The 57,671-nt window shown below is 60.7% G+C and carries 51 protein-coding genes; 20 read left to right on the forward strand and 31 right to left on the reverse strand.

Going from position 1 to position 57,671, the window contains the following annotated elements; translation table 11 throughout:
- Positions 1-151: 151 nt before the first annotated feature.
- From rpoH to ftsY, 4 genes are all read right to left on the reverse strand, one after another.
- A complete protein-coding gene (gene rpoH / locus K0H48_RS25945) occupies positions 152-1,006 on the reverse strand; it encodes an RNA polymerase sigma factor RpoH (RefSeq protein WP_017139465.1) in 855 nt (284 codons plus the stop codon).
- Between the two features lie 129 nt (positions 1,007-1,135).
- Positions 1,136-2,158: a permease-like cell division protein FtsX gene (gene ftsX / locus K0H48_RS25950; protein ID WP_219269860.1), complete on the reverse strand. Its 1,023-nt coding sequence runs from the start codon at positions 2,156-2,158 to the stop codon at positions 1,136-1,138.
- On the reverse strand, positions 2,155-2,826 hold the full coding sequence (ftsE, locus tag K0H48_RS25955) for a cell division ATP-binding protein FtsE (RefSeq protein ID WP_003213784.1): 672 nt from the start codon (positions 2,824-2,826) through the stop codon (positions 2,155-2,157). Before ftsE ends, ftsX begins: the two co-directional genes overlap by 4 nt.
- Positions 2,823-4,229 carry a signal recognition particle-docking protein FtsY gene (gene ftsY, locus K0H48_RS25960; RefSeq protein WP_219269861.1) on the reverse strand — a complete coding sequence of 469 codons (1,407 nt, stop codon included), beginning with the start codon at positions 4,227-4,229 and terminating at the stop codon, positions 2,823-2,825. Before ftsY ends, ftsE begins: the two co-directional genes overlap by 4 nt.
- Before the next feature lie 338 nt (positions 4,230-4,567).
- On the opposite strand from ftsY, the gene K0H48_RS25965 reads away from it, so the two are divergent.
- The 4 genes from K0H48_RS25965 to K0H48_RS25980 all read left to right on the forward strand — a co-directional run bounded on the left by K0H48_RS25965 (position 4,568) and on the right by K0H48_RS25980 (position 9,249).
- On the forward strand, positions 4,568-5,923 hold the full coding sequence (locus tag K0H48_RS25965; protein ID WP_219269862.1) for a pitrilysin family protein: 1,356 nt from the start codon (positions 4,568-4,570) through the stop codon (positions 5,921-5,923).
- A complete protein-coding gene (locus tag K0H48_RS25970) occupies positions 5,916-7,406 on the forward strand; it encodes a pitrilysin family protein (protein WP_219269863.1) in 1,491 nt (496 codons plus the stop codon). Before K0H48_RS25965 ends, K0H48_RS25970 begins: the two co-directional genes overlap by 8 nt.
- Entirely contained in the window at positions 7,406-8,023 is a 618-nt protein-coding gene (gene rsmD, locus K0H48_RS25975) for a 16S rRNA (guanine(966)-N(2))-methyltransferase RsmD (protein ID WP_056857682.1), read from the forward strand. Before K0H48_RS25970 ends, rsmD begins: the two co-directional genes overlap by 1 nt.
- A 230-nt stretch (positions 8,024-8,253) precedes the next feature.
- Complete coding sequence (locus tag K0H48_RS25980; RefSeq protein WP_219269864.1) at positions 8,254-9,249, forward strand: hydrolase; 996 nt, start codon at positions 8,254-8,256, stop codon at positions 9,247-9,249.
- Positions 9,250-9,370: 121 nt separating this feature from the next.
- Here the strand turns inward: K0H48_RS25980 and K0H48_RS25985 are convergent, their stop codons facing one another.
- Both K0H48_RS25985 and K0H48_RS25990 read right to left on the reverse strand, forming a co-directional pair.
- The gene (locus K0H48_RS25985; RefSeq protein ID WP_219269865.1) at positions 9,371-10,225 is read right to left on the reverse strand and encodes a sulfurtransferase; all 855 of its coding nucleotides are present in this window, start codon (positions 10,223-10,225) and stop codon (positions 9,371-9,373) included.
- A 33-nt stretch (positions 10,226-10,258) separates the two neighbouring features.
- Positions 10,259-10,930 carry a TetR/AcrR family transcriptional regulator gene (locus K0H48_RS25990; RefSeq protein ID WP_025859550.1) on the reverse strand — a complete coding sequence of 224 codons (672 nt, stop codon included), beginning with the start codon at positions 10,928-10,930 and terminating at the stop codon, positions 10,259-10,261.
- Between the two features lie 146 nt (positions 10,931-11,076).
- On the opposite strand from K0H48_RS25990, the gene K0H48_RS25995 reads away from it, so the two are divergent.
- The 5 genes from K0H48_RS25995 (at position 11,077) to K0H48_RS26015 (ending at position 15,950) form a co-directional block, all read left to right on the forward strand.
- Entirely contained in the window at positions 11,077-12,504 is a 1,428-nt protein-coding gene (locus tag K0H48_RS25995) for a coniferyl aldehyde dehydrogenase (RefSeq protein ID WP_219269866.1), read from the forward strand.
- A 28-nt stretch (positions 12,505-12,532) separates the two neighbouring features.
- On the forward strand, positions 12,533-13,078 hold the full coding sequence (locus K0H48_RS26000; RefSeq protein WP_219269867.1) for a twin-arginine translocation pathway signal protein: 546 nt from the start codon (positions 12,533-12,535) through the stop codon (positions 13,076-13,078).
- 161 nt (positions 13,079-13,239) lie between these two features.
- Positions 13,240-14,835 (forward strand): GMC family oxidoreductase, encoded by a 1,596-nt coding sequence (locus K0H48_RS26005; RefSeq protein ID WP_219269869.1) that lies wholly within the window; start codon positions 13,240-13,242, stop codon positions 14,833-14,835.
- 103 nt (positions 14,836-14,938) lie between these two features.
- Positions 14,939-15,418, forward strand: coding sequence for a pantetheine-phosphate adenylyltransferase (coaD, locus tag K0H48_RS26010; protein WP_200430454.1), 480 nt, complete (start codon positions 14,939-14,941; stop codon positions 15,416-15,418).
- Between the two features lie 280 nt (positions 15,419-15,698).
- Positions 15,699-15,950, forward strand: a complete 252-nt coding sequence (locus tag K0H48_RS26015; protein ID WP_029300613.1) for a YfhL family 4Fe-4S dicluster ferredoxin — start codon at positions 15,699-15,701, stop codon at positions 15,948-15,950.
- 123 nt (positions 15,951-16,073) lie between these two features.
- Here K0H48_RS26015 and mutM read toward each other — a convergent pair whose 3' ends face one another.
- On the reverse strand, positions 16,074-16,886 hold the full coding sequence (mutM, locus tag K0H48_RS26020; protein WP_219269871.1) for a bifunctional DNA-formamidopyrimidine glycosylase/DNA-(apurinic or apyrimidinic site) lyase: 813 nt from the start codon (positions 16,884-16,886) through the stop codon (positions 16,074-16,076).
- A gap of 21 nt (positions 16,887-16,907) precedes the next feature.
- Entirely contained in the window at positions 16,908-17,720 is an 813-nt protein-coding gene (locus K0H48_RS26025) for an HDOD domain-containing protein (protein WP_200430510.1), read from the reverse strand.
- Positions 17,721-18,015: 295 nt separating this feature from the next.
- On the opposite strand from K0H48_RS26025, the gene K0H48_RS26030 reads away from it, so the two are divergent.
- The 3 genes from K0H48_RS26030 (at position 18,016) to ilvD (ending at position 22,793) form a co-directional block, all read left to right on the forward strand.
- Entirely contained in the window at positions 18,016-19,212 is a 1,197-nt protein-coding gene (locus K0H48_RS26030; RefSeq protein WP_003213799.1) for a class I SAM-dependent rRNA methyltransferase, read from the forward strand.
- 248 nt (positions 19,213-19,460) lie between these two features.
- Entirely contained in the window at positions 19,461-20,621 is a 1,161-nt protein-coding gene (locus K0H48_RS26035; RefSeq protein ID WP_219269873.1) for an MFS transporter, read from the forward strand.
- A 330-nt stretch (positions 20,622-20,951) separates the two neighbouring features.
- On the forward strand, positions 20,952-22,793 hold the full coding sequence (gene ilvD / locus K0H48_RS26040) for a dihydroxy-acid dehydratase (protein WP_017139479.1): 1,842 nt from the start codon (positions 20,952-20,954) through the stop codon (positions 22,791-22,793).
- Between the two features lie 242 nt (positions 22,794-23,035).
- Here the strand turns inward: ilvD and K0H48_RS26045 are convergent, their stop codons facing one another.
- Positions 23,036-24,094 carry a haloacid dehalogenase-like hydrolase gene (locus K0H48_RS26045; RefSeq protein WP_219269875.1) on the reverse strand — a complete coding sequence of 353 codons (1,059 nt, stop codon included), beginning with the start codon at positions 24,092-24,094 and terminating at the stop codon, positions 23,036-23,038.
- 241 nt (positions 24,095-24,335) lie between these two features.
- Between K0H48_RS26045 and K0H48_RS26050 the strand changes: the two genes are divergently transcribed.
- On the forward strand, positions 24,336-25,727 hold the full coding sequence (locus K0H48_RS26050; protein ID WP_219269877.1) for an L-cystine transporter: 1,392 nt from the start codon (positions 24,336-24,338) through the stop codon (positions 25,725-25,727).
- Between the two features lie 121 nt (positions 25,728-25,848).
- On the opposite strand, the gene K0H48_RS26055 is transcribed toward K0H48_RS26050, so the two are convergent.
- On the reverse strand, positions 25,849-26,361 hold the full coding sequence (locus K0H48_RS26055; protein ID WP_219269878.1) for a dihydrofolate reductase: 513 nt from the start codon (positions 26,359-26,361) through the stop codon (positions 25,849-25,851).
- A 69-nt stretch (positions 26,362-26,430) separates the two neighbouring features.
- Here K0H48_RS26055 and K0H48_RS26060 point away from each other — a divergent pair, with 69 nt between their 5' ends.
- Together K0H48_RS26060 and K0H48_RS26065 are read left to right on the forward strand one after the other, a co-directional pair.
- A complete protein-coding gene (locus tag K0H48_RS26060; RefSeq protein ID WP_219269879.1) occupies positions 26,431-27,810 on the forward strand; it encodes a DUF2868 domain-containing protein in 1,380 nt (459 codons plus the stop codon).
- On the forward strand, positions 27,803-29,170 hold the full coding sequence (locus K0H48_RS26065; protein ID WP_219269881.1) for a DUF3482 domain-containing protein: 1,368 nt from the start codon (positions 27,803-27,805) through the stop codon (positions 29,168-29,170). The genes K0H48_RS26060 and K0H48_RS26065 overlap by 8 nt, the downstream gene beginning before the upstream one ends.
- Before the next feature lie 38 nt (positions 29,171-29,208).
- On the opposite strand, the gene K0H48_RS26070 is transcribed toward K0H48_RS26065, so the two are convergent.
- The 11 genes from K0H48_RS26070 to K0H48_RS26120 form a co-directional block, all read right to left on the reverse strand.
- A complete protein-coding gene (locus tag K0H48_RS26070) occupies positions 29,209-29,784 on the reverse strand; it encodes a hypothetical protein (protein ID WP_219269882.1) in 576 nt (191 codons plus the stop codon).
- Positions 29,785-30,122: 338 nt separating this feature from the next.
- Positions 30,123-30,680, reverse strand: a complete 558-nt coding sequence (locus tag K0H48_RS26075) for a hypothetical protein (RefSeq protein ID WP_219269883.1) — start codon at positions 30,678-30,680, stop codon at positions 30,123-30,125.
- 123 nt (positions 30,681-30,803) lie between these two features.
- On the reverse strand, positions 30,804-31,352 hold the full coding sequence (locus K0H48_RS26080; RefSeq protein ID WP_138813434.1) for a hypothetical protein: 549 nt from the start codon (positions 31,350-31,352) through the stop codon (positions 30,804-30,806).
- 138 nt (positions 31,353-31,490) lie between these two features.
- Positions 31,491-32,102, reverse strand: coding sequence for a hypothetical protein (locus K0H48_RS26085; protein ID WP_307877384.1), 612 nt, complete (start codon positions 32,100-32,102; stop codon positions 31,491-31,493).
- A gap of 75 nt (positions 32,103-32,177) precedes the next feature.
- The gene (locus K0H48_RS26090; RefSeq protein WP_219337612.1) at positions 32,178-32,744 is read right to left on the reverse strand and encodes a phosphonate degradation HD-domain oxygenase; all 567 of its coding nucleotides are present in this window, start codon (positions 32,742-32,744) and stop codon (positions 32,178-32,180) included.
- Positions 32,744-33,871 carry a TIGR03364 family FAD-dependent oxidoreductase gene (locus K0H48_RS26095; RefSeq protein ID WP_219269884.1) on the reverse strand — a complete coding sequence of 376 codons (1,128 nt, stop codon included), beginning with the start codon at positions 33,869-33,871 and terminating at the stop codon, positions 32,744-32,746. The genes K0H48_RS26090 and K0H48_RS26095 overlap by 1 nt, the downstream gene beginning before the upstream one ends.
- Before the next feature lie 126 nt (positions 33,872-33,997).
- The gene (locus tag K0H48_RS26100; protein ID WP_219269886.1) at positions 33,998-35,014 is read right to left on the reverse strand and encodes a putative 2-aminoethylphosphonate ABC transporter substrate-binding protein; all 1,017 of its coding nucleotides are present in this window, start codon (positions 35,012-35,014) and stop codon (positions 33,998-34,000) included.
- Between the two features lie 22 nt (positions 35,015-35,036).
- Positions 35,037-36,761, reverse strand: a complete 1,725-nt coding sequence (locus K0H48_RS26105) for a putative 2-aminoethylphosphonate ABC transporter permease subunit (RefSeq protein WP_219269888.1) — start codon at positions 36,759-36,761, stop codon at positions 35,037-35,039.
- 1 nt (position 36,762) lies between these two features.
- Positions 36,763-37,827 carry a putative 2-aminoethylphosphonate ABC transporter ATP-binding protein gene (locus K0H48_RS26110; RefSeq protein WP_017139492.1) on the reverse strand — a complete coding sequence of 355 codons (1,065 nt, stop codon included), beginning with the start codon at positions 37,825-37,827 and terminating at the stop codon, positions 36,763-36,765.
- A 224-nt stretch (positions 37,828-38,051) separates the two neighbouring features.
- Positions 38,052-38,915 carry a LysR family transcriptional regulator gene (locus K0H48_RS26115; RefSeq protein ID WP_056857666.1) on the reverse strand — a complete coding sequence of 288 codons (864 nt, stop codon included), beginning with the start codon at positions 38,913-38,915 and terminating at the stop codon, positions 38,052-38,054.
- Positions 38,916-38,931: 16 nt separating this feature from the next.
- Positions 38,932-41,250 (reverse strand): heavy metal translocating P-type ATPase, encoded by a 2,319-nt coding sequence (locus K0H48_RS26120; protein WP_219269890.1) that lies wholly within the window; start codon positions 41,248-41,250, stop codon positions 38,932-38,934.
- Positions 41,251-41,335: 85 nt separating this feature from the next.
- Here K0H48_RS26120 and cadR point away from each other — a divergent pair, with 85 nt between their 5' ends.
- Entirely contained in the window at positions 41,336-41,785 is a 450-nt protein-coding gene (gene cadR / locus K0H48_RS26125; protein WP_017139495.1) for a Cd(II)/Pb(II)-responsive transcriptional regulator, read from the forward strand.
- Between the two features lie 375 nt (positions 41,786-42,160).
- On the opposite strand, the gene K0H48_RS26130 is transcribed toward cadR, so the two are convergent.
- Positions 42,161-42,994 carry a thymidylate synthase gene (locus K0H48_RS26130; RefSeq protein ID WP_017139496.1) on the reverse strand — a complete coding sequence of 278 codons (834 nt, stop codon included), beginning with the start codon at positions 42,992-42,994 and terminating at the stop codon, positions 42,161-42,163.
- Positions 42,995-43,047: 53 nt separating this feature from the next.
- Positions 43,048-43,860, reverse strand: coding sequence for a prolipoprotein diacylglyceryl transferase (gene lgt, locus K0H48_RS26135; protein WP_017139497.1), 813 nt, complete (start codon positions 43,858-43,860; stop codon positions 43,048-43,050).
- Positions 43,861-44,071: 211 nt separating this feature from the next.
- Between lgt and K0H48_RS26140 the strand changes: the two genes are divergently transcribed.
- The gene (locus K0H48_RS26140; protein ID WP_219269891.1) at positions 44,072-44,818 is read left to right on the forward strand and encodes an NRDE family protein; all 747 of its coding nucleotides are present in this window, start codon (positions 44,072-44,074) and stop codon (positions 44,816-44,818) included.
- Positions 44,819-44,948: 130 nt separating this feature from the next.
- On the opposite strand, the gene ptsP is transcribed toward K0H48_RS26140, so the two are convergent.
- On the reverse strand, positions 44,949-47,228 hold the full coding sequence (gene ptsP / locus K0H48_RS26145) for a phosphoenolpyruvate--protein phosphotransferase (protein WP_017139499.1): 2,280 nt from the start codon (positions 47,226-47,228) through the stop codon (positions 44,949-44,951).
- Between the two features lie 22 nt (positions 47,229-47,250).
- Positions 47,251-47,730, reverse strand: a complete 480-nt coding sequence (locus K0H48_RS26150) for an RNA pyrophosphohydrolase (protein WP_003176750.1) — start codon at positions 47,728-47,730, stop codon at positions 47,251-47,253.
- A 143-nt stretch (positions 47,731-47,873) separates the two neighbouring features.
- Between K0H48_RS26150 and K0H48_RS26155 the strand changes: the two genes are divergently transcribed.
- Positions 47,874-48,530: an HAD family phosphatase gene (locus tag K0H48_RS26155; RefSeq protein WP_138813426.1), complete on the forward strand. Its 657-nt coding sequence runs from the start codon at positions 47,874-47,876 to the stop codon at positions 48,528-48,530.
- Between the two features lie 102 nt (positions 48,531-48,632).
- On the opposite strand, the gene K0H48_RS26160 is transcribed toward K0H48_RS26155, so the two are convergent.
- From K0H48_RS26160 to ilvA, 4 genes are read right to left on the reverse strand one after another with little or no spacing between them, the layout of a single operon-like run.
- Positions 48,633-49,100, reverse strand: a complete 468-nt coding sequence (locus tag K0H48_RS26160; protein WP_138813425.1) for a DUF2269 domain-containing protein — start codon at positions 49,098-49,100, stop codon at positions 48,633-48,635.
- Positions 49,097-50,362, reverse strand: coding sequence for an SDR family oxidoreductase (locus tag K0H48_RS26165; protein WP_219269893.1), 1,266 nt, complete (start codon positions 50,360-50,362; stop codon positions 49,097-49,099). Before K0H48_RS26165 ends, K0H48_RS26160 begins: the two co-directional genes overlap by 4 nt.
- 4 nt (positions 50,363-50,366) lie before the next feature.
- Complete coding sequence (locus K0H48_RS26170; protein ID WP_219269895.1) at positions 50,367-50,780, reverse strand: DUF2269 family protein; 414 nt, start codon at positions 50,778-50,780, stop codon at positions 50,367-50,369.
- 40 nt (positions 50,781-50,820) lie between these two features.
- Positions 50,821-52,335, reverse strand: coding sequence for a threonine ammonia-lyase, biosynthetic (ilvA, locus tag K0H48_RS26175; protein WP_056857657.1), 1,515 nt, complete (start codon positions 52,333-52,335; stop codon positions 50,821-50,823).
- Between the two features lie 137 nt (positions 52,336-52,472).
- On the opposite strand from ilvA, the gene rpiA reads away from it, so the two are divergent.
- Entirely contained in the window at positions 52,473-53,144 is a 672-nt protein-coding gene (rpiA, locus tag K0H48_RS26180) for a ribose-5-phosphate isomerase RpiA (RefSeq protein WP_219269897.1), read from the forward strand.
- A 367-nt stretch (positions 53,145-53,511) separates the two neighbouring features.
- Positions 53,512-55,458, forward strand: a complete 1,947-nt coding sequence (locus K0H48_RS26185) for an autotransporter domain-containing protein (protein ID WP_219269899.1) — start codon at positions 53,512-53,514, stop codon at positions 55,456-55,458.
- On the opposite strand, the gene K0H48_RS26190 is transcribed toward K0H48_RS26185, so the two are convergent.
- Entirely contained in the window at positions 55,459-56,367 is a 909-nt protein-coding gene (locus K0H48_RS26190) for an SdiA-regulated domain-containing protein (RefSeq protein WP_065912277.1), read from the reverse strand.
- 120 nt (positions 56,368-56,487) lie between these two features.
- Positions 56,488-57,411, reverse strand: a complete 924-nt coding sequence (locus K0H48_RS26195) for an SdiA-regulated domain-containing protein (protein ID WP_219269901.1) — start codon at positions 57,409-57,411, stop codon at positions 56,488-56,490.
- Positions 57,412-57,671: the final 260 nt, after the last annotated feature.

The following is a 57,671-nucleotide window of genomic DNA, read 5'->3' on the forward strand; positions in this document are numbered from 1 at the left end:
ATTGGCGGCCTTCAAAAGTTGTGTAGATACCTATGCTCATCGCAGGCAAGCCAGCTCCCACAGTGGGCCGAGTCAGGCTTAAGATTTTCGACCGCACACAAAAATGCCCCGATCTTTCGACCGGGGCATTTTTGTGTCTTATCGCTGCGTTTTAAGCGGCGATCGACAACTTCAGCTTGTTCATCGCGCTTTTCTCAAGCTGACGAATCCGCTCGGCCGACACGTTGTACTTCTGCGCCAGGTCGTGCAGCGTGGCTTTTTCTTCAGCCAACCAGCGCTGATAGAGGATGTCACGGCTGCGGTCGTCCAGCACTTCCAGCGCTTCGTGCAGGTTCTGGTTGGAGTTGTCGCTCCAGTCGGCGTCTTCCAGTTGACGTGCCGGGTCGTACCGGTGGTCTTCCAGGTAGTTGGCCGGCGATTGGAAGGCGCTGTCGTCGTCCGCTTCAGCGGCCGGGTCGAAGGCCATGTCATGGCCGGTCAGGCGACTTTCCATCTCGCGCACTTCACGCGGTTCCACGCCGAGGCTTTCGGCCACGCGGTGGACTTCCTCGTTGTTCAGCCACGCCAGGCGTTTTTTCTGGCTGCGCAGGTTGAAGAACAGCTTGCGCTGGGCCTTGGTGGTCGCGACTTTCACGATGCGCCAGTTGCGCAGGATGAACTCGTGAATTTCCGCCTTGATCCAGTGCACGGCAAACGACACCAGGCGCACGCCCATCTCAGGGTTGAAACGCTTTACAGCCTTCATCAGGCCGACGTTGCCTTCCTGGATCAGGTCAGCCTGGGCCAGGCCGTAGCCGCTATAGCTACGGGCGATATGTACGACAAAACGCAGGTGGGCGAGCACCATCTGCCGAGCCGCCCCCAAATCCTGCTCATAGTAGAGACTCTCGGCCAGTTCACGCTCCTGCTCGGGCGTCAGCAATGGAATGCTGTTGACCGTGTGCACATAGGCTTCCAGGTTTGCACCTGGGACCAGAGCATAAGCAGGTTGCAAAGAAGTGGTCATACGAAAAAACCTCCGACTCACATAACTCGTGCAGTTCAGCACTGCGAAAATTGACCGGGAACCGTAGGACAAGTTCCCTAAACCACCAATACGGTCAATACAAACGAAACCACATTAATCTGACATTAACTACTTCGGTGCCAGCTCACGTAAATGACGAGCGACCGCAATCCAAGCACCGATATACCCCAACAAGACGGCGCCAAGCAAGAGACTCAGACCGTCGGCGACCGGCACCCCGGCCAGGGCAAAATCGCTGCCGTACAAGCCGGCCAGCCCGACTACCGCGTCGTTCAGCCAGTTCAAGCCAAAAGCCAGTACGCCCCAGGACAAAATCCCGGCACCAAAGCCATAAAGCGCGCCCATGTACAGAAAAGGCCTACGCACATAGCTGTCTGTGCCGCCGACCAGTTTAATCACTTCTATCTCGGTGCGGCGGTTTTCAATATGAAGACGAATGGTATTACCTATCACCAAAAGTAATGCAGACACCAACAACACCGTCAGACCGAACACAAAGCGGTCGCCTAGCTTAAGGATGGCCGCCAGGCGCTCTACCCAGACTAGATCAAGTTGTGCCTGTTGCACCTTCGGCATCTCTGCGAGTTTTTGTCGCAGGGCCTCCAGCGCCGGCTTGTCGACTTCGTTCGGAGTCACCAGCACCACGCCCGGCAGCGGGTTCTGTGGCAGCTCTTTGAGTGCCTCACCCAGGCCCGATTGCTGCTGGAACTCTTCAAGCGCCTTATCGCGACTGATGTATTCGGCATCCGCCACGCCCGGCAGGTTCTTGATGTCGTCGCGCAGGCTCTCGCCATCTTTGGCGCTGGTGTCGAGGTCCAGGTACAGGGAAATCTGCGCCGCACGCTGCCAGGAACCGCCCAGGCGCTCAACATTATTAAGCAGCAGCGACAAGCCCATCGGCAGGCTCAATGCCACAGCCATTACCAGGCAGGTGAAAAAGCTGCCGATCGGCTGTTTGCCCAGGCGACGCAGGCTGTCGACCAAACTGGCGCGATGGCTTTCGATCCAGGCGCGCAGCAGCGTGGCGAAATCCGGGCCATCATCTTCGTCGCGTTTTTTCTTCGGCGGTTGCGGGTCGGCGGCTTTTGGCGCCACACGTTCGGAAACCTTGGGGCTGCGAGTGGCACTCATACGCCAGCCTCCCCATCACCGATCAGGCGGCCGCGTTGCAGGGTCAGCATACGGTGGCGCATGCGAGCGATCAGGGCCAGGTCGTGACTGGCGATCAATACGCTGGTGCCCAGGCGGTTGATGTCTTCGAACACGCCCATGATCTCCGCCGCCAGACGTGGGTCGAGGTTACCGGTAGGTTCGTCCGCCAGCAGCAAGGCCGGGCGGTGCACGATAGCGCGGGCGATGCCGACGCGCTGTTGTTGGCCGGTGGACAGGTCGCCTGGGTACAGGTCGGTCTTGTCCGACAGCGCCACGCGCTCAAGAGCCGAATCCACGCGCTTGACGATTTCAGCCTTGGACAGGCCGAGAATCTGCAACGGCAGAGCAATGTTGTTGAACACCGTGCGATCAAACAGCAACTGGTGGTTCTGGAACACCACGCCGATCTGGCGGCGCAGGAACGGAATCTGTGCGTTGCTGATAGTGGCCAGATCCTGGCCGGCCAGCAGCAGCTTGCCGGTAGTCGGGCGCTCCATCGCCAGCAACAGGCGCAGCAGCGTACTTTTACCGGCGCCCGAGTGGCCGGTCACAAACAGAAACTCGCCACGCCGTACTCGAAAGCTCAGCTCATGCAAGCCCACATGCCCGTTGGCGTAGCGTTTACCGACCTGTTCGAATCGAATCATGAACGCTCCCGCTCGGCGAAAAGTGCCTGTACAAAGGGTTCGGCTTCAAAGGTGCGCAGGTCGTCGATGCCTTCACCGACACCGATATAACGAATCGGCAACCCGAACTGTTTAGCCAGGGCGAAGATCACGCCGCCTTTTGCTGTGCCGTCGAGCTTAGTCAATGCCAGGCCAGTCAGTTGCACTGTCTGGTTGAATTGTTTGGCCTGGCTGATGGCGTTCTGGCCAGTACCGGCGTCGAGCACCAGCAGCACTTCGTGCGGGGCGTCGGCGTCGAGCTTGCCGATCACGCGGCGCACTTTCTTCAACTCTTCCATCAAGTTGTCTTTGGTGTGCAGGCGACCGGCGGTATCGGCGATCAACACGTCGATGTTACGGGCCTTGGCGGCTTGCACGGCATCGAAGATCACCGAGGCGGAATCGGCGCCCGTGTGCTGGGCGATCACCGGGATCTTGTTGCGCTCACCCCAGACCTGCAGCTGCTCCACGGCAGCGGCGCGGAAGGTGTCGCCGGCGGCGAGCATGACTTTCTTGCCTTCGGACTGCAGCTTCTTGGCCAGCTTGCCGATGGTGGTGGTTTTGCCGGCGCCATTGACGCCGACCACCAGAATCACGAACGGCTTGTTCGGCGTGATCACCAGCGGGGCTTCTACAGGCTTGAGCATCGCAGCCAGTTCGGCCTGCAAGGACTTGTAGAGCGCATCGGCGTCAGTCAGCTGCTTGCGCGCAACCTTCTGGGTCAGGCTCTGGATGATCACGGCAGTGGCTTCAACGCCCACGTCGGCGGTGAGCAGGCGGGTTTCGATGTCTTCGAGCAGCTCGTCATCGATGACCTTCTTGCCCAGGAACAGGCTGGCCATGCCCTCGCCGATGCTGGCGCTGGTTTTGCTCAGGCCTTGCTTGAGGCGGGCGAAGAACCCGGTTTTGCTGGTTTCAGCGGCAGCCACAACAGGCTCCGGGGCGACCGGCGGCTCGATAATGGCGGGAGCGGCAACCACAACAGGGGCCGGCTCTGGCTCAACGGTGACGGGCGCAGGCGCTTCGACTACCACTGCAACCGGTTCAACAACCACAGGAATCGGAGGCGTGACGTGCTCAGCCTGTACATCTTCAACCAGTGCCACAGGCTCTTCAGCCACCGGCAGTTCCAACCACGGTTTGTGCTCGGGTTCAGGCTCGGGCGCAGGCTCTGGTTCAACCACCGGTTGCAACACCGGCTCGGCCATCGGCAACACCACCGGCGCGGGCGGCTCAGCGTCTATGACGGGTTCTGGAATCGGCTCAGGCTGAACCTGTGGCTGTTCGACGACGGTTTCCTGCGGCTTTTTGCGCAGCCATCCGAACAGGCCTTTTTTCTCGCCAGCCGCAGCTGGGCTCTTCTTGTCGTCGTTGGAACCAAACATGGAGGACGGCTATCTCAAAGTAGCGATGCGCCAGGGCGCCTCGGTAAATAAATTCGATGCAGAACAGACTGCGTTAACGCTCGCTTGTTCATGCGCAACATTTTGTAAGGCGTAAATAAAGGCCTCAACAAATCGTTTCAATAAAGGACTGAAGCGACAAAATCGGCGAAAAGTAGAAGATCGTCGGGGAAACCCAGCGCCAACACCTACATCCCTACGACTCGATCCGGAACGATATGACCGCCGCAGTGGCCGCCCCTGAATCGGATCAGTATCCTAGCACCTCCTCGCCCGCCGACGCTAAGACCAAGCGGGTAGCCCAACAGGTTAAAACACGAATGATTGCTCTAGCCCGCCGCGCCGCAGGCCTGCTGCTCAGCACAGTTTGTCTGCCTCTTTCAGCCTTGGCTGCCGACCCACAACCCACCCATGAATTCACTCTCGATAACGGCCTTAAAGTGGTCGTGCGCGAAGACCATCGTGCGCCGGTGGTGGTTTCCCAGGTCTGGTACAAGGTCGGTTCCAGCTACGAAACCCCGGGCCAGACCGGTTTGTCCCACGCTCTGGAACACATGATGTTCAAGGGCAGCGCCAAAGTCGGTCCCGGCGAAGCCTCGCTGATCCTGCGCGACCTGGGCGCCGAAGAAAATGCCTTCACCAGCGACGATTACACCGCCTACTACCAGGTACTGGCGCGTGACCGCCTGGGCGTCGCCTTCGAATTGGAAGCCGACCGCATGGCCAGCCTGCGCCTGCCGGCCGATGAGTTCAGCCGCGAAATCGAGGTAATCAAGGAAGAACGCCGCCTGCGCACCGACGACAACCCGATGTCCAAGGCCTACGAGCGCTTCAAGGCGATGGCCTACCCCGCCAGCGGTTACCACACGCCAACCATCGGCTGGATGGCTGACCTTGAGCGCATGAAAGTCGAAGAACTGCGCCACTGGTACCAGTCCTGGTATGTGCCGAACAACGCCACGCTGGTGGTGGTCGGCGACGTAACGCCGGACGAGGTCAAAAAACTCGCCGAACGTTACTTCGGCCCAATCCCCAAGCGTGACGTGCCACCCGCCAAGATCCCGCTGGAACTGGCCGAACCTGGCGAGCGCCTGCTGACCATGCACGTGCAGACCCAACTGCCGAGCGTGATCCTTGGTTTCAACGTGCCGGGCCTCGCGACTGCCGAAGACAAGCGCTCGGTGCAAGCCCTGCGCCTGCTCTCGGCCCTGCTGGATGGCGGCTACAGCGCACGTATCTCGGAGCAACTGGAGCGCGGTGAAGAGCTGGTCTCCGGCGCCTCCACCAGCTACGACGCCTATACCCGTGGTGACAGCCTGTTCACATTGAGCGCCACGCCGAACCAGCAGAAGAAAAAGACCATTGCCCAGGCCGAAGCCGGCCTGTGGCGTTTGCTCGACGAGTTGAAAGCCAAGCCGCCGACCACCGAAGAACTGGAGCGTATCCGCGCCCAAGTGATCGCCGGCGTGGTTTACCAACGTGATTCCATCACCAGCCAGGCCACGGCCATCGGCTCGCTGGAAACCGTTGGCCTGTCGTGGAAACTCATGGACACCGAGCTTGCCGACCTGCAAAGCGTGACCCCGGAAGATATCCAGAAAGCCGCACGTACTTATTTCACCCGCGAACGTTTGAGCGTCGCCCATGTTATGCCTGAGGAGACCGCTCATGAGTAATCGCAAAAGCAGCCGCCTGATCTTCCCCGCCCTGGTCGTCGTCACCCTGATCGCCGCCGGCGCCGTGTACTTCCTGCGCCCGAGTGAGACCGTGGCCAGCCAGGCGCTGGACAAGGCGCAATCGGCCAACAAACTGCAATCTTTGGCGGAACTGGACGGCAAGGCGCCGACCAACCGCAAGCTCGACGTGCAAACCTGGACCACCGCCGAAGGCGCCAAGGTGCTGTTCGTCGAAGCCCACGAACTGCCGATGTTCGACATGCGCATCCTGTTCGCCGCCGGCAGCAGCCAGGACGGCACCACGCCCGGCGTTGCGTTGCTGACCAACGCCATGCTCAACGAAGGCATACCAGGCAAGGATGTCAGCCAGATCGCCAGCGGCTTTGAAGGCCTGGGCGCGGACTTTGGCAACGGCGCTTATCGCGACATGGCGTTGGTGTCCCTGCGTAGCCTGAGCGACAGCGACAAGCGCGACGCGGCCCTGACGCTGTTTGACCAAGTGATCGGCAAGCCGACCTTCCCGGCCGACTCCCTGGCGCGCATTAAGAACCAGATTCTGGCCGGTTTTGAGTACCAGAAACAGAACCCTGCCAAGCTAGCCAGCCTTGAACTGTTCAAGCGTTTGTACGGCGACCACCCTTACGCCCACCCGAGCGAAGGCACACCCGAGAGCATTCCGGCGATTACCCTGGCGCAGCTGCAGGCGTTCCACGCCAAGGCTTACGCAGCGGGCAATGCGGTGATTGCCGTGGTGGGCGACCTGACTCGCACCGAGGCGGAAGCCATGACGGCCAAGGTCTCCGCGTCGCTGCCCAAAGGCCCGGCTATGGCGAAGATCGCCCAGCCGACCGAGCCTAAAGCTGGCCTGAGCCATATCGAGTTCCCGTCCAAGCAAACCCATTTGCTGTTCGCGCAACTGGGCATCGACCGCGCCGACCCGGACTACGCCGCCTTGTCCCTGGGCAACCAGATCCTCGGCGGCGGTGGTTTCGGCACCCGCTTGATGAGCGAAGTGCGTGAGAAGCGCGGCCTGACCTACGGCGTTTACTCCGGTTTCTCGCCGATGCAGGTACGTGGCCCGTTCATGATCAACCTGCAGACCCGCGCCGAAATGAGCGGCGGCACCCTGCGCCTGGTTGAAGACGTGCTGGCCGATTACCTCAAGACCGGCCCGACGCAAAAGGAACTGGACGACGCCAAGCGTGAGCTGGCCGGCAGCTTCCCGCTGTCCACCGCAAGCAACGCGGATATCGTCGGGCAGTTGGGCGCCATGGGTTTCTATAACCTGCCGCTGAGCTATCTTGAGGATTTCATGAAACAATCCCAGGCCCTGACCGTAGAGCAGGTCAAGGCTGCAATGAATAAACACTTGAGCGCCGACAAGATGGTCATCGTGACCGCCGGCCCGACGATTGCGCAAAAGCCACTACCGCCCCCCACTGATAAACCCGCCGAGCAGCCGCTCGGGGTTCCGGAGCATTAATGGCCAGTTCATCTCGCCCGAAAAAACCTGTCCACAACGTGCATAACGGTGTGGGCCAACTGCGCATCATTGGCGGTGAATGGGGCAGCCGCAAGCTGAGTTTCCCCGACGTCGTGGGCCTGCGCCCAACGCCGGATCGCGTGCGTGAAACCCTGTTCAACTGGCTCGCGCCGTATATCGGCGGCGCCAAGGTACTGGACCCGTTCGCCGGCAGTGGCGCGCTGTTTCTGGAGGCGCTGTCCCGTGGCGCGGCCCAGGGCCAGGCACTGGATGCCAGCAATGTGGCGGTGTCCAGCCTCAAGGAACACCTCGGCACGCTGCGTTGCACCACCGGCCAGGTGCAAACCGCCGATGCGCTGCGCTACCTGGAAACCCAGGCGGCCAGCGAATACGACGTGGTGTTCCTCGACCCGCCGTTCAACCAGAACCTGTTGCCGACGGTTTGCGCGTTGCTGGAAGAGCGCCAATGGCTGGCACCCGACGCATGGATCTACACTGAAAGCGAGACCGCGCCGTCTACCCTCGGCCTGCCAGGCAGCTGGCGCCTGCACCGGGAGCAGAAGTCCGGTCGGGTGTATTACGCGTTGTGGCACCGGTTGGTCGAAAGCGCTGCTTAAACCTTAGGTGAATACTGTAGTGAGCAGGCTTGTTGTGATGGCCAGGATTGTCGTGGCGAGCAGGCTTGCCCTGCGTTGGGCTGCGAAGCAGCCCCTTCTACAGGCACCGCGATCTTACAAATAGAATACGGTGACTTTATTGGGGCCGCTTCGCAGCCCAACGCAGGGCAAGCCTGCTCGCCACGATGAGCTCGCATGCCACAGTGAGTTCGCTTGCTACCGAGAGTTTCATGATCCCGTCCTCCGAGCTGTTCAAACCCGCCTTCGGCCTCGGCAACCCTCACTTGCAAACCTTGTGGGGGCCGCTGTGGCGCCCCACCACCCACATCGAACGCCAACGCGAACGCCTGTGGCTGGACGACGGCGACTTTCTCGACCTCGACTGGCATGGGCCCCATGACGCGCAAGCGCCATTGGTGCTGGCGCTGCACGGGCTGACCGGTTCGTCCAACTCGCCCTATGTGGCAGGGCTGCAAAAGGCCCTCGCCGCCCAAGGCTGGGCCAGCGCCGCCTTGAACTGGCGCGGCTGCTCAGGTGAGCCGAACCTGTTGGCACGCAGCTATCACTCGGGCGCCAGTGAAGACCTGGCGGCGGCGATTGCCCATCTGCGAGCCAAGCGGCCCTTGGCGCCGCTGTATGCGGTGGGGTATTCGTTGGGCGGCAATGTGTTGCTCAAGCACTTGGGCGAAACCGGCGAGGCGTCCGGGCTGCAAGGCGCAGCGGCGGTGTCGGTGCCGTTTCGACTGGACCAGTGCGCCGATCGCATCGGGCTGGGTTTTTCGCGGGTGTATCAAAAGCATTTCATGCGCGAGATGTTGGCGTATATCCGCGTCAAGCAAAGCCGCTTTGTACAGGACGGCCGGGCCGAAGGGCTGAAAACCCTGGAAGCCCTGGGTTCATTGGAAAAAATGCGCACGTTCTGGGACTTCGATGGCCGGGTGACCGCGCCGTTGCACGGTTTCCTCAGTGCCGAGGACTATTACCGCCGCGCTTCGAGCCGTTACTACCTGGGTGAAATCCGCACGCCAACCCTGATTATCCAGGCCGCTGATGACCCGTTTGTGTTCGCCCACAGTTTGCCGCTGGCCAGCGAACTCTCGGATTGCACCGAGTTTGAGTTGTTGGCCAAGGGTGGCCATGTGGGATTTGTCGAAGGCACGCTCAAGCGCCCCAGTTACTATCTTGAACGCCGTATTCCAGAGTGGCTACTGACACAACACGGTTAAACAATGTAGGAGCGGGCTTGCTCGCGAAGGCGGTGTATCAGTCACAAATTTATCGACTGACATTCCGCATTCGCGAGCAAGCCCGCTCCCACATTTTGATTGGGTTTGCAGGCCTGGCGGCTCAGTCGCCGGTTGCTATTTCCCGAGAGGGATCAGTAATCCACTCACTCCACGACCCCGCATACAACTTGCCCAACGGGTAGCCCGCCAGACTCAATGCAAACAGGTTGTGGCACGCCGTCACGCCCGAACCGCAATACGCCACCAGTTCATCCGGTGCGCGGCCCTGCAACTGCGCGGCGAAGCGCTGTTTGAGCTGATCGGCCGGCAGGAAGCGCCCGTCACTGCCCAGGTTCTCGTTGAACGCTGCACATTGCGCACCGGGAATGTGCCCGGCAACCGGGTCAATCGGCTCTACCTCGCCGCGAAAACGTGCCGCTGCACGGGCGTCGATCAAGGTGAGGCCCGGCTCACCCAGGCGTTTTTGCAAGTGCTCAGCGTCCAGCAGCAGGTGATTGTCCGGCGAACCGGCGAACGTTCCCGGCTCCACCGACGGCGCATCGAGGCTCAACGGGAAACCGGCGGCGTGCCAAGCCTTGAGGCCACCGTCCAGGATAAACACACCATCACGCTTACCCAGCCAGGCCAGCAGCCACCACGCGCGGGCGGCATAGGCGCCGGGGCCGTCGTCGTACAGCACGATGTCGGTGTTGGCATTGATGCCCCAGGCCCGTAGTTGCGCAACCAACGTATCCGCCGCCGGCAAGGGGTGGCGACCCGTCACGCCTTTGGTCACCGGCCCACTGAGATGCCGCTCAAGGTCGGCATATTGCGCGCCTTCGATATGCCCTTCGGCATAGCTGCACAGCCCGTAGTCCGGGTCTTCGAGGGCAAAACGACAATCCAGGATCACCAGCCCTGCGGCCTTCTGGCGTTCGGCCAATTGCTGGGGGCTGATCAGTTGGGCAAGCGGCATGACGGGCTCCTGTGAACAGTTTCGGGAAAGGTGCTACTTCACTTCTTCCAGTGCCTGGTTCAACGGCACGTAAAACTCTTTGAACAGCGCATCCACCGCCTCTTTCGCCTGAGGCGTGACAAACCCCGCCTCCAGCACCAGCACCTGATACACGCCGCGCTTGATCGCTTCGGCACTCAAGTGCGCGGAATTTTCATTGGTGGTGCACAAAAAACGCACCCAAGAGGTGAGGATGATCCAGGCATTGAGGGTCAGCGCCTCGGTTTGCACCGGGTCCATATTAAGGATACCGGCGTCGACAAACCCTTGGTAAATCGCCCCGCCCTGGATCAGGCAGCGTTGGGAGAACCGCCGGTAGCCGGTGGCCAGTTCCGGGTCGCTTTCCAGCAGGTGTTCGAGGTCGCGATGCAGGAAACGATAACGCCACATGCCCGCCAGCACGGCCTGCAGGTAAAAACGCTTGTCTTCGACGGTAACGGCGCGGCCCTGGGGCGGGCGCAGAAAACTGTCCACCAACGCTTCGTACTCACGAAACAGCACGGCGATGATCGCCTGCTTGTTGGGGAAGTGGTAGTACAGGTTGCCCGGGGAAATTTCCATATGGGCGGCGATATGGTTGGTACTGACGCTGCGCTCACCCTGCTGGTTAAAAAGCTCCAGGCTGGTTTGCACAATGCGCTCGCTGGTCTTTACTCGTGGTGCCATAGGGGATCAGCTTCTGAACACGGGATGGGGCATCTTACGGCCTATCCTTGTCAGGATAAATCCGCATGTTGCTGCAATGACATTTGACAATTTAGAGCAATGACTCTAAAAATCCAGGCAGACCTATAACAATCGGGAACTGCGCCATGTCTGCCAACGTTGCCTACCTGCAAGATTCCCAGGCGCTGGATCAACTCCAGGACCTGTTCGACGCCCAACGTCGCGCCTACGCGGCCAACCCGATGCCGCCAACTGCACAGCGCCAGCAATGGCTGAAGGCTTTGCGCGACGTACTCAGCGACGAACGCCAAGCACTGATCACCGCGATCAGCCAGGACTTCAGCCACCGCAGCGCAGACGAAACCCTGTTCGCCGAGTTGATGCCCAGCTTGCATGGCATTCACTACGCCAGCAAACACCTCAAAGGCTGGATGAAACCTTCCCGGCGCGCGGTAGGCATTGCCTTCCAACCGGCGTCAGCCAAAGTCATCTACCAGCCGCTGGGTGTGGTCGGGGTGATTGTCCCCTGGAACTACCCGCTGTACCTGGCCATTGGCCCATTGGTCGGGGCTTTGGCGGCGGGCAACCGGGTAATGCTCAAGCTCAGCGAGTCGACGCCGGCCACGGGCGAGCTGCTTAAGGCGCTGCTGGGGAAAATTTTCCCCGAAGACCTGGTGTGCGTGGTGCTGGGCGAAGCTGAAGTGGGCATGGCGTTTTCCAAATTGCGCTTCGATCACCTGCTGTTCACCGGCGCCACCAGCATCGGCAAGCACGTGATGCGCGCGGCCGCCGAGCACCTCACACCGGTCACCCTGGAACTGGGTGGCAAGTCGCCAGCTATTGTTTCCGCCGATGTGCCACTCAAGGATGCCGCCGAGCGTATCGCCTTCGGTAAATGCCTGAATGCCGGGCAAACCTGTGTGGCGCCGGATTACGTATTGGTGCCGGAAGAACGCGTTGAAGGTTTCATCGAGGCTTACAGCAACGCCGTTCGTGGGTTTTATCCGACCCTGGCCGACAACCCGGACTACACCGCCATCATCAATGAGCGGCAACAGGCCCGGCTCAATGCCTATGTCAAAGACGCCACCGACAAGGGCGCCACTGTAATTGCGCTCTATGACCAAGGCCAGGCACGGCGTATGGCCCACAGCCTGTTGCTGAATGTCAGCGACGAGATGACGGTGATGCAGGACGAAATCTTCGGCCCGCTGCTACCTATCGTGCCTTATCGCGGCCTAGACCAAGCATTTGCCTACATCAACCAGCGCCCTCGCCCACTGGCCCTGTATTACTTCGGCTACAACAAGGGCGAACAGAACCGCGTGCTTCACGAAACCCATTCCGGCGGTGTTTGCCTCAACGACACGCTGCTGCATGTGGCCCAGGACGATATGCCTTTTGGCGGCATCGGCCCGTCGGGCATGGGCCATTACCACGGCCATGAAGGTTTCCTCACGTTCAGCAAGGCCAAGGGTGTGCTGGTCAAACAGCGCCTGAACGCGGCGAAGCTGATCTATCCGCCTTACGGCAAAGTCATCCAGAAGTTGATCCAGAAGCTGATTATCCGCTGATTCCGCCACCCTCGGGATAACAATAACAATGAACCCTAGCCTGACTGAAACACCTGCGCTGTCACGGCGCGGCGTCTTGAAAATCGGCCTGTGCGCCAGCGCGTTCCTGGCCACCGCCGGGTTGGGGGCCAGCCTCAGCGGCTGCTCCAGCAGCACCCCGGCCAGTGGCTTTGCCATGCTGCGCAGCAGTGACTTGCCGTTTTTGCGCGCAATCATCCCGGTGTTGCTCGAAGGCGCGGCCAGCGCTCAAGAGGTGGTCGCCGGTATCGAAGACACCCTGAAAAAACTCGACTACAGCCTGCAAAACCTGTCGCCGGAGATGTTCAAGCTCACCCAGCAGTTGTTCGACGTGCTGAGCATGGGCATCACCCGTGGCCCGCTGACCGGCATCTGGGGCAGTTGGGAAAACGCCAGTAGCGAGCAGATCCGCAACTTCCTGCATCGCTGGGAAAACAGCTACCTGAACCTGCTGCGCATGGGCCAGGGCTCGCTGCTCAAGCTGGTGATCATGGCCTGGTACTTCCGGCCGGCATCATGGGTGCATTGCGGTTATCCCGGCCCACCCAAGATCTAAGCCTGGCAACCCGATCAAAAAATGTGGGATCGGGCTTGCTCGCGAAAGCGGTGGGTCAGTCAATGATTTCTAAATTGATAGACCGTATTCGCGAGCAAGCCCGCTCCCACATTGACCGCAACTTCGTAGCGTTTAACGCATAAAAACAAGAGTGCACTTCTATGCCCGTACCCGATCTGTTCCGTGATGGCCTGGCCCGTGGCTGGAAAACCCACAATGGCGCCGCCCTCGACAGCGACCTGACCCTGGAAGCCGATGTGGCCATTATCGGCAGCGGCGCGGGTGGCGGCACCACCGCCGAGATCCTCAGTGCTGCGGGCTATAAGGTGCTGCTGATCGAAGAAGGCCCGCTCAAGACCAGCAGTGACTTCAAGCTGCTCGAAGACGAGGCCTACGCCAGCCTCTACCAGGAAGGCATCGGCCGCATGAGCAAGGACGGCGCGATTACTATCCTGCAGGGCCGTGCCGTCGGCGGTACCACGCTGATCAACTGGACCTCGAGCTTTCGCACACCCGACGCCACCCTCGCCCACTGGGCCAGTGAGTACGCGGTCAAAGGCCACAGCAGCGCCGAAATGGCGCCATGGTTCGAAAAGATGGAACAACGCCTGGGCATCGCGCCTTGGGCCATTCCACCGAATGCCAACAATGATGTGATCCGCAAAGGCTGCGAGAAACTCGGCTACAGCTGGCACGTGATCCCGCGCAACGTGCGCGGCTGCTTCAACCTGGGTTATTGCGGCATGGGTTGCCCGGTCAATGCCAAGCAATCGATGCTGGTAACCACCATTCCCTCCACCCTGGAGAAGGGCGGCGAACTGCTCTACCTGGCCCGCGCCGAGCGCCTGAAATACAGCGGCGACAGCATCAGCAGCCTTGAATGCGTGGCCATGGATGAACGTTGTGTGGCACCTACCGGGCGCAAAATCACGGTCAAGGCCAAACATTACGTGCTGGCAGGCGGCGGCATCAACAGCCCGGCGCTGCTGATGCGCTCGGACGCGCCCGACCCGCATTCGCGGCTGGGCAAGCGTACCTTCCTGCACCTGGTGAATTTCTCCGCCGGGCAGTTTGACGAGGTAATCAACCCTTTCTATGGCGCGCCGCAGTCGATCTATTCCGACCACTTCCAGTGGCAGGACGGCACCACCGGCAAAATGTCCTACAAGCTTGAGGCGCCGCCGCTGCATCCAGGCCTGGCCAGCACGCTGTTCGGTGGCTACGGCACCGGGAACGCGCTGGACATGAGCCAGTTGCCCCACACCCACGCCATGCTCGCCCTGCTGCGCGACGGTTTTCACCCCGACAGCCCCGGCGGCACGGTGGAGTTGCGTGGTGACGGCACGCCGGTGCTCGACTATCAGGTCTCGGACTACGCCTGGGACGGTCTGCGCCGTGCGTTTCATACCATGGCCGAGATTCAGTTCGCGGCGGGCGCCAAGTCGGTCAAGCCGTTGCATCACGATGCACGCTACGTAAATACCCTGGCCGAAGCACGCAGCCTGATCGATGGCTTGAGCCTGGAACTGCACCGCACCACGCTGGGCAGCGCCCATGTGATGGGCGGTTGCGCCATGGGCGAAGACCCGAAAAACGCGGTGGCCGACAGCCTCGGTCGCCATCATCAATTGCGTAACCTGTCGATCCACGATGGCTCGCTGTTCCCCACCAGCATTGGCGCCAACCCGCAATTATCGGTGTACGGGTTGACCGCGCAGCTGGCGACAGCATTGGCCGAACGTCTGAAAACAGCATGAAAAAACCAGGTATTCGCGGTATTTATCTACATAAGTCGACTTGGCCCACCGGGAATGCTGCGATACCATCCGGTTCCCCAACGGACTCCGCCAGGACGACGCGATGAACCGAGTGTTGTACCCAGGTACCTTCGACCCGATTACCAAAGGCCATGGCGATCTGGTCGAACGTGCGTCTCGCTTGTTCGACCATGTGATCATCGCGGTCGCCGCCAGCCCCAAGAAAAACCCGCTGTTTCCCCTGGAACAGCGCGTGGAGCTGGCGCAGGAGGTCACCAAGCACCTGCCCAACGTGGAAGTGGTGGGCTTTTCGACGTTGCTGGCGCACTTTGCCAAAGAGCAGAACGCCAATGTGTTCCTGCGTGGCCTGCGCGCGGTGTCGGACTTCGAATACGAATTCCAGCTGGCCAACATGAACCGCCAACTGGCGCCGGACGTGGAAAGCCTGTTCCTGACGCCGTCGGAACGTTATTCGTTCATTTCCTCGACGCTGGTGCGTGAAATTGCCGCTTTGGGTGGAGATATCACCAAGTTTGTGCATCCAGCTGTCGCCGAGGCGCTGACGCTGCGCTTCAAAAAGTAAAAGTAGCGTGTTTTGCGCCGAGCAGGCTTGTTGTGGCGAGCGGGCTTGCCCCGCGTTGGGCTGCGAAGCAGCCCTGAAATAACGCACCGCGTAGCTTCAGCCAGAACTGGTTTTGGGGCCGCTACGCGCCCCAACGCGGGGCAAGCCCGCTCGCCACAAAATCCTCGCCACAAAATCAAAGGCCGCAAGTCAGACCGGCTCGCACTGCGGGCGCCAATGCGGCACAATTGCGCGCATTAGTTTTCAGATGCCCTGGCTGACAGCCCTGGCAGGAGTTTCCATGTCCCTGATCATCACCGACGATTGCATCAACTGCGACGTCTGCGAACCCGAGTGCCCGAACGCTGCGATTTCCCAGGGCGAAGAGATCTACGTGATCGACCCCAACCTGTGCACCCAGTGCGTCGGCCACTACGACGAGCCTCAGTGCCAGCAAGTGTGCCCGGTGGATTGCATTCCGCTGGATGAGGCACGGCCGGAGACGGAAGAGCAGTTGATGGAGAAGTACCGGCTGATTACCGGTAAGGCCTGAGATTTTGTGGTGGCTAGGCGGGCCTCATCGCAGGCAAGCCAGCTCCCACACTTGAATGTGTTCACAACTCTAAATGTGGGAGCTGGCTTGCCTGCGATAGCGATTTCAGCCATCACCCAGCAATCAGCTCTGGCACTTAGGGCAAAACACACTCGCCCGCTGCCCCAGCAACACATTGCGCAACTCGCTCCCGCAGACCTTGCACGCCTCGCCACCCCGGCCGTAGACGTACAGCTCCTGCTGGAAATACCCCGGTTGCCCGTCGCCGCCGATAAAGTCCCGCAACGTAGTACCACCTCGCTCGATCGCCGCCGCCAGCACGCGCTTGATCTCGATCGCCAGCTTCAAGTAGCGCCCGCGTGAAATACCGCCCGCAGCCCGACGCGGATCTATCCCGGCCGCAAACAACGCTTCCGTCGCGTAGATATTGCCCACGCCCACCACCACCGCGTTGTCCATGATGAACGGCTTCACCGCCATCGACTTGCCACGCGAGAGCTGGAACAGCCGCTCGCCGTCAAATAGATCGGTCAATGGCTCCGGCCCCAGGCGCAGCAGCAATTCGTGGTTATGCGGGTCCTGGCTCCAGAGCATCGCGCCGAAACGCCGAGGGTCGGTATAGCGCAGGGCCAGGCCGGATTCGAGCTCGATATCCACATGCTCATGCTTGAGTGCCGGCAAGCCGACCTCCACCAGACGCAAATTGCCCGACATACCCAAATGGCTGATCAAGGTGCCCACTTCGGCATTGATCAACAGGTACTTGGCCCGTCGCTCCACCAGCACGATGCGCTGCCCGGACAGGCGCACATCCAGGTCTTCCGGGATCGGCCAGCGCAGGCGCCGTTCACGCACCACCACACGGCTGACGCGTTGGCCTTCCAAATGCGGCGCAATCCCGCGACGGGTAGTTTCGACTTCGGGTAACTCGGGCATGTGTACCTCTTGCTTAAAGGGTCAGTGGGCGCCCAGTTCGCGAATGGACAGCTTCAGGCTTTCAAAGTCGTAGTCCGACAAGCCCACGTAATCCAGCACCAGATGGCCGATGGCATCCCACTCATGGTCCGCCGACTGGTTGCCCAGCACGCGGTAGGACGAGCAGATGTGCTCGGCCATCTTGAGGATCGCCAGCAGGTTTTTAAGTTGCGGGTTGCGCGACGACTCATCGCTGAAAATCGCCAGGGCGTTGTGGTGGTTGGCGATGGCGTCGGTGACATGCTCCGGCAGGCGCCAGGATTTGGCGGTGTAGTAGCCGACCACGGCATGGTTGGTGTTGAACGCATTGTTTTCGGTGTCGACCACGCGGCAGTCCGGGCCGGCATTCGCGTAAGCCTGCTCCAGCACCGCCATGTAGTTGGGGAAGCGCTTGAGCATCAGCGGCACGCCGCAGTCGTGGAACAGGCCCAAGGCATAGGCTTCGTCGACTGTTTGCGAGCCGGTGCGCTTGGCCAGGGTCAGGCAGGTCATGGCCACGTCCTGGGCGGTGTCCCAGAAGCGGTTGAGGGTGACGATGGTGTCGTCGCTCATCTCGCCCTTGATCGACTGCGCGTTGATCAGGTTGATGATCGAGCGGCTGCCCAGCAGGTTCACCGCGCGCTGGATCGAGGCGATCTTGTTGCTCAGGCCGTAATACGGCGAGTTGACGATCTTCAGCAGCGCGCCGGACAAGCCTGGGTCCTGGGAGATCAGCCGCGCGATTACTTCCAGGTCCGGGTCGGGCATGTACTGCTCCATCTGCAAATCCACCATGATTTGCGGTTGAGGCGGCACGCTGATGCCTTGCAGGGCCTGTTGGATCTGCTCGGCGGAAAGCTCTGGGGACATAAATACACACTCTGGACTAGGCGCGAATTCTAACCTTTATGAAGACCCGGCCGACACCCAAAAACCGAACTGGAACCGGATCAAATGTGGGCTCTGGGCTTGTGTGGGAGCTGGCTTGCCTGCGATTGCATCACCACCGTACGTCAGATACACCGAGTCGCCTGCATCGCAGGCAAGCCAGCTCCCACATGAATAACGGCGCAACAGGGTATACTCCCGCTCTTTTTTCCGGAGCGACGTCATGTCCCTGCCAAGCCTGCGTCTCAAAGCCAACGCCGATCGTCGTTTGCGCAACGGCCACCTGTGGGTCTACAGCAACGAAATCGACGTGGCCGCCACCCCACTTCACGGCTTCCAGGCAGGCGACCAGGCTATCCTGGAAGCGGCCGGCGGCAAGACCCTGGGCATCGTGGCCATGAGCCCGAACAACCTGATCTGCGCACGCCTGTTGTCGCGCGACATCAAGTTGCCACTGGATAAATCGCTGCTGGTGCACCGCATCAACGTCGCCCTGTCCCTGCGTGACCGCCTGTTCGACAAGCCGTTCTACCGCCTGGTCTACGGTGATTCCGACCTGTTGCCGGGCCTGGTGGTCGACCGTTTCGGCGACATCCTGGTGGTACAGATCGCCTCGGCGACCATGGAAGCGCATAAAGAAGACGTGATCGCCGCACTGACCCAAGTGCTCAAGCCGAGCGGCATCCTGTTCAAGAATGACTCCGCCGCGCGCGACGCCGAAGGCCTCAACCGCTACGTCGAAACCGTATTCGGCCTGGTGCCGGAATGGGTCGCACTGGAAGAAAACGGCGTGAAATTCGAAGCCCCGGTGATCCAGGGCCAGAAAACCGGCTGGTTCTACGACCACCGCATGAACCGCGCTCGCCTGGCTCCGTATGCCAAAGGCAAACGCGTGCTCGACCTGTACAGCTACATCGGCGGCTGGGGCGTGCAAGCTGCAGCGTTCGGCGCCAGTGAAGTGTTCTGCGTCGACGCCTCGGCCTTCGCCCTCGACGGCGTAGAGCGCAACGCCGCGCTGAACGGGGTTGCCGAGAAGATGACCTGCATCGAAGGCGACGTGTTCGAAGCCCTCAAGGAACTGAAAGCCAGCGAAGAACGCTTCGACGTGATCGTCGCCGACCCACCGGCCTTCATCAAACGCAAAAAAGACATGAAGAACGGCGAAGGCGCCTACCGCCGCCTCAACGAGCAAGCCATGCGCCTGCTCAGCAAGGACGGCATCCTGGTCAGCGCTTCGTGCTCCATGCACCTGCCGGAAGACGACCTGCAAAACATCCTGCTGACCAGCGCCCGTCACCTGGACCGCAATATCCAGATGCTCGAACGCGGCGGCCAGGGCCCGGATCACCCGGTACACCCGGCGATTGCCGAGACGCGCTATATCAAGAGCATTACGTGCCGGTTGTTGCCCAATAGCTGATTGAACGCGGGCTAAATGTGGGAGCGGGCTTGCTCGCGAAAGCGGCATGTCAGTCGATGAATGAGTTGACTGACACTACGTATTCGCGAGCAAGCCCGCTCCCACATTTTGGTTTGTAGTGTGTCAGGGAAATTTTCCTATCGCCGCAATCCACAACAATTCGGGAACCGTCCTTCAACGGTTTTGATTGAATTCCACATTTCGCAGACTAGTATCGGTTTCTGGAATTACTCCGGAAAACAAAAACAATGTCTGGGCTCTACCTCTCCCGCTTCATTCTCATCACCTGCATTTCCCTGATCAGCTTCTTCCCGATCAATATCCTGCTGCCTTCGTTCCCCGCCCTGTCTGTGCAATTCGACACACCTAGCGCCGAAATCGCCCTGTCCATCAGCCTGTTCACGCTGGTGTTCTCGATCTCGCAGTTGGTCGCCGGCCCGCTGTCGGATAAATACGGACGCAAGGAAGTCCTGCTCGGCTGCATCACGCTGTCGATCCTCGGCGCGATCGGTTGCGCATTCGCGTCGGACTACCTGACCTTCCTGCTGTTTCGCTGCGTACAGGCCATGGGCTGCGGCTTTTTCGTGTTGGGCCATGCACTGGTCGAAGACCTGTTCGAGGAGCAGGACCGCGCCCGCGTACGCCTGTATTACATGACCCTGAGCGGTTCGTTTGTGGCGCTCTCGCCACTGATCGGCTCCTGGCTGCAAACCACTTTCGACTGGCAAGGCAGCTTCTACGGCTTTGCGCTGATGGCACTGGGCATGTTGCTCCATGCGTTGTGCATCCTGCCTTCCAAGTCCGCCAGCCCGTATCGCGCACCGGTGTCGATCATTGGCCCGCTGAAAGCCGTCGCCCGCAATAAAGACTTCCTGCGTTACTGGTGGATCGCCGCGCTGGTGTTTGCTTGTTACTTCGCCCTGATCAGCGTGACGCCGCTGATTTTCATGGACGCGCTTAAACTCTCCGAATACCAGTACGCGTTGGTGCTGATGGTGTACGGCGTGGCTTATCTGCTCGGCGGCGTGGCGGCTTCATACCTGCAAAAGCGCATTTCACTGCCCCGCCAGATCAATATCGGCCTTGGTTTACTGCTCGTCGCGGGTGTATTGCTCATGCTGATCATCAGCTTTGAAGCCATCACCACCGTGACTCTGGTGATCCCGATGCTGATCAGCGCCCTGGCGGTGACCCTGGTTCGGCCAGCCGCCATTTCTGCGGCGATGCTGTTGTTTTCCAGCAGCGCCGGTACGGCGGCATCGGCGGGCAACAGCATCATGTTCCTCACCGCCGCCGTCAGCAGCGCCGCCCTTGCCCAAACCGGAGCGCATTTGCTGATGACCATCGCCGCAAGCTTCATGGTGCTCAGCCTGTGGGGCGGATGGACGAATGCGCGAGTCGGGCGTTAGCACCCTCCATTGTGGCGAGCAAGCTTGCTTGCGCTGGGGTGCGAAGCGCCCCCAAAAAGGCCCGAACCGGTTTGCCACTGAGCGCGAGCAAGCGCCCTCGCCACAGACGGCCATTCCCTACAGCCGCCAGCGGTGTAGAATCGGCCTATTCATCGCCAGTCATCCCCCGGCGGGTTTATGAGCTCGAGGCCCAAGCAAGCGGTGATCCCGCGACGCGAGTGGCAACTTTTGGACACACGGCCATTTTCTGAGTGTTCCAGACGTCAATAGAAGCTCACTCCCCAGTAGTACCTGATTAGTAGTTACCTGATTAGCCGCCCGGAGTGCTCCATGCCAGATTACCGCTCGAAAACATCCACCCACGGCCGCAACATGGCCGGCGCGCGCGCACTGTGGCGTGCCACGGGGATGAAGGATGACGACTTCAAAAAGCCGATCATCGCGATTGCCAACTCGTTCACCCAGTTCGTACCGGGCCACGTCCACCTCAAGGACCTGGGCCAACTGGTCGCCCGCGAGATCGAACGCGCCGGTGGCGTAGCCAAGGAATTCAACACCATTGCCGTGGATGACGGCATCGCCATGGGCCATGACGGCATGCTGTATTCGCTGCCGAGCCGCGAGATCATCGCCGACTCCGTGGAATACATGGTCAATGCCCACTGCGCCGACGCCATCGTCTGCATCTCGAACTGCGACAAGATCACCCCCGGCATGCTGATGGCCGCCCTGCGCCTGAACATCCCGGTGATCTTCGTCTCCGGCGGCCCGATGGAAGCCGGCAAGACCAAGCTCGCCTCCCACGGCCTCGACCTGGTGGACGCCATGGTCATCGCCGCCGATTCCAGCGCTTCTGACGAGAAGGTCGCGGAATACGAGCGCAGCGCCTGCCCGACCTGCGGTTCGTGCTCCGGCATGTTCACCGCCAACTCGATGAACTGCCTGGTCGAAGCCCTGGGCCTGGCCTTGCCGGGCAACGGTTCCACCCTGGCCACCCACAGCGACCGCGAACAGCTGTTCCTGCAGGCTGGCCGCACCATCGTCGAGCTGTGCAAGCGTTACTACACCGAAAACGATGAGTCGGTATTGCCGCGCAATATCGCCAACTTCAAGGCGTTCGAAAACGCCATGACCCTGGACATCGCCATGGGCGGTTCCACCAACACCATCCTGCACTTGCTGGCCGCCGCCCAAGAAGCCGAGATCGACTTCGACCTGCGCGACATCGACCGCCTGTCTCGCCACGTGCCGCAACTGTGCAAAGTCGCGCCGAACATCCAGAAGTACCACATGGAAGACGTGCACCGCGCTGGCGGGATCTTCTCGATCCTCGGCTCGCTGGCCCGTGGTGGCCTGTTGCACACCGACCTGCCGACCGTGCACAGCAAATCCCTGGCCGAAGGCATCGCCAAGTGGGACATCACCCAAACTGACGACGAAGCGGTGCATCACTTCTTCAAGGCCGGCCCGGCGGGCATTCCGACCCAGACCGCGTTCAGCCAGTCGACTCGCTGGGAAACCCTGGACGACGACCGTGAAAACGGCTGCATCCGCAGTGTCGAGCACGCTTACTCGCAAGAAGGCGGCCTGGCCGTGCTGTACGGCAACATCGCGCTGGACGGCTGCGTGGTGAAAACCGCCGGTGTGGATGAATCCATCCACGTGTTCGAAGGCCGCGCCAAGATCTACGAAAGCCAGGACAGCTCGGTACGCGGCATCCTCGCCGACGAAGTGAAAGAAGGCGACATCGTGATCATCCGCTACGAAGGCCCTAAAGGCGGCCCGGGTATGCAGGAGATGCTCTACCCCACGTCCTACCTGAAGTCCAAAGGCCTGGGCAAAGCCTGCGCCTTGCTGACCGATGGCCGTTTCTCCGGCGGTACTTCGGGGCTGTCCATCGGCCACGCCTCGCCTGAGGCTGCTGCCGGTGGCGCGATTGGTCTGGTACAGGATGGCGACAAGGTGCTGATCGACATTCCGAACCGCTCGATCAACCTGTTGATCAGCGACGAAGAACTGGCTGCACGCCGCGTCGAGCAGGACAAGAAAGGCTGGAAGCCGGTGGAGAAGCGTCCGCGCAAAGTCACCACCGCGTTGAAGGCGTATGCCCTGCTGGCCACCAGTGCCGACAAGGGTGCTGTACGTAACAAGGCGATGCTCGACGGCCTGTAAGCCTCGCGCATAAAAATGCCCCGCCATGTGCGGGGCATTTTTTTGCCTGAATAAAATCCCCCAGACAGCAGAGATCTACTGTGGGAGCTGGCTTGCCTGCGATAGCGGTGGGCCAGCCGACTCATGTATGGCCTGGCACACTGCTTTCGCGAGCAAGCCCGCTCCCACACTTGACCGAGTTCCAACATGAGCATGCGGTCGAATGTGGGAGCGGGCTTGCTCGCGAAGCAGGCGCCTCGGTATTACTGAATCTCGTCAGGTTTCACGATCACCCAGTTCTTGTCCGCCGTCACCGGCAGACCTTCCTTGGCCTGGGCCGCCGCGTGCTTGGCCATCATGCCGTTGAGTTGGGTCATGTATTTGTCCTTGCGGTTGATCCACAAGTGAATGCCGCCCTTGGCCACGTCCACATCGTGGAACAGCATGTAGCCGTCGCTGGTTGGCGTGTCACCGCCAACGATCACCGGTTTTTTCCATTCGTCGATGTAGGTCAGGATCGCCGCGTGCTTGCCGGCCATCCAGGTCGCCGGGGTCCACAGGTAAGGCGTCAGTTCCAGGCCGAGGTTGGCCTTCTCGTCATATTTGCCCGCAGTGATCTGCTTACGCGCAGTGGTCAACTCGCCAGTCTTGCGGTCCTTGAGCAAGGTGCTCACGCCAATCACGTTCTCGGGTTTGACGTTGTAGCCGTACTTCGGATCGGCGGCGACCATGCGCACCAGCTCCTCGGAGGCGGCGGTCATCACATACACTTCGATGCCGTTTTCCATCAGTTTGTTGTACAGCTCGGCCTGGCCGGTGAAGACTTTCGGCGGTTGCACCTCAGACTTTTTCACCACATCGCCTTCAAAGTAGGTGACCGGCACCGGCTTGCCGGAAGCCATCAGCTCATCCACCTGGACCTTGAGTTCCTTGAGGGTGAAGCCTGAGAAAATTTGCGCCACCCACGGGTAGCAGACCATGTCGTCGACTTCGCAGAGGCGGTAGTAGTAGCTGAACAGGCTTTCCTTGTGGTCGGCGGTGTCCTTGAACGGCATCAGCTTCAGCGATGGGTCCATGCTCTCGCGGGTGATCAGGCCCTTGTTTTCCATGTACGGCAACAAAGACTCTTCGAGGTCGTAGCGGTAACTGGTGTTGTCCATGTCGAACACCGCGAAGTTACCCTTGTTGGCATTCGCGGCAATCATCTTGTTCAGTTGCTCGGCGGCAGGCGCCGGCCAGTGTTTCAACTCGGTGGCGGCAAATGCCTGGCTGACGAGGCCGAGGCAGAAGGCGGCGGCAAGTAGTGTTGGCGCGAGCTTCATAAGCGTTTTCTCCCTGAGTGAAAGACATCGACGCTAACAAATCTGTATGACAGTTATCGCCCGAGCACGACCGCTTGCGTCGTGATAACGCCAAGGGCATGTGCCTGAGCGTCAAATGCTTATTCCAAAAACGACAGTCGCCATTCCATATTGGTATTAAATCAATATATTTCAAACTGTTAGGCTTCCCGGTTCGCAATCGCAGGCTCACGCGATTGGCTGCCTTCTCAACGGAGCTTCAATGAATCTGCCCCTGATTCTCAACTTACTGGTGTTCGTGGCCCTGTTGCTGGGCCTGGCACAAACCCGTCGCACAAACTGGAGCCTCGCCAAGAAGGTGCTGTTTGCCCTCGTATTGGGCGTGGTGTTCGGCACGGTGCTGCACACCATTTATGGCGACGGCAACCCGGTGCTAAAGGCCTCGATCAGCTGGTTTGATCTGGTCGGCAATGGCTATGTGCAACTGCTGCAAATGATCGTGATCCCGCTGGTGTTCGCCTCGATCCTCAGTGCTGTGGCGCGTCTGCATAACGCCTCGTCACTGGGCAAGATCAGCTTCCTGACCATCGGCACGCTGCTGTTCACCACCGCGATTGCGGCGCTGATCGGTATCGGCCTGACCAACCTGTTCGGCCTTACCGCCGAAGGTCTGGTGGCGGGCACCCAGGAAATGGCACGCCTGCAAGTGATCCAGAGCGATTACGCCGGCAAGGTCGCCGACCTGAATATCCCGCAGCTGCTGCTGTCGTTCGTGCCGGCCAACCCGTTTGCAGATCTCGCCCGCGCCAAGCCGACGTCGATCATCAGCGTGGTGATTTTCGCCGCATTCCTGGGGGTTGCCGCGCTGCAACTGCTCAAGGATGACGTGGAAAAGGGCCAGAAAGTGCTCAACGCCATCGACACCCTGCAAGCCTGGGTAATGCGCCTGGTGCGCCTGGTGATGAAGCTGACGCCTTACGGTGTTTTGGCACTGATGACCAAGGTGGTCGCCGGCTCTAACCTGCAAGACATCATCAAGCTCGGCAGTTTTGTGGTGGTCTCGTACCTGGCGCTGGGCCTGATGTTTGTGGTGCATGGCCTGTTGCTGTCGCTGGCCGGGATCAACCCGCTGCGGTTCTTCCGCAAGGTGTGGCCGGTGCTGACCTTTGCCTTCACCAGCCGCTCCAGCGCAGCCGCCATTCCGCTGAGCATTGAAGCGCAGACCCGTCGCCTGGGCATTCCGCAATCCATCGCCGGGTTTGCCGCCTCGTTTGGCGCGACCATTGGCCAGAACGGTTGCGCCGGTCTCTACCCGGCCATGCTGGCGGTGATGGTTGCGCCGACCGTGGGCATCAACCCACTGGACCCGCTGTGGATCGCAACGTTGGTGGCGATTGTGACCTTGAGTTCGGCCGGTGTGGCAGGCGTGGGCGGCGGTGCGACCTTCGCCGCGCTGATCGTGCTGCCGGCGATGGGCTTGCCGGTGTCACTGGTGGCGCTGCTGATTTCCGTAGAGCCGCTGATCGACATGGGCCGCACGGCGCTGAACGTGAATGGTTCGATGACGGCGGGCGCGATTACCAGCCAGGTCATGGGGCAGACGGATAAAGCGCTGCTGGATGCTGATGAGCATGCTGAATTAGCGCAGGTCTAAGGCCTTAGATCGTTCCCACGCTCCGCGTGGGAATGCAGCCCAGGACGCTCTGCGTCCGTACCTGAAGGCCGTGACGCGGAGCGTCACAAGAGGCATTCCCACGCGGAGCGTGGGAACGATCTTAATTGCGCTCCCAGACTTCGAAGTTGTACGCCGGCTTATCACCTTCAGCTGGATTCTCCAGGTTTGTCACCAGCTTCCACTGGTTCAAATCAAACGCCGGAAACCACGCGTCGCCTTCCGGGCTCAACGCCACCCGCGTCAAATACAGGCGATCCGCCTGCTCCAGCCCCTGCGCATACAACTGCGCACCGCCGATCAGCATCAGCTCATCCACGCCCTGTTCCAGCGCCCAGGCTTCAGCCCGCTCAACTGCTGCCTCCAGTGACGGAAAAACTTCCGCACCTTCGAGCACCAAGCCGGTCTGACGGCTGACCACAATGTTCAAGCGCCCCGGCAACGGTCGGCCCAGGGAATCCCAGGTCTTGCGCCCCATGATGATCGGCTTGCCGAGCGTGGTGGCCTTGAAATATTTGAAATCCCCCGGCAAATGCCAGGGCATGCTGTTGTCGACGCCGATCACGCGGTTTTCACCGAGGGCTGCGATCAGGCTTAAAGGGAGAGTTTTTTTCATGCCGACGAGAATACCAGAGCCACGAGTCTGCGGTTATGCTCCAAGCTCACTTGCTCAACAGGACGGCGCGTGACTGTACTGAAACCGCTGCACACACTTTGGCTGACCGAAACCGTGCGCCTGCGCGAAGAACACGCAGGCCCGTTGGAAGACCTGGAAGCCAACCGCCTGGCGCGTACGGCCGGAGGCGATTTGCCGGCGCGCATCCAGCAGCGCGCCCTGCACCTGGCCGAGCGCGATGGCCTGACGGCCGCCCTCACCCGCTGGCTGCAAGGCGCGCGGTTGGCGTTGGTGCTGCTGGCGGTGGTGGCGGTTATCAGTGGCGCCGGGCTGGCCTTTGCCGCCTTGGGTAATGGCCTGACGCCGGTGAACGTGTTCTGGGCCTTGGGCAGCCTGCTCGGCTTGAACCTGATCCTGTTAATCAGCTGGGCCTTGGGCTTGTTGTTTGCCGGTGAACACAGCGCCAGTCTCGGGCGGCTGTGGTTGTGGCTCAGCGAAAAGCTTGCCCGCGATGCCAAAGCCGCGCAATTGGCGCCAGCCTTGCTGCTGTTGTTGCAGCGCCAGAAACTCAATCGTTGGGCCGTGGGCGTGCTGGTCAACAGCCTGTGGTTGCTGGCGCTGCTCAGCGCCATGGTGATTCTGCTGACACTGCTGGCCACGCGGCGTTACGGTTTTGTGTGGGAAACCACCATCCTCGGCGCCGATACTTTTGTCGCCGTGACCCAAGCCCTCGGCAGCCTGCCCGCCTTGCTCGGTTTTAATGTGCCGACGGTGGAGATGATCCGCGCCAGCGGTGACTCGGCCCTGAATATCGAAAGCGCTCGCCAGGCCTGGGCCGCGTGGCTGGTAGGCGTGCTGCTGGTTTACGGCCTGCTGCCCCGATTGCTCCTCGCGCTGCTGTGCCTGTGGCGCTGGAAACGCGGCCGCGCGGCATTGCGCCTGGACCTCAACCTGCCCGGCTACAGCCAACTGCGCGAGCGCCTGATGCCGAGCAGTGAACGGCTGGGCGTCAACGACGCCGCGCCCGAACAACTGCACCACGTCACCGGCGGCATCAGCGACCTGGAAAGCGACGGCGCCCTGCTGGTGGCCATCGAACTCGACGATCAACACCCGTGGCCGCCCAAGCTGCCGGGCTGCGTCAAGAACGCCGGTATCCTCGACAGCCGCGAATCGCGCAACAAACTGCTGGAACAACTCACGCGCTTCCCGCCCGCACGTCTGGCCATCGCCTGTGACCCGCGCCGCTCGCCGGATCGCGGCAGCCTGGCGTTGATCGCCGAGCTGGCCCGCAGCGCCACCGCCACCCGCGTATGGCTGTTGCAGGCGCCACCCGGCCAGGCGCTGGACGCCGAGCGCCTGGGCGACTGGCACGCCGCGCTGCAACAGCTGGAGCTGCCGTTCGCCGACTGTGCGCCGCTGAACTGGCTGGAGACCGGTCATGACTAAACCACTGAAGCTCGCCGTGGTCGGCCACACCAATGTCGGCAAAACCTCGCTGCTGCGCACGTTGACCCGTGATGTGGGCTTTGGCGAAGTTTCCCATCGCCCCAGCACCACCCGCCATGTGGAAGGCGCGCGCCTGTCGGTCGATGGCGAAGCCTTGCTGGAGCTGTACGACACACCTGGCCTGGAAGATGCCATCGCGCTGCTTGATTACCTGGAACGCCTTGACCGACCCGGCGAACGCCTCGATGGCCCGGCTCGCCTGGCGCGGTTCCTGGAAGGCAGCGAAGCCCGTCAGCGTTTCGAACAGGAAGCCAAGGTGCTGCGCCAACTGCTGGCCTCGGACGCCGGTTTATATGTGATCGACGCCCGCGAACCGGTGCTGGCCAAGTACCGCGACGAGCTGCAGGTGCTGGCCAGTTGCGGCAAACCATTGCTGCCGGTGCTCAACTTCGTCAGCAGCAGCGACCACCGCGAGCCGGACTGGCGCGAAGCCCTGGCCCGCCTCGGCCTGCATGCGCTGGTGCGCTTCGACAGCGTGGCGCCACCGGAAGACGGCGAACGCCGCTTGTATGAAAGCCTGGCGCTGCTGCTGGAAAACGCACGGCCGCAATTGGAGCGCTTGATCCTCGATCAGCAAGCCCAACGCCAGGCCCGCCAGCAAAGCGCCGCGCGCTTGATCGCTGAATTGTTGATCGACTGCGCCGCGTGCCGGCGCAGCGTAGTCACAGAGGATGAACAGCAAGCCATCAGCGACTTGCGCAAGGCTGTGCGCCAGCGCGAGCAAAAGTGTGTAGAGGCGCTGCTCAAACTGTTCGGCTTCCGCACTCAGGACGCTGCCGCCAGCGACTTACCGCTGCTGGACGGGCGCTGGGGTGATGATTTGTTCAACCCCGAAACCCTCAAACAACTCGGCGTGCGGGTCGGCGGCGGGATCGCCGCAGGCGCGGCAGCCGGTGCGGGTGTGGACCTGCTGGTCGGCGGTCTCACCCTCGGCGCCGCCGCCATTGCCGGTGCCATTGCCGGTGGCGCGCTGCAAACCGCACGCAGCTACGGCAGCCGCCTGCTGGGCAAGATCAAGGGCCAGCGCGAGCTGACCGTCGACGACAGCGTTTTACGCCTGCTCGCCCTGCGCCAACGTCAATTGCTCAAGGCCCTGAACCTGCGCGGCCATGCGGCGATGCACAGCATCAAGGTCGACACGCCTCAAGACCAAACCTGGCGGGCAGGCAAATTACCGGACGCTTTGCACAAGGCCCGTGCCTACCCGCAATGGTCGTGCCTTAACCCTCAGCCAAAGCTTAGCCAGGCTGAACGTCAGGAGCAGATTCATGTATTGGCGCAGTCACTCAAGGATGAGTGACTGCGAGCCCCCATGATCGGCCATACACCTGGCAAGGCTCATGAGGCCGGAATATCCAAGACCTTGACCTCAAAGGTTTCCGGTTCGTGCCAGCTGAACAGCAGGTATAGCTCAGCCAACTGGTGGACCAAACGCCGATCAATATCGTCGATTACACCGTCATGGTTGATATCGAAATGAATGTTCCATTCGAGCACTTGGTCGTTATCAAAGTCATAAGCGGCATTCCAGGCGACCAACGTGTGAGCATCAATGTCCCCGGTCCCCTCCTTAACGTGCAGACGCACAGTGTCGGGCGTGCCGTCTTTATAGAAGTCTTCGGAGAAAATTTTCATGTAGCGCGTTGAAGCCGTCCCAGGATTAAACCAGTTGAGCTTCAAATAGGCAGAGGCAAACTTGTCCAACAACAGTTTGTCGAGCCGACTTTCCCGACCATCATTCGTCACATCCCCTCGGCTGTAGTCGATTTTCCCGTCAGTTGGGAAGTCGTAGGCCACGGCATGACGGATCAAGCTGTCTCGAATACCGGGGGTGCTTTGGTAGAACTGAAGCAACACAGTATCTGCCTGGCCAGCTCCTGTTCGGTCCTGTGCGAAAACTTTTAAATAGCGCATTGTTCGACTCCTTGTTCAAACTTATCCAAGCTCGGATGAGCGTATTCATACCCATTGAACGCAAGGAAGTTGACGCTGATGGATCGGAGCGTGCGCCGCCAACTGTCACCCTTGTTAAACCAGCTCAACCAAAAAAATGTATTGGCAAATGCCTTGAGCAACCCATCAATGCCTGTGGAGTAACGCTGATAAAAATGCATCATCTTTTCTCTTGCGTGGCTGAAGTCACATGAGAGTAATGAAGCTGGCAAAAGCGTCGCTAGTCGACGCTTCTGGACTGAACGTATGAATTCACCCTGCCATGGGTAGACGTTTGTCTCAACGCACTGAGGCAAACATCAAACCGTTTTGAATCGCGCCGAAGTATGCCAACCAAATGCCAGGAAAGCGTCACACAAGGCTTTAGTGGCGTCGCTATCCCGATGATCGCCACTACAATCGCGCTTCGGACCCGAGTGGGTAATCGACTCCACGATGCCATCATTATCGCCGTCATAGCCCACGACGCTATGCATCAAGACGCGTCTGCCCTGTGATGTACAACACTGATGAAAACTCAGCTTAAGCATATTAGGCACGCCTCCCCCAGACCAGCGGGCGACTCGCATCGTCAGGTAACGCCGCCAGGTTTCGCCAGGATTGAACCAGTTCAGTTGCAGGAAAACATCTGAAAATGTCTTGAGCAACGCCTTATCTTCCGCCGATCTATAACCATCAAAATTGATATCGCCTGGTAACAAGATCTCGGTGGCACCATCGGCGGTGATATCAACAGCCACCGCCTCATGGACCAGTTCATCAGGATCGCCAGCAGGTCGCTCAAAAAATTGCAGAATAACCATATCAGCCCTGCCATTACCGCTACGGTCCTGGGCAGTCGCTTTCAAATAGCGCATCACCTACTCTCGCTTTATTAATTGAAGAACCACAGAGAGTAATAACGCCTGCACTCGTGCCTCTAGCCGTCGCGTCCCGGTTTGTCGTATGAATTCACGCTAGCTGTTATCGGCAGACGTAAGTCAAATGCTGTTGTCTTTGTACCATTTGAACCCAAGGAAACTACTGCACAAGGAACGGATCAGCTCTTTGTCTGCCTGATCAACTACGCCGTTTTTATCCACATCGGTATGGGTAAACCATTCCAGGACGCCATTCCCGTAGCCATCAAAGGCTGAGGCCTGATAAGCCAACGTTGGTTTACGCCCTGTACTGCGCCGGTCCAGAAAATTAAGTTGCACACCGTTGGGCGGGCGTTTTTCGTACTCATGGATGGCGATGATTACCAACGTGCGCTTCCAACTTTCACCGTAATTAAACCAGTTCAGTTTAAGAAAGGTGTTAGCAAACGTCTTGATCATGTGGCTGTCGATGACGGTGCTCTTGCCATCCACCTCGATGTCCACAACCGTCTGCAGATCCACGCTGGCATCGCCATCCATATCAACGACAAACGCTTCATGAACCACCTCGTCAAACCCAGCAGCACTGCGTTCATAGAAATGTAGAAACACGGTATCTGCGCGCCGATTACCACTGCGGTCTTGAGCGGTGACTTTTAAATAACGCATATTTATCTCGGTTGTAATTAAAAAACTGATCAATAGAAATCAACAACCAGCTCGCGGCACAAAACCGGTGCCAGGCGTATACCAACACCATCAATGTCTTCAGTAATTTGATAGCCGACCAGGCCGTCAGCTGATGTATCAACAGCGGTCGCTATGCGCGCCAACTCGTCCGGCAGTTGCGTCAGTCTCATACCACCGCATCTCCAGAAAAAGGGTGCCCAGTACTCGCATCAATTCTTTATCCACTTTATCGGCGACACCGTTTCCATCGATATCACTGTTGGTAAAGGTCTCGAGCACACCATTGCTGTCAGCGTCATACGCTGCGGCGCTGCATGTCAGGCTCTCTTTGCGAACCCCGCCCAGCAAATCGTGGAGTTGCAACTTGATGGCATTGGGTTTGCCTTGCTTATCGTAATGGTCCACATACACGCTCAACGTGCGCTGGGAACTGTCGCCTTTGTTGAACCAACCGAGTTTTAAAAACGCATTGGCAAATGCCTTGAACAGTTGTTTATCTCGAATGGTGCTCTGCCCATCACGGTTGATATCACCGGCGCACTGCACATCGATCACCGAGTCGCCGTCCATGTCCACCGCCAGGGCTTCATGCCTCAATGCATCCGGCTCGCCGGTCTGGCGCTCATAAAGGTGCACGATGACGGTATCAGCCTTACCGTTACCGCTGCGGTCCTGAGCGGTCGCTTTTAAATAACGCATGGGAATGTCTCTAAAATGGGCAAGACCCAAGGCTATTCCAGGTCTTGGCCATTTAAGAGTTCATGACGTCTGAACCGCGGGTATGAAAGAGCGCCGACAGGCGTGCTAACTGCCGACACCGGCTGCCAGCAGGCCACGTGCCTTGGCTTTCAGCAGGTCCAAGTCGACCACGGGCACGTGCATTTGCTTGGCCTGCTCATCCCAGTGGCGCATGCGCAGGCTGACGTGGCAAAGCGGATCCTGCTCAAAGGCCTGGGCCTCTGCGGCTGTCATTACGCCACCCTGATAACCCAAGGTACGGCGACTGGCTTCGCTCAAGCGCGCGTAGTAGTCCGGCTGGCTGAAGGTCAGGTAGCGCTTGGCCTGCACGTGATATTCCACCAGCTTGGCCATGCGCTCGCCGAAACCTGCGCGGCGCAGATAATCCGCGCCCAGGCGCTCGTGGCTGACCACGCCATAGCCACCCATGTTTTCGCCGCCCTGCCCGCAGAGGTGCCCGATGTCGTGGAAAAACGCCGCCAGCACCACTTCATCGTCGAAGCCTTCGGCCATAGCGAGTTGCGCAGCCTGGGACATGTGCTCGATCTGCGACACCGGCTCGCCGATGTAATCGGCCGCGCCGTGCTGTTCGTACAAGCCGAAGACTTCGGTGATTGCCTGTTCCGGGTTCATCATGCGCGTCCCCACAATGCTGTGATATTTCGCTCGGCCATTGCCGGGCCCACACTCATGCCTACGCCCGAGTGCATCAACGCCGCGCTCACGCCCCGCGCCACACGCAGGAATGAAAACGGCGCCGGGCCGCGTGAGCCGTACACACCTTGCCAGCGTTCCACTATCTGGATTTTGCAGCCCAGCGTCTGCTCCGCCAGCTCGATCAGCCAGTCATCGACTTGCTCGGCATTGAACGGCGATGCGTCGCTGCCGTAGTCATGGGAGTCGCCGATGATCAGCTCGCCCTGCGGTGTCGGACTGATCAGCAAGTGAATCCCGTGCTCTTGCAGGTGGGGCGCTTCACGCAGGATCTGCGCCTGCACCGGCGCAGCTTCCGGCAGGTCGGCAAACGCGCCGTAGTGAACGCAACTAAGGCCCGTGAGCAATGCGTGTTGCAGGTTCAGGTTGAGCGCAGGCCGGGCGCGCAGCATTTGCAGGCGACAGATGCTCGGGTTGAGCTCGGCCATCGAATCGGCCAACAACGTCTGGTAATCGTGGCCGGAGCATACGATGACCTGCTCACCGCGAAAGCTGCCCGCGGTGGTGTGTACCTGGCCAGGCTCAACGTCGCGCACCAGGGTGGAGAAATAGAACTGCACCTTCAATTCCTGGGCCAGATAATTGATCAGCGCCGGGATCGCTTCGCGCGAATACAGTTGCTGATCATCCTTGCCATGCAGCGCGGCACGGTGATGGCGGAACTGGCCGCCGTACAGGTCTTTGATCGCCGCGCCTTGCAGCAGCTGGACGTTGTAGCCGTGTTCTTGCGCCCGGCCAGCGCAGAAAGCTTCCAGCAGATGCTCTTCGGCTTCGGTGCGGGCGAACAGGTAGGAGCCGTTGCGCTTGAGCTGCAAGCCCGCCACCTTCGCCCATTGGCCCCAGATATCACGGCTTTCCCGTGCCAGATCGAGCATCGGCCCAGGGGGTTGGCCGGTGACCAGTGCCTGGCCGAAGTTGCGCACGGAGGCGCCCAGCGGTGTGGCGCTGCGCTCGAAGACCTTGACCTTGAGGCCGCGTTTGGCGGCGGCGTAGGCGTGGGAAAGGCCGAGGATGCCGGCGCCGATGATCAGCAGATCGCTACTCATGTGTTCCTCTCGTTCCCACGCTCTGCGTGGGAACGCATCCAGTGACGCTTTGCGTCACGACTTCCAAAAGCGGACGCGGAGCGTCCAGGGCCGCATTCCCACGCGGAGCGTGGGAACGATCATCAGTTACTGCTTCTCGGACTTGCCGTCATAGCGCTTGCGCCACTCGGTCAGGATGCTGTCACGGTTTTTCGAGGCCCAGGCGAAGTCGTTCTTGATCAAGCGCTGTTCGTAGTCAGCCGGCAATTCGGTCTGTGGCTTGGCGATACCCGGCTGGGCGAGGACGGCGAAGTTGTCCTTGTACAGCTCCATCGCAGCGGGGCTGGCGGAGAAGTCGGCAAGTTTTTTCGCGGCGTCGGCGTGGCTGGTGCCCTTGATCACGGCAGTCGCTTCGATGTCCCAGCCCAAGCCTTCTTTAGGCAGGATGATGTCCAACGGCGCGCCTTGGCGTTTGAGCTGCACGGCCGGGTATTCAAACGAAATACCAATCGGGAATTCCCCGGAAGCCGCCAGCTTGCACGGCTTGGAGCCGGAGTGAACGTACTGGCCGATGTTCTGGTGCAGGTCGTCCATGTACTGCCAGCCCTGCTTCTCGCCGAAGGTCTGCAGCCAGGCGCTCACATCCAGAAAGCCGGTGCCGGACGATGCCGGGTTAGGCATCACGATCTTGCCCTTGTACTCAGGCTTGGTCAGGTCTTGCCAGCTCACCGGTTTGCTCAGGCCTTGTTTCTCGGCTTCGACGGTGTTGAAGCAGATGGTCGCAGCCCACACGTCCATGCCGACCCAGGCCGGTGGGTTAGCGGCGTCGCGGTAGTTTTTGCCGATCTTGTCCAGATCCTTGGGCGCATAGTTATCCAGCATGCCCTGCTGATCGAGGATCGCCAGGCTGGACGCGGCCAACCCCCACACCACGTCAGCCTGCGGGCGGGCTTTTTCGGCCAGCAGTTTGGCGGTGATGATACCGGTGGAGTCACGCACCCACTTGATATCGATATCCGGGTTGGCTTTTTCGAAGGCTTGTTTGTAGGTCTTCAACTGCTCGGCTTCGAGGGCCGTGTACACCGTCAATTCGGTTTTGGCGGCAAAGGCATTCAGGCTGAATGCGCTGAGCAGAGCAGCGGCCAGGGCCAAGGGCTTGAACATGGAGCACCTCCTTCAGGGATTTTTATTGGCCGGGCGCGGTTTGGCGCCAGGCTTGGGAGCGGCGCAAAGCGCCACGTGAGGCCCACGCCAGCAGCAGCGAGACGCCGGCCGAGGTGAACAGGATCAGGGTCGACATGGCCGCAGCGCCGCCCACATTGCCGGCGTCGTCCATGTTCAACACGGCGACGGCGGCGAGGATGGTGTCGGGGCTGTAGAGGAAGATCGCGGCGGACACGGTAGTCATCGCCGACACAAACAGGTAGCGCACGATGTCCAGCAACGCGGGCAGGCAGATCGGCACGGTGACGCGCAGATAGTGGCGGTACAGCGGCGCCTTGAGGGACAGCGCGGCGGCTTCGAACTCGGCATCCAACTGGCGCAGCGCGGTGGTTGCGGTCATTTGCGCGGTGGTCAGGTAGTGCGCAATGGTGCACACCACCAGCAACGTCATGGTGCCGTAGAACACGTGCAGCGGGTTGCCGTTGAGGTTGAAGAAGAACACGTAACCCAGGCCCAGCACCAAGCCGGGCACGGCCATCGGCACAAAGCTGAGCATGCGCAGCGCCAGGTTCAGGCCTTTCTGGCCCTTGGTCTTTTCCATCAGGTAGGCGCCAGTGAAGATCAGCACGCTGCCGATCAGCGCGGCGCACAGGGCCATGGTCAGGCTGTTGCGATAGGCCAGCCAGCCGCCGCCGGCCGTGTCTTCAAACTGGTAGTGATTGAGCGATAACGACAGGTTGTACGGCCAGAACTTCACCAGCGAGGAGTACACCGCCATGCCGAACACCAGCAGCAACACGGCGCAAATCAACAGCACAATCGCCAGGTAGCAGCCATCCCTTAAGCGCGACGGCGCGGGTTGGAACACCTGGGCGCGGCCGCTCATGGAATCGCCATGACGGCGGCGCAGCCAGGCGTCCACAGCAAAGCTGAACAGCGCCGGCAACAACAACACCATGCCGATCAAGGCGCCGCGACCGAATTGTTGCTGGCCGACCACCGCCTTGTAGGCTTCCAGCGCCAACACCTGATAATCGCCACCGACCACCACGGGCACGCCGAAGTCGGTGATGGTCAGGGTGAACACTAGGCAAAACGCCGCGAACACCGCCTGGCGCGTGGCCGGCCAGGTGATGCTGCGAAACGCCCGGGCGGAGCTTGCGCCCATGCTGGAGGCGGCATCGAACAGGCGCGCATCCGCCAGGGACAGCGCCGACAGCAGAATCATCAGGGCGTGTGGGAAGGTGTAGATGACTTCACCCAGCACAATGCCCCAGAAGCCGTAGATATTGTCCGAGAGCAAGCCACGCAACATGCCTTGGTTACCGAACAGATAGACCAGCGCAATACCCGGCAACATCGACGGGGCCATCAATGGCAGCAGTGACAGGCCGCGCCAGATTGGCTTGCCGGGGATCAGCGTGCGTTGCAGTGCGTAGGCAAACAGGTAGGCCAGCGGTACGACGATGGCCGCCACGCTGAGGGACACTTTCAGGCTGTTGCCCAACAGCCAATGGAAGTTGGCGCTGGTTACCAGCTCCCGCGCCGCGACCAGCCCGCCGCCCTGCCCGGCTTCGCTGCTGAAGCCGCGCCAGAAGATCGCCAGCAGCGGCAACAACACCGCCATGCCCAGCAGGAGTAACCAAAGCAGCTTGCCGCCGACTACGAAGAGGCGGTCGCCAAGCTCAGCGCGGGAAACCTGACGAGCCACGTGGTCGGGTATCGGCAGACTCATATCAGCAGCCATCTCAGGCAAACACCTGCAGGCTGCGCGGCGGCAAAGCCACCCAGATATCCTGCGCGCCCAGGCGCGGCATGGCTTCGGGGGCCAGTTCGGCCAACAGCGGGTGGCCTGGCAATTGCTCCAGCTCAAAGCTCATGCGGCAGCGGTTGCCGAGGAAGGTGATCTCGCGGACCTTGGCCGGGAACAGGTTTTCTTCATGCACCAGCGGGTTGACGCTGATGGCTTCCGGGCGGCAGAACAAGCGGCCGGACTTGGCCTTGCTGGCGCTGTCATCCAGGCGCATGTGCAAGCCGCCGACCTGGGCATGGCTGTCACTGCTGCGGCTGAACGGCAGCCAGTTGCCCTGGCCGACAAACTCCGCCACAAACGGCGTGGCCGGGCGGTCGTAGATTTCCTGGGGCGTGGCGTACTGCTCGACCTTGCCGTTGTTCATTACCGCGATGCGGTCGGCCATCAGCATGGCCTCGTCCTGGTTGTGGGTGACCATCAGCGTGGTAATGCCCAGGCGCCGTTGCAATTGGCGCAACTCGGTACATAGATGCTCGCGCACACGGGCGTCGAGGGCCGACATGGGTTCGTCCAGCAGCAGTAGCGATGGCGCCGGTGCCAGGGCGCGGGCCAGGGCGACGCGCTGTTGTTGGCCGCCGGAGAGTTGGCCGGGGTACTTTTTTTCGCTGCCGACCAGGCCGACCAGTTCAAGCATCTGCCCGACACGCTTGCGCACTTCGTCGCGACCACTGCCGGTAAGGCCGTAGCCGATGTTCGCTTCGACAGTCAGGTTGGGAAACAGCGCGTAGGACTGGAACAGAATGCCGTAGTCCCGCGCCTGCGGCGGCAGCAGGGAAACATCGCGGTTGCCCAGGTAAAGCTCACCGCTGTCCTGGCGCTCCAGGCCAGCGATGCAGCGCAGCAAGGTGGTCTTGCCGCAGCCGGACGGGCCCAGCAGGCACACCAGCTCGCCGGCAGCGACTTCCAGGGACACGTTGTCCAGCGCGGTGAAGGCGCCAAAGCGTTTCTGGATACCGCGCACCTTCATTGGCGCGCCGGGTTGGGTCAGGGCTGTGTTCATGCAAGGCACCTCATCAAACTGATAAAGGCCATGCTAGGCGGGCAATGCGTCCTTGATGTGGCAGAAAGGCAAAAGGCGGTGATAGTGGTATTGGTGGATTTGGGTGTAAGGCGATCGTTCCCACGCTCTGCGTGGGAATGCATCTTGTGACGCTCCGCGTCACGACACCCAAGAACAAACGCGGAGCGTCCAGGGCGGCATTCCCACGCGGAGCGTGGGAACGATCAGAGCGGCGACATTTCCTGCGCCAAACCCAGAAACGCCGCCGGCAACCGCGCGCCTTTGCGCTCCTTGAGGCAGTACAAATACTCGGGAATCTGCGGCGCGTTCTCGATGGTCAGCACCCGCAGTTGCGGGTCATGGGGCACTTCCTGGCGGGCGATGATGCTGATGCCGATATTGCGCAACACCGCCTCGCGAATCGACTCACGGCTGCCGATTTCCAGCAACGGCCCGTAACTCACGCCTGCGCCCTGCAACATCTCTTCAGTCAGCCGCCGCGTGGTGGAGCCGGCTTCGCGCATCAGCAAGGTATGCCCGGCGAGCGCGCTCAGCGGCACATGTTCAAGCTTGGCCAGGGGATGATTGCGATGCACCGCCAGCACCAGCGGGTCGGTGCCCAGCACGCGGCGGATCAGGCGTGGGTCTTCGAGCAGTTGCGAGGAGGCAGCGACATCGACCCGGTAATCGTCCAGTGCTTCGAGCACCTGTTGGGAATTGCCGATTTCCACCGAGACGTCCACATGGGGCAGGCGTTCGCGAAAGGCTTTGACCAGATCGAGGATGTAGTACGGCGCCGTGGCGGCAATCCTCAAGGCGCCTTGGACCTGGCCAGTATTGCGCAGGAAAAACTCGATATCGGCTTCCTGCTGCAACAGCACCTTGACCATCGGCAGCAAGCGCGCGCCGTCGTCACTGACGGTGAGGCGGCGCCCGCCGCGGTAGAACAGTTCAACGCCGTATTGGCTTTCGAGGTTGCGAATCTGGGTGGTGACGGTGGGCTGGCTCAGGCCGAGTTTTTTCGCCGCCTGGGTAATGCTGCCCAGGCGGGCGACCATAAAAAACGCCTTTAACTCAGCACTCAGCACACCGCCCTCTCATCGTCTATTTGCGCAACAGGCGCAGACCATTGAACACCACCAGCAGGCTCACGCCCATGTCCGCGAACACCGCCATCCACATGGTCGCCATGCCGAGGAAGGTGACTGCCAGGAAGATCGCCTTGATCACTAACGCCAGGGCGATGTTCTGCTTGAGGATACTCGACGTTTGCCGCGACAGACGAATGAATGCCGGAATCTTGCGCAGATCATCGTCCATCAACGCCACGTCGGCGGTCTCGATCGCCGTGTCGGTGCCCGCTGCGGCCATGGCAAAGCCGATTTCGGCACGGGCCAGCGCCGGAGCGTCGTTGATACCGTCGCCGACCATGCCTACCCGGCGGCCTTGGCCGTAGAGGGTTTCGATGGCTTGCAGTTTGTCGGTGGGCAACAGGTCGCCCTGGGCCTGATCGATGCCAACCTGCGCCGCAATCGCCTGGGCGGTGTGGGTGTTGTCGCCGGTGAGCATCAGGGTCTTGATGCCCAGCTCGTGCAGCTGCTGGATAGCCTCGCGGCTGCTGTCTTTTACCGTGTCGGCCACGGCGAACAATGCCAGCGGGCCGGACTTGTCGAGCAGCAGCACCACGGACTTGCCTTGTTTTTCCAGGGCGAACAGCTTTTCTTCCAGCGCCGGCGAGCACAGGCCCAGGTCTTCCACCAGACGGTGGTTGCCCAAGTGGTAGGTTTCGCCGTTGATGTCGCCACGCACACCGCGACCAGCCAGGGCCTCGAAGTTATCCACAACGTGGCTTGGCAGATTTTTATCCACAGCTGCCTTGGCTATAGCCAGCGACACCGGGTGGTCGGAGCGCCCGGCCAGGCTGGCCGCCAGGGCGGGTGCGCTGTCTTCGACAGTGGGGAACAGCGCCAGGTAATCGGTTTGCACCGGTTTGCCGTGGGTGATGGTGCCGGTCTTGTCGAGGGCCAGGTAGTCGAGCTTGTAACCGCCCTCCAGGTACACGCCGCCCTTGATCAAGATGCCTTTGCGCGCCGCAGCCGCCAGGCCGCTGACGATGGTCACCGGGGTGGAAATCACCAGGGCGCATGGGCACGCGACCACCAGCAGTACAAGGGCGCGGTAGATCCAGTCGAACCATACGCCGGCCATGAACAGCGGCGGGATAATCGCCACGCCCAGGGCAAACAGGAAGACTGCCGGGGTGTAGACCTTCGAGAAGCTGTCGACAAAGCGCTGGGTCGGCGCCCGTGCGCCTTGGGCCTGTTCCACCGCGTGAATGATGCGCGCCAGGGTGGAATTGTTAGCCGCAGCGGTGACCTTGTATTCAAGGGAACCGGCCTGGTTGATGGTGCCGGCGAAAACTTTATCGCCCACGGTTTTTTCAATCGGCAGGCTTTCGCCGGTGATCGGCGCCTGATCGATGGTGGATTGACCGGCGGTGACCTCACCGTCCAGGCCAATGCGCTCGCCGGGTTTTACCCGCACGATAGCGCCCAATTCAATGCTTTTTACTTCCTGTTCGAGCCACGAGCCGTCGGCCTGCTGCACCGTAGCCTGTTCCGGTGTCATCTGCATCAGGCCACTGATGGCGTTGCGCGCACGGTCCAGGGACTTGGCTTCGATCAGCTCAGCTACGGTGAACAGGAACATCACCATGGCCGCTTCCGGCCACTGGCCGATCAGGATCGCGCCGGTCACCGCGATGCTCATCAGCGCGTTGATGTTCAGGTTGAGGTTTTTCAGGGCGATCCAGCCCTTTTTATAGGTGGTGAGGCCGCCACTGAGGATCGACACCAGTGCCACCAGGGCAATCAGCCAAGTCGGTGCCACGCCCGTAAAATGCAGCACTTCAGCGCCCAACGCGCCTACGCCGGACACCGCCAACGGCCACCAATGCTTTTTGGCGGGCGGCGCAGCGGCGGGCGTGCCCTCTTCGATAGGGTCGGCCTGCATGCCGATGGATTTGATCGCCGCGATGATCGGCGCAGTGCTCGGCAGGTCGTGGGTGACGCCGAGGATGCGGTTGATCAGGTTGAATTCCAGCTGCTGCACACCGGCGAGCTTGCCCAGTTTGTTCTGGATCAGCGTCTGCTCGGTGGGGCAGTCCATGGCTTCGATGCGGAAGGTGCTCAGGCGCGAGCCGGCTGTCGGCGCTTCGCTCAGCGTGACCACGGCAGGCGCTGCCTTGCTGGAACAGCAGGAGTCGCCATGGCTGCCATGCTCATGCTTTGTGACCGGCGTCAGCTTGGCGCCATGTTCGTGGCCATGTTCGTGGCTATGTTCGTGGCTATGTTCGTGGCTATGGTCATGAGCATGGTCGTGCTTGTGATCATGTTTTTTCGGGGTGTGGATGGAATCGCTCATTCTGTCGCGTCCGTAAAGGTGCCTGTTGCCAAGTAAAGACCCTGTAGCCACTATAGGGTCAAGCACCCATTTGGAGATTGCTGCGATGAAGATCGGCGAATTGGCCAAACTGACCGATTGTCAGGTGGAAACCATCCGTTATTACGAGAAAGAAGGCCTGCTGCCGCCCCCGGCACGCACCGATGCCAACTATCGCGTGTACACCCAGGCGCACACCGAACGGCTGATCTTTATCCGCAACTGTCGCAGCCTGGACATGACGCTTGAAGAAATCCGCAGCCTGCTGGGGCTACGCGACAGCCCACAGGACCAGTGCGAGAGTGTGAATGCGCTGATCGACGAGCATATCCACCATGTAAAAGCGCGGATCGATGGGCTGTTGGCGTTGCAGGCGCAATTGCTCGACCTGCGCCAACGCTGCGGCGGCGGGCCGGATCTGGACCAGTGCGGGATTTTGCAGCGGCTGGAGGTCAGCGGCAGTGTGGCGGCCAGCGAAGCGGAGCCTTCGCATGTGGGCAGAAGCCACGGGCATTAAGGCGCACACAAAAGAACTGTGGGAGCTGGCTTGCCTGCGATAGCGGTGGATCAGAGGCATTGATATCGCCTGACACTCCGCTATCGCAGCATAGGTATCTACACAACCGGTTAACACGAAGTCTGCGACAGGTGGGTTGTTGTGGCGAGCAGGCTTGTCCTGCGTTGGGCTGCGAAGCGGCCCCAGTAAAGGCAGCGCATTTTTCCTGAAAGAGCTCAGCGTCTGGGTTAGGGGCTGCTTCGCAGCCCAACGCAGGACAAGCCTGCTCGCCACAGGAGAAATTGGTTGCCTTCAAACGTTGTGTAGATACCTATGGCTATCGCAGGCAAGCCAGCTCCCACATAAGCCAGTTGCCACATTTGACCGAAGCAGGCTTTAGATCGCCACGTCAGCCTTGATGCTCGGATCGGCGTCGTAACCCACAATCTCGAAGTCTTCGAACTTGTAGTCATAGATCGACGCCGGCTTACGCTTGATCACCAGCTCCGGCAGTTTCTTCGGCGTGCGCGCCAGCTGGGTGCGGATCTGTTCCATATGGTTGCTATAGGCATGGGTGTCGCCAGTGGTGACGATGATCTCGTGCGGGATCAGGTCGCATTGCTGGGCCAGCATATGGGTCAGCAACGCCAGCGCGGCGGTGTTGTACGGCAGGCCGAGGAATACGTCGGAGCTGCGGATGTACAACTGCATCGACAGATGGCCGTCATGCACAAACGCCTGGTACAGCAGGTGGCACGGCGGCAGGGCTTGCTTGCCGTTGCGCGCGTTTTCCTGCGGGCTCTTGGTTTCGTCCGGCAGGTATTCGACGTTCCAGCCGTGGAACAGGATGCGACGGCTGTTAGGGTTGTTCTTCAACGTGTCGACCATGTAGTCGATCTGGTTGATGGTGCCGCCGTCCTTGGTGGGCCAGGCGGTCCACTGCTCGCCGTACACCGGGCCGAGGTCGCCGTCTTCGGTGGCCCATTCGTCCCAGATTTTCACGCCGTTTTCGTTCAGCCACTTGATGTTGGTATTGCCACTCAACATCCAGATCAATTCGTTGGCGATGCTTTTGAAATGAAGCTTCTTGGTGGTCAGCAGCGGGAAGCCGTCGGCCAAGTTATGCCGATACTGACGGGCAAACACGGCCTTGGTGCCGGTGCCGGTGCGATCGCCCTTGGTCAATCCATTGGTCACGACGTCGTTCAGTAGTTCGAGATATTGCTTCATGTTTTTACCCGTATCAAAGAAGCCGAGGCTCGCAAAAGCCTCGGCGTTCGAATTTAAAGCGCGGCGTTCTTGATGCCTTGCGGGCGATTGTACGCCCACCACAGCAGGCCCAGGCCCGCCAGGATCATCGGCATGCTGAGGATCTGACCCATGGTCAGCCAGCCCCACGCCAGGTAACCCAGCTGCGCATCCGGCACGCGGACGAACTCGACGATGAAGCGGAAGATCCCGTAGAACAACGCAAACATGCCGGAAACCGCCATGGTTGGGCGTGGCTTGCGCGAGAAGATATAAAGAATCAGGAACAGTGCCACACCTTCCAGGGCGAACTGGTAGAGCTGCGACGGGTGGCGCGGCAGTTGCGCCGGGTCGCTGAAGGGTGGGAACACCATGGCCCACGGCACGTCGCTCGGCTTGCCCCACAATTCGGCGTTGATAAAGTTACCGATACGCCCGGCGCCCAGGCCAATCGGCACGAACGGTGCGACGAAGTCCATCAGCTGGAAGAACGACTTGCCGTTGCGGCGGCCGAACCACCACGCTGCGATCATCACACCGACGAAGCCACCGTGGAACGCCATGCCGCCCTTCCACACTTCGAAAATCAGGGTCGGGTTGGCGATATAGGCTGGAAGATCGTAGAACAGCACATACCCGAGGCGTCCGCCGACGATCACGCCCATCGACATCCAGAACACCATGTCGGAGAGCTTCTCCTTGGTCCAGGTCGGGTCGAAACGGTTCAGGCGCCGGGAAGCCAGCAGCCATGCACCGCCGATGCCGATCAGGTACATCAACCCGTACCAGTGGATTTGCAGCGGACCGATGGCCACGGCCACCGGGTTGATCTGCGGGTAAGGCAGCATTGCGACTCCTCGTTAAATCATTAGTCATGGCGCACCCGACCATGCCGGTGTGGGATTAAGCCTGCGTTACAGCCGCAATTTCAAATTAAGAAGTTCAGAAGCGCCCATTAGCCCGGCATGTTAACGGATGGAAGGCGCTCGGCCCAACTTCGATACGATGGATAGCCATCCGTTGTATGGGTAGAGTGAGCAAAACACAAAGGGAACGCCTATGTGCCTGATTGTTTTCGCCTGGCGGCCGGGCCACGCCCAGCCGCTGATCGTCGCGGCCAACCGTGATGAATTCTATGCTCGCCCCAGCCTGCCGCTGGCTCAGTGGCCGGATGCGCCGCATGTCTATGCCGGTCGCGACCAGGAAGCCGGTGGCACCTGGCTTGGCGTAAACGCCGACGGTCGTTTTGCTGCGCTGACTAATATTCGCGACCCGCACCAGCCGCCGGCACGCAAGTCCCGAGGGGAATTGGTAGCGCGCTTTCTCAGTGGATCACTGCCAATTGACGACTATCTAGCCGATGTTAACGGCCGTTCGATTGAATATTCCGGCTTTAACCTGCTGGTGGGTACACGGGATGAGCTGTGGCATTACAACGCCAACGAGACCGAGCCCACGCGGCTGGAGGCTGGGGTTTATGGGCTGTCGAATGCCGGGCTGAATACGCCCTGGCCCAAATTGCTCAAAGCCAGGGCGGCGTTGAGTGAATTGCTAGAGCACCCACAGCCACAGGCCTTGCTGGATATTTTGAGCGACCCGCAGACCGCGCCATTTGCCGACTTGCCGGACACCGGCGTGGGCCTGGCGACCGAGAGCCTGCTGTCCAGCGTGTTTATCGCCAGCCCCAGTTATGGGACGCGGGCGAGTACAGCGCTGATTGTGAATGCCGATGGGTCGCGACAGATGGTGGAGCGTAGTTTTGGGCCACTGGGTGGGCGGTTGGGTGAGGTCGAACTGAGCATTTGATGATGTTGATCGTTCCCACGCTCTGCGTGGGAATGCCGCCCTGGACGCTCTGCGTCCGCTCTTGAAGGCGTGACGCGGAGCGTCACTGGATGCATTCCCACGCAGAGCGTGGGAACGATCACGCCAGGCCCTACAGGGTTTTTGCAGATGCCGGATTGATCATCCGCGTCAGCCCCAGGTTCTTCAGCGCCAGTTGCAGCGAGCTGTGGATAACTTGCGGGTTGTCGATGGTCATCAACTCGGCCAGCAGGTCCTTGGCCATGCTCAGTTCAACCTGACGCAGCATCCACTTCACCTTCGGCAAGTTGGTGGCGTTCATCGACAGGCTGTCAAAGCCCATCGCCATCAACAGCACCGCCGCCGCCGGGTCGCCGGCCATTTCGCCGCAGATGCTCACCGGCTTGCCTTCGGCATGGGCGTCGCGCACCACATGTTGCAGTGCTTGCAGCACTGCCGGGTGCAGGTAGTCGTAGAGGTCGGCCACCCGTGGGTTGTTGCGGTCTACGGCCAGCAGGTATTGGGTCAGGTCGTTGGAGCCGACCGAGAGGAAGTCCACCTGCCGTGCCAGTTCTTTGGCCTGGTACACCGCCGCCGGGATTTCGATCATTACGCCAATCGGTGGCATCGGCACGTCGGCGCCTTCGTCGCGCACTTCGCCCCAGGCACGGTGGATAAGATGCAGCGCTTCTTCCAGCTCGTGCGTGCCAGAGATCATCGGCAGCAGAATGCGCAGGTTGTTCAGGCCTTCGCTGGCCTTGAGCATCGCGCGGGTCTGGACGAGGAAAATTTCAGGGTGGTCGAGGGTTACACGAATGCCGCGCCAGCCAAGGAAGGGGTTGTCTTCCTTGATCGGGAAATACGACAGTGACTTATCGCCGCCGATGTCCAGGCTGCGCATCGTCACCGGCAACGGGTGGAAGGCGGACAGTTGCTCGCGATAAATCGCCAGCTGCTCCTTCTCGCTCGGGAAACGCTGGTTGATCATGAACGGCACTTCGGTGCGGTACAGCCCCACCCCTTCGGCGCCGCGCTGTTGCGCCCGGGCCACATCGGCCAGCAAGCCGGTGTTGACCAGCAGCGGCACACGGTGGCCATCGAGGGTTACGCACGGCAGCTCGCGCAGCGAATCGAGGCCCAGCGCCAGTTGTTTCTCTTCTTCCACCACCTCGGCGTATTGCTTGCGCAACAGCTCGCTGGGGTTGGTAAAGACTTCGCCGCGATGGCCGTCGACGATCATGTCGATGCCGTCGACCTTGGAATACGGCAGGTCCACCAGGCCCATTACCGTCGGAATACCCATGGCCCGAGCCAGGATCGCGACGTGGGAGTTACCCGAACCCAATACCGACACCAAACCCACCAGTTTGCCCTCTGGCACTTCGCCGAGCATGGTGGCGGTCAGTTCTTCACTGATCAGGATGGTGTTGTCGGGGTAAACCAGGTTGGTGGTGCGGTCTTCCTGCAAGTAGGCCAGCAGACGGCGGCCGAGGTCGCGCACATCCGAGGCGCGCTCACGCAGGTAGGCGTCGTCCATCAGTTCGAAACGGTTGACGTGATCGGTGACCACCTGGCGCAGCGCGCCCTGTGCCCACTGGCCCGTCTTGATCACGGTTTTGACTTCGTTACCCAGGGACGCGTCGTCGAGCATCATCTGGTACACGTCGAACAGCGCGCGCTCTTCGGGGCGCAGTTGCGTGGCCAGCTTGGTCGACAGGTTGCGCATGTCGGCGCGCACGCCTTCCAGGGCGGTCTTGAACAGTTTGATTTCAGCGTCGATGTCATCGACGGTCTTGTCCGGCACCACATCGAGGTCGGCCGGCGGCAGCATGACCACCGCCGTACCGACCGCAGCGCCCGGTGAACCTGGCACGCCGACGAACTTGGCTTCCTGGATGCCCTTGCCCTGACGGCCCAGGCCACGGATCGAACCGGTCGCCTCGGCGTGGGCAATAACCCCGGCAAGCTGCGCGCTCATGGTCACGAGGAAGGCTTCTTCACCTTCGTCGAACTGGCGACGCTCTTTTTGCTGGATGACCAACACGCCGACGACGCGGCGGTGGTGAATGATCGGTGCGCCGAGGAACGAGGCATAGCGCTCTTCACCGGTTTCGGCAAAGTAGCGATAACGCGGGTGATCGGCCGCGTTTTCAAGGTTCAGGGGTTCTTCACGCGTCCCCACCAGGCCCACCAGACCTTCATTGGGCGCCATGCTGACTTTGCCGATGGAGCGCTTGTTCAAGCCCTCGGTGGCCATCAGCACAAAACGGTTGGTCTCTGGGTCCAGCAGGTAAACCGAGCAGACCTGGCTGCCCATGGCTTCCTTGACGCGCAACACAATAATCCCCAACGCCGCCTTGAGATCCTTGGCGGAGTTAACTTCCTGGACGATCTTGCGCAGCGTATTGAGCATGGCTCGGGGTCGAACTCCGTCGTCAGTCGCGCGCTAAAAGGCGCGGGGCAAGCTCTTTGAGAGCGCGACGATAAACCTCGCGCTTGAATGTCACCACCTGGCCCAACGGGTACCAATAGCTGACCCAACGCCAGCCATCGAACTCCGGTTTACCGGTCAAATCCATCCGCACCCGCTGCTCGTTGGAGATCAGGCGCAAAAGAAACCATTTCTGCTTCTGGCCGATGCACAGCGGTTGGCTGTGGGTACGCACCAGGCGTTGCGGCAAACGATAGCGCAACCAGCCACGGGTACAGGCCAGAATTTGCACATCTTCGCGCTCAAGGCCGACTTCTTCATTCAACTCACGGTACAAGGCGTCTTCAGGGGTTTCGTCGGGGTTGATTCCACCTTGAGGAAACTGCCAGGCATCTTGGTTGATTCGGCGAGCCCATAGCACCTGTCCGGCATCATTCGTAAGAATAATCCCGACATTAGGACGGAAACCATCGGGGTCGATCACGGCAACAACCTCGCAAACGCATGTCGTCGCATTGTTCCACAAAGGTTGTTCCAGCGGCAACGAGGCTTCTTACCTTATGTGCACTCTTGTGAAAAGACCGTATTCTGGACGCCTTTTTACAGACTTTTCAGCGAGTAACTGCAATGCGCCTGGCTTTATTCGACTTGGACAACACCCTTCTCGGCGGTGACAGCGATCACGCGTGGGGCGATTACCTGTGTGAGCGTGGGATTCTTGACCCAGTGGCCTACAAAGCCCGCAACGACGAGTTCTACCAGGATTACCTGGCCGGCAAGCTCGACAACGCCGCCTACCTGAACTTCAGCCTGGAAATCCTTGGTCGCACCGAGATGGCCCAGCTGGACGAATGGCACCGCGACTTCATGCGCGACTGCATCAATCCGCTGATGCTGCCGCTCGCCGTGGAGCTGCTGGCCAAGCACCGCGCCGCGGGCGACAAACTGGTGATCATCACCGCCACCAACCGTTTCGTGACCGCGCCGATTGCCGAACTGCTCGGGGTAGAAACCCTGATCGCCACTGAATGCGAGATGGAAAACGGCCGGTATACCGGGCGCAGCACGGATATCCCGTGCTTCCGTGAAGGCAAAGTGACGCGCCTGAACCGTTGGCTGGAAGAAACCGGGTACAGCCTGGAAGACAGCTACTTCTATAGCGATTCGATGAATGACTTGCCGTTGCTGGAGCAGGTGGCGCATGCGGTGGCAGTGGATCCAGACCCGAATTTGCGCGCTGAAGCCGAGAAGCGTGGCTGGCCGGTGATTACCCTGCGCGGCTGATGACGCCATCGCAGGCAAGCCAGCTCCCACACTTTGGATGTATTCACAGATCAAAATGTGGGAGCTGGCTTGCCTGCGATGAAATCACCTCGATCCCAAGCCCTACATCGGCTTGGCCACCATCAAATAGAAAATCACCAGAAACGCCAGAAACGCCGGCCAGCCCAGGCCAAACCACCAGCGCATATAAGTCGCGGCCTTGATCGGCATCGCCGTGCCATCGCGCAACGCTTGCTCCGCCATCTTGTGCACACGAATCTGCAGCCACACCACCGGCAGCCAGCAGACACCCGCCAGCACGTACAACGCGAACGTCCACTGCAACCAGCTCTGCTGCATCGACCAGCCCGCCAGATACATCAGGCCGATGCCACTCAACGGCTGAAAAACCGCCGTGGTCGTGGTAAATGCCCAATCCGCGAACACCAGGTGTTTGAAGGTTACCGCGATCACTTCCACCTTGCCGCTGCGCCAGGCGCGCAAGGCGTAATACGCCGAGCCCGCCCCCAGGCCGAACAGGATGGTCGAGGACAGGATATGCAGGGTTTTCAACAACAGGTAAGTGTTCATCGGCGCGGCTCAGTCGAAAAAGGCTCAATCCAGAGGAGCCAAAGGGTCGCCACCATGAGTACCAGATTTTTGGCGACTGCCGCGTAGGGATCAAACCAGTAATGGGGCAGGACTATGCTGATAATCACGGTATAACTGCCCATCAACAGCAATTGCAGGATCAATGCCGCCCTGCGCCAGCGCGCAACCAGCAACCCCAGGCCCAACAGGCCATCACACACCGCGCCGGCGATGACGGCCAGTGTCGCCCAAGTGCCCTGCACACCGGCCTCGGCCATGATGCGCAAGCCCCAGGCGTAACCCGGCCCCACGCAGACCGCCGCCGTGCCCAGCCAGATCAGCACCAATACCGCCAGCATCAGCGGGCGGAGGGTGCGCTGGCTGCTTTGGGCCGCCGTGGGCCAGCCGTGCAGGCGTGAGGCAAGCGGCGCGGCGGTGTAGCCGCAAACCGACGCCAGCACCTCGGGGTCGGCGACATTATCCCGCTGGGCCAGGGCGATGCTTTGTGAGTTCAAGGCGCGCCAGCCCAGGCGATCACCCAGCCAGCCGCCCAACCCCAGCAATGGCGCTTGCAGGTACCGGCCTGCGCGCCAGCCTTGAGCGACACGCAGGTGGTCAATGACTTTGGCGAGCCGCATCGGCTCTGGCCCCACCAACGGCAGTACCAATGATTCGCCCGGCCACTGGCGCAACACGGCCAGCACCGCGCCGACCAGATCGTCGATATGCACCGGCTGCAGTTGAGCGTTGAGGTCCAGCAAGGGAATCAGCGGCCAGGGCGACAGCCCCGCCAACCAGGCACTGCTGGCGCCACCCTCACCCACCACCAGCGAAGGCCGCAGCACCACCGCGGGTACGCCAAGGCTCAGCAGATAGTCGTCAGCAGCACCTTTGCTGGCCAGAAATGGCACATCCGATTGCGCTGAGGCGCCGAGGGCAGAGATCTGCAGCACTCGCACACCGTGACGGGCGGCCAGATCAAACAGCGCGCGGGCGCCCTGGTCCTGGACGCGGCTCAACTCGGCCGCATCCACGCTCAGCAATCCCGCCGCATTGATGACTAAATCGACCGATTCTGGAAATACCCAGCAACCCGGGTCGGCAGCCAACCGGCCCAAATCCAGCGCCTGCCATTGCACCCCTGGCCAGCCCTGACTTACCGGCTTGCGACACGTCGCGATCACCCTGTGCCCAGCCTGCTGCAGAGCGCGCAGCAAGTGGCCACCGACAAAGCCGGTGGCGCCGACGAGCAGGATATTCATGCCGTTAAACCGGCTTGGCGCCCATCAACCCGGCAATCGCCACAAACCCCGCCAGGCTGACCACCGCCAGTATCAGGGTGAAATTCAGGTTGCCGCCACCGCCCAATCGCAGGCGGTTAAGCCGCGCCACCAGCCAGAACCACGCCAGTGCCGCCACGGTGTAGAGAATGCTGGAGCCCAAAATCCAGGTTTGCCCCAGCGGCCAGCCGAGCAAATGCACCAGCCACCAGCCGGTGAACGGCATGCTCACCACGCAAACCCCCATCAGCAACCACACGAACGCCCAGGGGCGTTGCACGGTAACCGTCGGGCCGGCGCTGCGTTTGCGCCAGGCCAGTACCGCCAGCCCGAGGCCGCTGAGCAACAGCAACACGGTGGCGGTGATGTGGATAACCTTGAGGGTGGTCAGCGTTTCCATGGTCTTGATTCCTTAAAGGCCGCCCAGTCAGCGTAGTCGCTCAACCGAGGAACAGCTGGTAAGCCGGGTTTTCGCTCTCATCCCAATACGGGTAGCCGATTTCTGCCAACGCGGCCGGCACCAGGTGGCGCTCGTCTGCCGGCACTTGCAGGCCCGCGACCACACGGCCGTCGGCTGCGCCGTGGTTGCGATAGTGGAACATCGAGATGTTCCAGCGCCCGCCTAATTTGTTAAGAAAGTTGAACAGCGCGCCCGGACGCTCGGGGAATTCGAAGCGAAACACCAGCTCGTCGCTGACTTTGGCCGCATGCCCGCCCACCATATGGCGAATGTGCAACTTGGCCAGCTCGTTTTCGGTCAGGTCCAGCACCGGGAAGCCCTGGCTGGTGAGGCTGGCGATCAAGGCGCTGCGCGGGTCGTTTTCCGGGTGAGTCTGCACGCCGACGAAGATGTGCGCCTCGCGGCCGGAGTGGTAGCGGTAATTGAATTCGGTGATCTGGCGCTTGCCCACGGCCTCGCAGAACGCCTTGAAGCTGCCCGGCTGCTCGGGGATGGTCACGGCGATGATGGCCTCGCGGCCTTCACCCAGCTCGGCGCGCTCGGCCACATGGCGCAGGCGGTCGAAGTTGACGTTGGCGCCGGAGTCGATGGCCACCAGGGTCTGGCCGGTCACGCCACGGGTTTCCACGTATTTCTTGATACCCGCCACGCCCAGCGCGCCCGCAGGCTCGGTGATGGAGCGAGTATCGTCGTAGATGTCCTTGATGGCCGCGCAGATCTCGTCGGTGCTGACGGTGATCACTTCATCCACATAGTCTTTGCAGATATCAAAGGTGTGCTGGCCGATCTGCGCCACCGCCACGCCATCAGCAAAGATGCCGACGGTCGGCAACACTACGCGCTCGCCTGCGGCCATGGCGGCTTGCAGGCAGTTGGAGTCGTCCGGCTCGACGCCGATGATCTTGATTTCCGGGCGCAGGTATTTCACATACGCCGCAATCCCGGCGATCAGCCCGCCGCCGCCCACGGGTACGAAAATCGCGTCCAGAGGCCCAGGGTGCTGGCGCAGAATCTCCATCGCCACGGTGCCCTGCCCGGCAATGGTGTGCGGATCATCGTAGGGGTGAATGTAGACGTAGCCTTTTTCGTCGACCAGTTTGAGCGAGTAGGCCAGGGCTTCCGGGAAGGAGTCACCGTGCAGCACCACTTTACCGCCCCGCGAGCGCACGCCTTCAACCTTGATTTCCGGGGTAGTCTTGGGCATCACGATGGTGGCTTTCACCCCCAGCACCTTGGCCGCCAGGGCCAGGCCCTGGGCGTGGTTGCCCGCCGAGGCGGTGACCACACCGCGCGCGCGCTCTTCGGCGCTCAGTTGGGTGAGCTTGTTGTAGGCACCGCGAATCTTGAACGAGAACACCGGCTGCAAGTCTTCACGCTTGAGCCAGACCTTGTTACCCAGCCGCTCGGAGAGCTGGCGAGCGGTCTGCAATGGGGTTTCTACGGCAACGTCGTAAACGCGCGAGGTAAGGATCTTTTTGACGTACTGTTCAAGCATCGGCGGGAATCACTGGGCGAGTTGGGCAGGGCCAAGGAGTCTAACCCGGCTTTTGGCCGGGCGACCACACGAATCCCGAGGTTTTGTTGGGTTATACTCGCCGCCCTCGATAACTCCCCGCCCGTTCCGGAGCCCGCATGACCCAGGATCAACTCAAACAGGCAGTGGCCCAAGCCGCCGTCGATTTAATCCTTCCTAAACTCGACGATAAAAGCATCGTCGGTGTCGGCACCGGCTCCACCGCCAACTGCTTTATCGACGCGCTGGCCCAGCACAAGGGCGCATTCGACGGCGCCGTGGCCAGCTCCGAAGCCACCGCCGCGCGCCTTAAAGGGCACGGCATTCCAGTGTACGAGCTCAATACCGTGAGCGACCTGGAGTTCTACGTCGACGGCGCCGATGAAAGCGACGAGCACCTGAACCTGATCAAAGGCGGCGGCGCAGCCCTGACCCGCGAAAAGATCGTTGCAGCCGTGGCCAAGACCTTTATCTGCATCGCCGACGCCAGCAAGCTGGTGCCGGTGCTCGGCGCCTTCCCGCTGCCAGTGGAAGTGATCCCGATGGCCCGCAGCCACGTGGCCCGCGAGCTGGTGAAACTGGGCGGCGACCCGGTATACCGTGAAGGCGTGCTGACCGACAACGGCAACATCATCATTGATGTATTCAACATGCAGATCACCAACCCGGTGGAGCTGGAGTCGCAGATCAATGCGATCGTCGGCGTGGTGACCAATGGCCTGTTCGCGGCGCGCCCGGCGGATGTGTTGCTGCTGGGTACTTCTGAAGGCGTTAAAACCCTCAAGGCCTAAAGCCCAGCGCTGATTTCCTGTGGAGACAGGGCTTGTGTGGGAGCGGGCTTGCTCGCGAATGCGGTGTGTCAGTCAACTGATCTGGCGACTGATACACCGCATTCGCGAGCAAGCCCGCTCCCACAGTAAATTTGTGCTGACCTGGATATCCATGTAACAAAACCGCTACTTTTCGCAGCACCCCTCGCCAAAACCGTGCGCCATGTCACGGCATCCCTCGCCTCTCTTAGTATCAAATCCGTTACAAATTACAGCCAGGCGACCCACGCGTTTAACAATGCGCCACTTCGCGCTCGCCCATGGAATGAGGCGCGCATTGTGCAAAGGGTCTGGGCCAGAAAACTTCAATCACCTCAAGGAAGACCTTGTGATAAAGCCCCTAGCCCTCGCGATCAGCGTGGTCGGCAGCCTGCTGTCGGCGCAAACCCAGGCCTATGATTACGGCCAGCACGCCAATACCACCCTGGAAAAGCTGATCAACGATTACCCCGGCCGGTATCGCGGCACGGCCAATTTCGCTGGCGCGGCGGATTGGATGCAAAGCCAGATGGGTTCGGCCTACAGCCTCAGTCGCCAGAACTTCACCTGGAACAACGGCACCCGCGCCTCGCAAAACGTGGTGGCCTATGCTGCGGGCACTAAGCCGCAATACGTGGTGATTGGCGCGCACTTCGATACCTACTTCGGCCGCCCGACCTTGCAAGGCCTGGACGACAACGGCTCCGGCGCCAGCGTGCTGACCGAAGTGGCGAAGAACCTTGGCGGTTTGCAGCTGGAAAACGGCCTGCAGGTGGTCGCCTTCGGCGCAGAAGAGGAAGGCCTGCGCGGCTCCAAAGCCTTTGTCGACTCACTCAGCGCCAGCCAACGCGCGAACATGCTGGCGATGATCAACCTCGACAGCCTGATCACCGGCGACATGATGTACGCCCACGCTGGCCAGAACAGCACCGCCAACCCCGCACTGGCGTCGCTGCGCGAACACACCTTCCAGATCGCCAAGGAATTGAACATCCCGTTGTTCACCAACCCCGGCCTGGACGCGCAATACCCCAAAGGCACCGGCTGCTGCAGTGATGGCGAGCCGTTCGAACCGCTGAAGATCCCGATTCTGTATATCGAAGCCACCAACTGGGAGCTGGGCGACCTGGACGGCTACACCCAGACCAACAACCCGAAAATCCCCGGCGGCTCCACCTGGCATGACCCGGCAGAAGACAACAAAACCGTGCTCACCAACGCCTTCGGCCAGGAACGCATCGACCAGCGCTTGCGCGACTATTCGCGCCTGCTCAGCCGCCTGGTGCTGGAGCTGACCAACGCCGACCTGCTGGCCTCGACCGCCTCGGGCGGCGCCGTTGCGCGCAACATGCAGGACAACCTGCAACGCCAGCACCAGGCCATGGTGCGCCTGCATGATCGCCGTTGGTTGACCTTGCAAGCGGCTGCCCGTGAGGTCGGAAGCTTTGATGGCGAAATCGGCATGGACGGCGAATACACTCCGGACAGCGGCTTCGACAGCCCGCTCAACCGTGACGCCCGGCGCCTGGGCGTGCACGCCTTGGGCGACTATCAGCTCACCTCCAGCCTGAATATCGGCGCCAGCCTCAGTTACCTCAATGGCCGTGACAAGCTGGAGCAACGCGGCAAACTCGACAGCGATACTTGGCAGGCCGCGGTCTATGCATTGCTCAACGATGGCGGGCCAAGCTGGCTGGCGGGTGACGTGAGCGCCGGCCACACGCGCTTTGAGGCCAAGCGCAACCTGCTGATCCAAGCCAATGGCGGCCCGGTGCTGCTCAATCAACAACTGAGCGGCAACGCCGACGCACTGACCTTGGGCGCGCGCGTACTCGGCGGTTATGACTTCGACTTCGGCGCGATCAAGAGCGGGCCGTTTGCTGGCCTGGACTACAGCCATTCGCGGATCGACAAGTTCCACGAGAAACAGAACCTGCGCACGGCGTTGGCGTACGAAGAACAGTCTTTCGACTCCCTGGAAGCCAGCCTCGGCTGGCGCGTGCGCGGGGCTGTCGCCCTGCCCTATGGTTTGAGCCTGCTGCCTTACGGCGACATCGCCTGGGTCAAGGAACTGGCTGACGGGCGTCTCGATGACCTGCAATTGACCGCCCGCGCCGACGGCCAGGCGCGCACCGCCAAGCTGGGCTCCGTGGACAAAAGCTTTGGCCGCGCACAAATCGGCAGCCAGCTGGCGATCACCCCGCAGTTGGGCGTGTATGCAGAGGTGAACAGCCGCCTTGGGCATGCCGAGGGCAGCCAGACCGGCTATTCCCTGGGCGTGCAGTGGATGTTCTGATCAGGGCTTCTTGAACACGTAAAACAGGTTCGGCTCGCTGACCAGGTACAGCGAACCCTCGTCATCCATGGCGATCCCCTCGGCCTGAGGCACACGCTTTTTCAGGCCATGGCGCCCGTTGAGCAGGGAAAGACTGCTCAACGGGCGACCGTCGATGTCCAGCTCCAGCACCAGGAACGACTCATCCGACAGCGCCAGCAAATGCCCGCTGCGCTCGTCGTATTGCAGGCTCGACAGGTCGCGCACAAACAGCCCGGCATCGCGCTTGGGGTTGTTGATCACATGCACCGAGTAGGTTTTTTCCGGCTTGAAATGGGGAAACCCGTGCACCTCGTAAATCAGCATCGGGTCGCGCTCCTTGGCCACGAACAGGCGCTTGCCCACCGAATCGTAGGCCAGCCCCTCGAAACCTTTGTTGCCCCCGATATGCACGCCCAAGGTCATTTGCTCCGCATCGGCAGCATCGAGAAACTGGGTGTCGTCATTCACGTGCACCTTGATCAGCCGCTGCTGGGCTTCATCGCTGATTACATAAATGTTGTCGCTGATGAACTCCACCGCCTCGGCATCACCGAAGCCCACCAACGGGATACGCCGCAAAATCCTGCCGTCCAGCGACAGCTCGATCAGCTCGGCGTTTTTGTTAGTCACCGTAAACAGGCTTTTGCGTATCGGGTCGTAAGTGAGGGCCGAGACATCATCGTCGAGCCCTTCGATGACCTTGGCTTCCAGGCTTACCCGGTAATCATTCAGGCCAATGGAGCGCTCATCGGCAGGATGGCGCCAGTTTTGAAGGTTGAACCAGGCCCGCTCGAACAAGCGAAAGTTCTGCGCGACCGCCCCGGCAATCACCAGAGCGAGCAGCAAAAGGATAAAAAATGCGGGTTTGGGGCGGGCGAGTCGACGCATCGGGCAAGCTCAAAGTCAAAAAGTGGCGAATAAGTATCACGCCCGTCTGAATTTAAACTTAAACGCAGTCGACTGCTTGGCGAATGCCGCTGATAGCGAAGTATCCGACGTAATAGTCAGCTATTTCTGCTTCTCGAAGCGATAAAACAGGTTGGGTTCGCTGACCATGTACAAGGTGCCGGCTTCGTCCATGGTCACACCTTCCGCACGCGGGATGGTGTGCTTGAGGCCATTGAAGCCGCCGAGCAGGGTCATGAAGCTGACCTGCTCGCCCTGCTCGTCCAGCTCCAGCAGCAGGTGGGAATCGGCCGACAACACCAGCAGATGCCCGGTGCGTGGGTCGACGGCCAGGGCCGAGAGGTTGCGCATGTCCAATTCAGTGCTGGCGATCTTCTGCTTGTCGCCGGTCAGCGTGGCGCCATCGCTTTTCCAGGTGAACAACGCCGGTGGGCGCTCTTCGCCAAGCACGATTTGCTGGTTGCGCTTGTCCCAGGTCACACCTTCAAACGCCTTGTTCTGGTCCTTGGACGGGCCAAGGTCGTAGTGCTTGAAGTCGGCATAGTTCAGTTGCTGGGTGCTGGCGTCGACACTCACCACTGTCAGCGTGTGCATGCGCTCATCGACAATGGCCATCAGGCCGTTTTCCATCACGGTGACGCCTTCCGGGTTGTTCCAGCCGTTGAGCGGCATCTTGCGCAGCACGTCGCCTTGCAGGTTCAGCTCAACCAGGAAGGGGTTTTTGCCCATTACGGAAAACAGGGTTTTGGTCTGCGGGTTGTAGGACAGGTCCGAAGCCTCGTCCTTTTCCATGCCCGGCAGCAGTTTGCCATCGATCACCGCCTGGTAATCCGGCAGCCAGACGCTGGCTTGGCGTTCGGCCGGGGTTTCGAACCGCTCAGCGATCCACAGCACACCACGGTCGTCCCAATGCATCGCCCAGGCAACGCCATACACAATGGTCCCGACCAGCAACAGCCAGGAATACCAGCGCAGGGCAAAACGTGAACGGGGCTTGGAAGTGAGGGTAGGCAGGGACACGGCCATTGAGCGCTTTTCCGCAGAGTCAGCTTTAGGTGATAGCACAGGATCAGCAGACCCGCGCGCAGGAGGCTGGGGATTATCCGGATGGCGTGTGAAAAAAATGCAAAATGCCTCGGAATCTGAGTATGGCCACAAACAAATGTGGGAGCAGATTTGTGTGGGAGCTGGCTTGCCTGCGATGCAGGCAACTCGGTCTTTCAGTTAGACCGAGGCGATGCTATCGCAGGCAAGCCAGCTCCCACACAAGCCCGCTCCCACAGGTG

Source organism: Pseudomonas sp. Xaverov 259, from assembly GCF_019352915.1.
Lineage (GTDB): Bacteria > Pseudomonadota > Gammaproteobacteria > Pseudomonadales > Pseudomonadaceae > Aquipseudomonas.

Coding starts and splice junctions, on each gene's coding strand:
- K0H48_RS26155 (WP_138813426.1), top strand. CDS start 47,874: ATGCGCCTGGCTTTATTCGACTTGGACAACACCCTTCTCGGCGGTGAC.
- K0H48_RS26160 (WP_138813425.1), bottom strand. CDS start 49,100: ATGAACACTTACCTGTTGTTGAAAACCCTGCATATCCTGTCCTCGACC.
- lgt (WP_017139497.1), bottom strand. CDS start 43,860: ATGCTGCCTTACCCGCAGATCAACCCGGTGGCCGTGGCCATCGGTCCG.
- K0H48_RS26090 (WP_219337612.1), bottom strand. CDS start 32,744: ATGAACCCGGAACAGGCAATCACCGAAGTCTTCGGCTTGTACGAACAG.
- ftsE (WP_003213784.1), bottom strand. CDS start 2,826: ATGATTCGATTCGAACAGGTCGGTAAACGCTACGCCAACGGGCATGTG.
- K0H48_RS26170 (WP_219269895.1), bottom strand. CDS start 50,780: ATGGAAACGCTGACCACCCTCAAGGTTATCCACATCACCGCCACCGTG.
- rpoH (WP_017139465.1), bottom strand. CDS start 1,006: ATGACCACTTCTTTGCAACCTGCTTATGCTCTGGTCCCAGGTGCAAAC.
- K0H48_RS26110 (WP_017139492.1), bottom strand. CDS start 37,827: ATGAACACAGCCCTGACCCAACCCGGCGCGCCAATGAAGGTGCGCGGT.
- ilvA (WP_056857657.1), bottom strand. CDS start 52,335: ATGCTTGAACAGTACGTCAAAAAGATCCTTACCTCGCGCGTTTACGAC.
- ilvD (WP_017139479.1), top strand. CDS start 20,952: ATGCCAGATTACCGCTCGAAAACATCCACCCACGGCCGCAACATGGCC.
- K0H48_RS26095 (WP_219269884.1), bottom strand. CDS start 33,871: ATGAGTAGCGATCTGCTGATCATCGGCGCCGGCATCCTCGGCCTTTCC.
- K0H48_RS26005 (WP_219269869.1), top strand. CDS start 13,240: ATGCCCGTACCCGATCTGTTCCGTGATGGCCTGGCCCGTGGCTGGAAA.
- ptsP (WP_017139499.1), bottom strand. CDS start 47,228: ATGCTCAATACGCTGCGCAAGATCGTCCAGGAAGTTAACTCCGCCAAG.
- K0H48_RS25995 (WP_219269866.1), top strand. CDS start 11,077: ATGTCTGCCAACGTTGCCTACCTGCAAGATTCCCAGGCGCTGGATCAA.
- K0H48_RS25970 (WP_219269863.1), top strand. CDS start 5,916: ATGAGTAATCGCAAAAGCAGCCGCCTGATCTTCCCCGCCCTGGTCGTC.
- K0H48_RS26195 (WP_219269901.1), bottom strand. CDS start 57,411: ATGGCCGTGTCCCTGCCTACCCTCACTTCCAAGCCCCGTTCACGTTTT.
- K0H48_RS26050 (WP_219269877.1), top strand. CDS start 24,336: ATGAATCTGCCCCTGATTCTCAACTTACTGGTGTTCGTGGCCCTGTTG.
- K0H48_RS26165 (WP_219269893.1), bottom strand. CDS start 50,362: ATGAATATCCTGCTCGTCGGCGCCACCGGCTTTGTCGGTGGCCACTTG.
- K0H48_RS26035 (WP_219269873.1), top strand. CDS start 19,461: ATGTCTGGGCTCTACCTCTCCCGCTTCATTCTCATCACCTGCATTTCC.
- K0H48_RS26130 (WP_017139496.1), bottom strand. CDS start 42,994: ATGAAGCAATATCTCGAACTACTGAACGACGTCGTGACCAATGGATTG.
- K0H48_RS26015 (WP_029300613.1), top strand. CDS start 15,699: ATGTCCCTGATCATCACCGACGATTGCATCAACTGCGACGTCTGCGAA.
- K0H48_RS25985 (WP_219269865.1), bottom strand. CDS start 10,225: ATGCCGCTTGCCCAACTGATCAGCCCCCAGCAATTGGCCGAACGCCAG.
- mutM (WP_219269871.1), bottom strand. CDS start 16,886: ATGCCCGAGTTACCCGAAGTCGAAACTACCCGTCGCGGGATTGCGCCG.
- K0H48_RS26070 (WP_219269882.1), bottom strand. CDS start 29,784: ATGCGCTATTTAAAAGTTTTCGCACAGGACCGAACAGGAGCTGGCCAG.
- cadR (WP_017139495.1), top strand. CDS start 41,336: ATGAAGATCGGCGAATTGGCCAAACTGACCGATTGTCAGGTGGAAACC.
- ftsY (WP_219269861.1), bottom strand. CDS start 4,229: ATGTTTGGTTCCAACGACGACAAGAAGAGCCCAGCTGCGGCTGGCGAG.
- K0H48_RS26065 (WP_219269881.1), top strand. CDS start 27,803: ATGACTAAACCACTGAAGCTCGCCGTGGTCGGCCACACCAATGTCGGC.
- rsmD (WP_056857682.1), top strand. CDS start 7,406: ATGGCCAGTTCATCTCGCCCGAAAAAACCTGTCCACAACGTGCATAAC.
- K0H48_RS26190 (WP_065912277.1), bottom strand. CDS start 56,367: ATGCGTCGACTCGCCCGCCCCAAACCCGCATTTTTTATCCTTTTGCTG.
- K0H48_RS26120 (WP_219269890.1), bottom strand. CDS start 41,250: ATGAGCGATTCCATCCACACCCCGAAAAAACATGATCACAAGCACGAC.
- coaD (WP_200430454.1), top strand. CDS start 14,939: ATGAACCGAGTGTTGTACCCAGGTACCTTCGACCCGATTACCAAAGGC.
- K0H48_RS26140 (WP_219269891.1), top strand. CDS start 44,072: ATGTGCCTGATTGTTTTCGCCTGGCGGCCGGGCCACGCCCAGCCGCTG.
- K0H48_RS26045 (WP_219269875.1), bottom strand. CDS start 24,094: ATGAAGCTCGCGCCAACACTACTTGCCGCCGCCTTCTGCCTCGGCCTC.
- K0H48_RS26030 (WP_003213799.1), top strand. CDS start 18,016: ATGTCCCTGCCAAGCCTGCGTCTCAAAGCCAACGCCGATCGTCGTTTG.
- ftsX (WP_219269860.1), bottom strand. CDS start 2,158: ATGAGTGCCACTCGCAGCCCCAAGGTTTCCGAACGTGTGGCGCCAAAA.
- K0H48_RS26055 (WP_219269878.1), bottom strand. CDS start 26,361: ATGAAAAAAACTCTCCCTTTAAGCCTGATCGCAGCCCTCGGTGAAAAC.
- rpiA (WP_219269897.1), top strand. CDS start 52,473: ATGACCCAGGATCAACTCAAACAGGCAGTGGCCCAAGCCGCCGTCGAT.
- K0H48_RS26075 (WP_219269883.1), bottom strand. CDS start 30,680: ATGCGCTATTTGAAAGCGACTGCCCAGGACCGTAGCGGTAATGGCAGG.
- K0H48_RS26105 (WP_219269888.1), bottom strand. CDS start 36,761: ATGGCTGCTGATATGAGTCTGCCGATACCCGACCACGTGGCTCGTCAG.
- K0H48_RS25990 (WP_025859550.1), bottom strand. CDS start 10,930: ATGGCACCACGAGTAAAGACCAGCGAGCGCATTGTGCAAACCAGCCTG.
- K0H48_RS25980 (WP_219269864.1), top strand. CDS start 8,254: ATGATCCCGTCCTCCGAGCTGTTCAAACCCGCCTTCGGCCTCGGCAAC.
- K0H48_RS26100 (WP_219269886.1), bottom strand. CDS start 35,014: ATGTTCAAGCCCTTGGCCCTGGCCGCTGCTCTGCTCAGCGCATTCAGC.
- K0H48_RS26080 (WP_138813434.1), bottom strand. CDS start 31,352: ATGCGTTATTTAAAAGTCACCGCTCAAGACCGCAGTGGTAATCGGCGC.
- K0H48_RS26000 (WP_219269867.1), top strand. CDS start 12,533: ATGAACCCTAGCCTGACTGAAACACCTGCGCTGTCACGGCGCGGCGTC.
- K0H48_RS25965 (WP_219269862.1), top strand. CDS start 4,568: ATGATTGCTCTAGCCCGCCGCGCCGCAGGCCTGCTGCTCAGCACAGTT.